Annotated in this window: 62 protein-coding genes and 3 pseudogenes (1 of these 65 cut by a window edge); 24 read left to right on the top strand and 41 right to left on the bottom strand. The window is 66.9% G+C overall.

Annotated elements, in window-relative coordinates; genetic code table 11:
- A protein-coding gene (locus tag ITJ50_RS03565) for a hypothetical protein (protein ID WP_194589930.1) crosses the window boundary here: on the top strand, positions 1–155 show its end. Its footprint begins 1,234 nt before the window's first position; only the last 155 of its 1,389 coding nucleotides appear in the window; its start codon lies beyond the left edge, outside the window; it ends in the stop codon at positions 153–155.
- Positions 156–184: 29 nt separating this feature from the next.
- Here ITJ50_RS03565 and ITJ50_RS03560 read toward each other — a convergent pair whose 3' ends face one another.
- The gene (locus ITJ50_RS03560) at positions 185–541 is read right to left on the bottom strand and encodes a hypothetical protein (RefSeq protein ID WP_194589929.1); all 357 of its coding nucleotides are present in this window, start codon (positions 539–541) and stop codon (positions 185–187) included.
- A gap of 86 nt (positions 542–627) precedes the next feature.
- On the opposite strand from ITJ50_RS03560, the gene ITJ50_RS03555 reads away from it, so the two are divergent.
- Positions 628–963 carry a DUF4190 domain-containing protein gene (locus ITJ50_RS03555; protein WP_017887855.1) on the top strand — a complete coding sequence of 112 codons (336 nt, stop codon included), beginning with the start codon at positions 628–630 and terminating at the stop codon, positions 961–963.
- Between the two features lie 83 nt (positions 964–1,046).
- Here ITJ50_RS03555 and ITJ50_RS03550 read toward each other — a convergent pair whose 3' ends face one another.
- From ITJ50_RS03550 to ITJ50_RS03535, 4 genes are all read right to left on the bottom strand, one after another.
- Positions 1,047–1,616 carry a manganese efflux pump MntP family protein gene (locus ITJ50_RS03550; protein WP_017887854.1) on the bottom strand — a complete coding sequence of 190 codons (570 nt, stop codon included), beginning with the start codon at positions 1,614–1,616 and terminating at the stop codon, positions 1,047–1,049.
- A gap of 230 nt (positions 1,617–1,846) precedes the next feature.
- Complete coding sequence (locus tag ITJ50_RS03545; protein ID WP_194589928.1) at positions 1,847–2,704, bottom strand: LamG domain-containing protein; 858 nt, start codon at positions 2,702–2,704, stop codon at positions 1,847–1,849.
- Entirely contained in the window at positions 2,701–3,585 is an 885-nt protein-coding gene (locus ITJ50_RS03540; RefSeq protein ID WP_194589927.1) for a S26 family signal peptidase, read from the bottom strand. The genes ITJ50_RS03545 and ITJ50_RS03540 overlap by 4 nt, the downstream gene beginning before the upstream one ends.
- 114 nt (positions 3,586–3,699) lie before the next feature.
- Entirely contained in the window at positions 3,700–4,353 is a 654-nt protein-coding gene (locus ITJ50_RS03535; RefSeq protein ID WP_017887851.1) for a hypothetical protein, read from the bottom strand.
- Positions 4,354–4,527: 174 nt separating this feature from the next.
- Here ITJ50_RS03535 and ITJ50_RS03530 point away from each other — a divergent pair, with 174 nt between their 5' ends.
- Complete coding sequence (locus tag ITJ50_RS03530; protein WP_269429906.1) at positions 4,528–4,974, top strand: MarR family winged helix-turn-helix transcriptional regulator; 447 nt, start codon at positions 4,528–4,530, stop codon at positions 4,972–4,974.
- A 21-nt stretch (positions 4,975–4,995) separates the two neighbouring features.
- Here the strand turns inward: ITJ50_RS03530 and ITJ50_RS17750 are convergent, their stop codons facing one another.
- The 5 genes and pseudogenes from ITJ50_RS17750 to ITJ50_RS03510 all read right to left on the bottom strand — a co-directional run bounded on the left by ITJ50_RS17750 (position 4,996) and on the right by ITJ50_RS03510 (position 7,512).
- Positions 4,996–5,316 carry a hypothetical protein gene (locus ITJ50_RS17750; RefSeq protein WP_323749889.1) on the bottom strand — a complete coding sequence of 107 codons (321 nt, stop codon included), beginning with the start codon at positions 5,314–5,316 and terminating at the stop codon, positions 4,996–4,998.
- Positions 5,317–5,413: 97 nt separating this feature from the next.
- Positions 5,414–5,965: pseudogene (locus tag ITJ50_RS17745) on the bottom strand (NAD-dependent epimerase/dehydratase family protein); the annotation flags it as partial.
- Positions 5,965–6,525 carry an MOSC domain-containing protein gene (locus tag ITJ50_RS03520; protein WP_140448613.1) on the bottom strand — a complete coding sequence of 187 codons (561 nt, stop codon included), beginning with the start codon at positions 6,523–6,525 and terminating at the stop codon, positions 5,965–5,967. The gene ITJ50_RS03520 and the pseudogene ITJ50_RS17745, both read right to left, overlap by 1 nt.
- Before the next feature lie 48 nt (positions 6,526–6,573).
- Positions 6,574–6,993: a MauE/DoxX family redox-associated membrane protein gene (locus tag ITJ50_RS03515; RefSeq protein ID WP_017887847.1), complete on the bottom strand. Its 420-nt coding sequence runs from the start codon at positions 6,991–6,993 to the stop codon at positions 6,574–6,576.
- 54 nt (positions 6,994–7,047) lie between these two features.
- Positions 7,048–7,512 carry a hypothetical protein gene (locus tag ITJ50_RS03510; RefSeq protein ID WP_194589926.1) on the bottom strand — a complete coding sequence of 155 codons (465 nt, stop codon included), beginning with the start codon at positions 7,510–7,512 and terminating at the stop codon, positions 7,048–7,050.
- A gap of 283 nt (positions 7,513–7,795) precedes the next feature.
- Here ITJ50_RS03510 and ITJ50_RS03505 point away from each other — a divergent pair, with 283 nt between their 5' ends.
- From ITJ50_RS03505 to ITJ50_RS17605, 3 genes are all read left to right on the top strand, one after another.
- A complete protein-coding gene (locus tag ITJ50_RS03505; RefSeq protein WP_194589925.1) occupies positions 7,796–8,230 on the top strand; it encodes a hypothetical protein in 435 nt (144 codons plus the stop codon).
- Positions 8,231–8,416: 186 nt separating this feature from the next.
- Positions 8,417–8,884, top strand: coding sequence for a hypothetical protein (locus tag ITJ50_RS03500; RefSeq protein WP_056072299.1), 468 nt, complete (start codon positions 8,417–8,419; stop codon positions 8,882–8,884).
- Between the two features lie 687 nt (positions 8,885–9,571).
- Entirely contained in the window at positions 9,572–9,694 is a 123-nt protein-coding gene (locus ITJ50_RS17605) for a hypothetical protein (RefSeq protein ID WP_262160891.1), read from the top strand.
- A gap of 315 nt (positions 9,695–10,009) precedes the next feature.
- On the opposite strand, the gene ITJ50_RS03495 is transcribed toward ITJ50_RS17605, so the two are convergent.
- Positions 10,010–10,342 (bottom strand): hypothetical protein, encoded by a 333-nt coding sequence (locus ITJ50_RS03495; RefSeq protein ID WP_056072307.1) that lies wholly within the window; start codon positions 10,340–10,342, stop codon positions 10,010–10,012.
- Positions 10,343–10,474: 132 nt separating this feature from the next.
- Here ITJ50_RS03495 and ITJ50_RS03490 point away from each other — a divergent pair, with 132 nt between their 5' ends.
- The gene (locus ITJ50_RS03490) at positions 10,475–10,855 is read left to right on the top strand and encodes a hypothetical protein (RefSeq protein ID WP_194589924.1); all 381 of its coding nucleotides are present in this window, start codon (positions 10,475–10,477) and stop codon (positions 10,853–10,855) included.
- A 303-nt stretch (positions 10,856–11,158) separates the two neighbouring features.
- Here ITJ50_RS03490 and ITJ50_RS03485 read toward each other — a convergent pair whose 3' ends face one another.
- Entirely contained in the window at positions 11,159–11,854 is a 696-nt protein-coding gene (locus tag ITJ50_RS03485; RefSeq protein WP_194589923.1) for an HAD family hydrolase, read from the bottom strand.
- Positions 11,855–12,284: 430 nt separating this feature from the next.
- On the opposite strand from ITJ50_RS03485, the gene ITJ50_RS03480 reads away from it, so the two are divergent.
- Both ITJ50_RS03480 and ITJ50_RS03475 read left to right on the top strand, forming a co-directional pair.
- A complete protein-coding gene (locus ITJ50_RS03480; protein WP_194589922.1) occupies positions 12,285–12,779 on the top strand; it encodes a hypothetical protein in 495 nt (164 codons plus the stop codon).
- A gap of 112 nt (positions 12,780–12,891) precedes the next feature.
- Positions 12,892–13,260, top strand: a complete 369-nt coding sequence (locus ITJ50_RS03475; protein WP_194589921.1) for a hypothetical protein — start codon at positions 12,892–12,894, stop codon at positions 13,258–13,260.
- A 130-nt stretch (positions 13,261–13,390) separates the two neighbouring features.
- Here ITJ50_RS03475 and ITJ50_RS03470 read toward each other — a convergent pair whose 3' ends face one another.
- Together ITJ50_RS03470 and ITJ50_RS03465 are read right to left on the bottom strand one after the other, a co-directional pair.
- Positions 13,391–13,657, bottom strand: a complete 267-nt coding sequence (locus ITJ50_RS03470) for a hypothetical protein (RefSeq protein WP_194589920.1) — start codon at positions 13,655–13,657, stop codon at positions 13,391–13,393.
- A gap of 35 nt (positions 13,658–13,692) precedes the next feature.
- Positions 13,693–14,682, bottom strand: coding sequence for a hypothetical protein (locus tag ITJ50_RS03465; protein ID WP_194589919.1), 990 nt, complete (start codon positions 14,680–14,682; stop codon positions 13,693–13,695).
- A gap of 393 nt (positions 14,683–15,075) precedes the next feature.
- Between ITJ50_RS03465 and ITJ50_RS03460 the strand changes: the two genes are divergently transcribed.
- Positions 15,076–15,498 carry a hypothetical protein gene (locus tag ITJ50_RS03460; RefSeq protein WP_146245880.1) on the top strand — a complete coding sequence of 141 codons (423 nt, stop codon included), beginning with the start codon at positions 15,076–15,078 and terminating at the stop codon, positions 15,496–15,498.
- Between the two features lie 83 nt (positions 15,499–15,581).
- On the opposite strand, the gene ITJ50_RS03455 is transcribed toward ITJ50_RS03460, so the two are convergent.
- On the bottom strand, positions 15,582–16,070 hold the full coding sequence (locus tag ITJ50_RS03455) for a hypothetical protein (RefSeq protein ID WP_194589918.1): 489 nt from the start codon (positions 16,068–16,070) through the stop codon (positions 15,582–15,584).
- 433 nt (positions 16,071–16,503) lie between these two features.
- Between ITJ50_RS03455 and ITJ50_RS03450 the strand changes: the two genes are divergently transcribed.
- Positions 16,504–16,740: an SRPBCC domain-containing protein gene (locus tag ITJ50_RS03450; RefSeq protein WP_194589917.1), complete on the top strand. Its 237-nt coding sequence runs from the start codon at positions 16,504–16,506 to the stop codon at positions 16,738–16,740.
- A gap of 179 nt (positions 16,741–16,919) precedes the next feature.
- Here ITJ50_RS03450 and ITJ50_RS03445 read toward each other — a convergent pair whose 3' ends face one another.
- Both ITJ50_RS03445 and ITJ50_RS03440 read right to left on the bottom strand, forming a co-directional pair.
- Complete coding sequence (locus tag ITJ50_RS03445) at positions 16,920–17,462, bottom strand: GNAT family N-acetyltransferase (protein WP_194589916.1); 543 nt, start codon at positions 17,460–17,462, stop codon at positions 16,920–16,922.
- Positions 17,463–17,936: 474 nt separating this feature from the next.
- On the bottom strand, positions 17,937–18,986 hold the full coding sequence (locus ITJ50_RS03440; RefSeq protein ID WP_194589915.1) for an IS110 family transposase: 1,050 nt from the start codon (positions 18,984–18,986) through the stop codon (positions 17,937–17,939).
- 389 nt (positions 18,987–19,375) lie between these two features.
- Here ITJ50_RS03440 and ITJ50_RS03435 point away from each other — a divergent pair, with 389 nt between their 5' ends.
- Positions 19,376–20,014 carry a Type 1 glutamine amidotransferase-like domain-containing protein gene (locus tag ITJ50_RS03435; protein ID WP_194589914.1) on the top strand — a complete coding sequence of 213 codons (639 nt, stop codon included), beginning with the start codon at positions 19,376–19,378 and terminating at the stop codon, positions 20,012–20,014.
- A 67-nt stretch (positions 20,015–20,081) separates the two neighbouring features.
- Here ITJ50_RS03435 and ITJ50_RS03430 read toward each other — a convergent pair whose 3' ends face one another.
- From ITJ50_RS03430 to ITJ50_RS03410, 5 genes are all read right to left on the bottom strand, one after another.
- On the bottom strand, positions 20,082–20,312 hold the full coding sequence (locus ITJ50_RS03430) for a hypothetical protein (RefSeq protein WP_194589913.1): 231 nt from the start codon (positions 20,310–20,312) through the stop codon (positions 20,082–20,084).
- Positions 20,313–20,611: 299 nt separating this feature from the next.
- On the bottom strand, positions 20,612–20,911 hold the full coding sequence (locus tag ITJ50_RS03425) for a hypothetical protein (protein WP_194589912.1): 300 nt from the start codon (positions 20,909–20,911) through the stop codon (positions 20,612–20,614).
- A gap of 108 nt (positions 20,912–21,019) precedes the next feature.
- On the bottom strand, positions 21,020–21,283 hold the full coding sequence (locus tag ITJ50_RS03420; RefSeq protein ID WP_416354612.1) for a GNAT family N-acetyltransferase: 264 nt from the start codon (positions 21,281–21,283) through the stop codon (positions 21,020–21,022).
- A 973-nt stretch (positions 21,284–22,256) separates the two neighbouring features.
- The gene (locus tag ITJ50_RS03415) at positions 22,257–22,535 is read right to left on the bottom strand and encodes a hypothetical protein (protein ID WP_194589911.1); all 279 of its coding nucleotides are present in this window, start codon (positions 22,533–22,535) and stop codon (positions 22,257–22,259) included.
- Positions 22,536–22,644: 109 nt separating this feature from the next.
- A complete protein-coding gene (locus tag ITJ50_RS03410; RefSeq protein ID WP_194589910.1) occupies positions 22,645–23,361 on the bottom strand; it encodes a hypothetical protein in 717 nt (238 codons plus the stop codon).
- 323 nt (positions 23,362–23,684) lie between these two features.
- Here ITJ50_RS03410 and ITJ50_RS03405 point away from each other — a divergent pair, with 323 nt between their 5' ends.
- A complete protein-coding gene (locus tag ITJ50_RS03405) occupies positions 23,685–24,227 on the top strand; it encodes a hypothetical protein (protein WP_194589909.1) in 543 nt (180 codons plus the stop codon).
- Positions 24,228–24,311: 84 nt separating this feature from the next.
- Here ITJ50_RS03405 and ITJ50_RS03400 read toward each other — a convergent pair.
- A pseudogene (locus ITJ50_RS03400) lies at positions 24,312–24,569 on the bottom strand (putative PEP-binding protein); the annotation flags it as partial.
- 56 nt (positions 24,570–24,625) lie between these two features.
- Between ITJ50_RS03400 and ITJ50_RS03395 the strand changes: the two are divergent.
- Positions 24,626–25,129 carry a hypothetical protein gene (locus ITJ50_RS03395; protein ID WP_194589908.1) on the top strand — a complete coding sequence of 168 codons (504 nt, stop codon included), beginning with the start codon at positions 24,626–24,628 and terminating at the stop codon, positions 25,127–25,129.
- 70 nt (positions 25,130–25,199) lie between these two features.
- Here the strand turns inward: ITJ50_RS03395 and ITJ50_RS03390 are convergent.
- Positions 25,200–26,590, bottom strand: a pseudogene (locus ITJ50_RS03390) (aldehyde dehydrogenase family protein).
- A gap of 336 nt (positions 26,591–26,926) precedes the next feature.
- Between ITJ50_RS03390 and ITJ50_RS03385 the strand changes: the two are divergent.
- On the top strand, positions 26,927–27,565 hold the full coding sequence (locus tag ITJ50_RS03385) for a hypothetical protein (protein WP_194589907.1): 639 nt from the start codon (positions 26,927–26,929) through the stop codon (positions 27,563–27,565).
- On the opposite strand, the gene ITJ50_RS03380 is transcribed toward ITJ50_RS03385, so the two are convergent.
- The 8 genes from ITJ50_RS03380 to ITJ50_RS03345 form a co-directional block, all read right to left on the bottom strand.
- Positions 27,558–28,619 (bottom strand): hypothetical protein, encoded by a 1,062-nt coding sequence (locus tag ITJ50_RS03380; protein WP_194589906.1) that lies wholly within the window; start codon positions 28,617–28,619, stop codon positions 27,558–27,560. The genes ITJ50_RS03385 and ITJ50_RS03380 overlap by 8 nt on opposite strands.
- Positions 28,620–28,711: 92 nt before the next feature.
- Positions 28,712–29,737 carry a helix-turn-helix domain-containing protein gene (locus ITJ50_RS03375; RefSeq protein WP_194589905.1) on the bottom strand — a complete coding sequence of 342 codons (1,026 nt, stop codon included), beginning with the start codon at positions 29,735–29,737 and terminating at the stop codon, positions 28,712–28,714.
- A gap of 395 nt (positions 29,738–30,132) precedes the next feature.
- Positions 30,133–31,497 (bottom strand): replicative DNA helicase, encoded by a 1,365-nt coding sequence (gene dnaB / locus ITJ50_RS03370; RefSeq protein ID WP_031260130.1) that lies wholly within the window; start codon positions 31,495–31,497, stop codon positions 30,133–30,135.
- A gap of 568 nt (positions 31,498–32,065) precedes the next feature.
- Positions 32,066–32,518 (bottom strand): 50S ribosomal protein L9, encoded by a 453-nt coding sequence (gene rplI / locus ITJ50_RS03365; protein WP_017887835.1) that lies wholly within the window; start codon positions 32,516–32,518, stop codon positions 32,066–32,068.
- A gap of 14 nt (positions 32,519–32,532) precedes the next feature.
- Positions 32,533–32,790, bottom strand: a complete 258-nt coding sequence (gene rpsR, locus ITJ50_RS03360; RefSeq protein ID WP_017887834.1) for a 30S ribosomal protein S18 — start codon at positions 32,788–32,790, stop codon at positions 32,533–32,535.
- Positions 32,791–32,890: 100 nt separating this feature from the next.
- Positions 32,891–33,460, bottom strand: coding sequence for a single-stranded DNA-binding protein (locus tag ITJ50_RS03355; RefSeq protein WP_194589904.1), 570 nt, complete (start codon positions 33,458–33,460; stop codon positions 32,891–32,893).
- 3 nt (positions 33,461–33,463) lie between these two features.
- Complete coding sequence (gene rpsF / locus ITJ50_RS03350; protein WP_017887832.1) at positions 33,464–33,853, bottom strand: 30S ribosomal protein S6; 390 nt, start codon at positions 33,851–33,853, stop codon at positions 33,464–33,466.
- 176 nt (positions 33,854–34,029) lie between these two features.
- Positions 34,030–35,487, bottom strand: coding sequence for a CCA tRNA nucleotidyltransferase (locus tag ITJ50_RS03345; RefSeq protein WP_194589903.1), 1,458 nt, complete (start codon positions 35,485–35,487; stop codon positions 34,030–34,032).
- Positions 35,488–35,614: 127 nt separating this feature from the next.
- Here ITJ50_RS03345 and ITJ50_RS17260 point away from each other — a divergent pair, with 127 nt between their 5' ends.
- From ITJ50_RS17260 to ITJ50_RS03320, 5 genes are all read left to right on the top strand, one after another.
- Positions 35,615–39,757, top strand: coding sequence for a DUF6049 family protein (locus tag ITJ50_RS17260; RefSeq protein ID WP_228500603.1), 4,143 nt, complete (start codon positions 35,615–35,617; stop codon positions 39,755–39,757).
- Between the two features lie 94 nt (positions 39,758–39,851).
- Positions 39,852–40,850, top strand: a complete 999-nt coding sequence (gene trxB / locus ITJ50_RS03335; protein ID WP_017887829.1) for a thioredoxin-disulfide reductase — start codon at positions 39,852–39,854, stop codon at positions 40,848–40,850.
- 66 nt (positions 40,851–40,916) lie between these two features.
- Positions 40,917–41,243: a thioredoxin gene (gene trxA / locus ITJ50_RS03330; RefSeq protein ID WP_017887828.1), complete on the top strand. Its 327-nt coding sequence runs from the start codon at positions 40,917–40,919 to the stop codon at positions 41,241–41,243.
- A gap of 150 nt (positions 41,244–41,393) precedes the next feature.
- Positions 41,394–42,698: a PLP-dependent aminotransferase family protein gene (locus tag ITJ50_RS03325; protein WP_071249971.1), complete on the top strand. Its 1,305-nt coding sequence runs from the start codon at positions 41,394–41,396 to the stop codon at positions 42,696–42,698.
- 60 nt (positions 42,699–42,758) lie between these two features.
- Positions 42,759–43,721 carry a D-alanine--D-alanine ligase family protein gene (locus ITJ50_RS03320; protein WP_140448633.1) on the top strand — a complete coding sequence of 321 codons (963 nt, stop codon included), beginning with the start codon at positions 42,759–42,761 and terminating at the stop codon, positions 43,719–43,721.
- A gap of 111 nt (positions 43,722–43,832) precedes the next feature.
- Here the strand turns inward: ITJ50_RS03320 and ITJ50_RS03315 are convergent, their stop codons facing one another.
- The 9 genes from ITJ50_RS03315 to rpmH all read right to left on the bottom strand — a co-directional run bounded on the left by ITJ50_RS03315 (position 43,833) and on the right by rpmH (position 49,476).
- Positions 43,833–44,321 (bottom strand): RES family NAD+ phosphorylase, encoded by a 489-nt coding sequence (locus ITJ50_RS03315; RefSeq protein WP_194589902.1) that lies wholly within the window; start codon positions 44,319–44,321, stop codon positions 43,833–43,835.
- Between the two features lie 164 nt (positions 44,322–44,485).
- Positions 44,486–45,454, bottom strand: a complete 969-nt coding sequence (locus tag ITJ50_RS03310; protein ID WP_194589901.1) for a ParB/RepB/Spo0J family partition protein — start codon at positions 45,452–45,454, stop codon at positions 44,486–44,488.
- A complete protein-coding gene (locus ITJ50_RS03305) occupies positions 45,454–46,347 on the bottom strand; it encodes a ParA family protein (protein ID WP_323749878.1) in 894 nt (297 codons plus the stop codon). Before ITJ50_RS03305 ends, ITJ50_RS03310 begins: the two co-directional genes overlap by 1 nt.
- An 81-nt stretch (positions 46,348–46,428) precedes the next feature.
- On the bottom strand, positions 46,429–47,088 hold the full coding sequence (gene rsmG / locus ITJ50_RS03300; RefSeq protein WP_194589900.1) for a 16S rRNA (guanine(527)-N(7))-methyltransferase RsmG: 660 nt from the start codon (positions 47,086–47,088) through the stop codon (positions 46,429–46,431).
- Entirely contained in the window at positions 47,085–47,585 is a 501-nt protein-coding gene (locus ITJ50_RS03295; RefSeq protein WP_017887821.1) for a protein jag, read from the bottom strand. The genes rsmG and ITJ50_RS03295 overlap by 4 nt, the downstream gene beginning before the upstream one ends.
- Positions 47,586–48,554, bottom strand: coding sequence for a membrane protein insertase YidC (gene yidC, locus ITJ50_RS03290; protein ID WP_017887820.1), 969 nt, complete (start codon positions 48,552–48,554; stop codon positions 47,586–47,588).
- A gap of 8 nt (positions 48,555–48,562) precedes the next feature.
- Positions 48,563–48,943 carry a membrane protein insertion efficiency factor YidD gene (gene yidD, locus ITJ50_RS03285; RefSeq protein ID WP_017887819.1) on the bottom strand — a complete coding sequence of 127 codons (381 nt, stop codon included), beginning with the start codon at positions 48,941–48,943 and terminating at the stop codon, positions 48,563–48,565.
- A complete protein-coding gene (gene rnpA, locus ITJ50_RS03280) occupies positions 48,940–49,290 on the bottom strand; it encodes a ribonuclease P protein component (protein ID WP_017887818.1) in 351 nt (116 codons plus the stop codon). The genes yidD and rnpA overlap by 4 nt, the downstream gene beginning before the upstream one ends.
- A 48-nt stretch (positions 49,291–49,338) precedes the next feature.
- A complete protein-coding gene (gene rpmH, locus ITJ50_RS03275; protein ID WP_022889115.1) occupies positions 49,339–49,476 on the bottom strand; it encodes a 50S ribosomal protein L34 in 138 nt (45 codons plus the stop codon).
- Positions 49,477–49,990: 514 nt separating this feature from the next.
- Here rpmH and dnaA point away from each other — a divergent pair.
- The 4 genes from dnaA to recF all read left to right on the top strand — a co-directional run.
- Positions 49,991–51,445, top strand: a complete 1,455-nt coding sequence (dnaA, locus tag ITJ50_RS03270; RefSeq protein ID WP_017887816.1) for a chromosomal replication initiator protein DnaA — start codon at positions 49,991–49,993, stop codon at positions 51,443–51,445.
- Positions 51,446–51,852: 407 nt separating this feature from the next.
- Complete coding sequence (gene dnaN / locus ITJ50_RS03265) at positions 51,853–52,998, top strand: DNA polymerase III subunit beta (protein ID WP_017887815.1); 1,146 nt, start codon at positions 51,853–51,855, stop codon at positions 52,996–52,998.
- A gap of 71 nt (positions 52,999–53,069) precedes the next feature.
- Positions 53,070–53,957 carry a phosphogluconate dehydrogenase (NAD(+)-dependent, decarboxylating) gene (gene gnd, locus ITJ50_RS03260; protein WP_017887814.1) on the top strand — a complete coding sequence of 296 codons (888 nt, stop codon included), beginning with the start codon at positions 53,070–53,072 and terminating at the stop codon, positions 53,955–53,957.
- 31 nt (positions 53,958–53,988) lie between these two features.
- On the top strand, positions 53,989–55,294 hold a 1,306-nt coding region (gene recF / locus ITJ50_RS03255), incomplete at its 3' end, for a DNA replication/repair protein RecF (protein WP_323749877.1).

Here is a 55,294-nt window from a genome sequence, read left to right as displayed (position 1 = left end):
TGCCGTACCTGCGGCTCCGCCGGCGCTACCGGGTGTTCGACGACGCCGGGCACGTGGAGGACTGGACGTACGTCACGGTGCACCTGGAGGAGGAGATCGCCACCGGGCACATCGCCGACCGGTCGGACGCGGTGGACGGGGTGCTCGACATCTGACGGGTGTCGTGCTGCCGGTCAGTGCACCGTCAGAGCTCGGCGACGGCCCGCAGCTCGAGTGCCACGGCGTTCAGGTCCGCGATCAACCCGTCCGCCCGGTCGGCGTACTCCGGAGCAGGCGCCCCCGCATCACGCCCCTCGCTGCTCGGCCACGGTGCCCACACCGGGGCGGCGACCGTCAGCAGGTCGTCACGGGACCATCCGTGCTCGAGCAGCTCCCGCGCGTGGTCCACGCGAGCCCGCACCCGCGCGGCGGACGGATCGCCGTGACCGGTGAGGAACGCGACGAGGCGGTCGCCCCGGGCGACGTACCGCCGGAGCTGGTCACGTCGATCACGCTCGTCGTACCGGCCGCCGTGCAGCACGTGTCGGCGGAGCCATCCCATGTTCCGATGATCCCACCCCCCGATCAGCCCGCTGGTCCTGTACGTTTCCTGTGTCGACAATCCCTGACCAGAGAGGACGCGGCGCCATGAGTGACGGCACGCCCCAGTTCAACCAGCAGAACCCGAACCCCTACGCAGGCGGCGGACCACAGCCGTACGGTGCGCCCATGCAGCCGTCGTCCGACCGCTTCAACGTCATGGCGATCGTCGGGTTCGTCCTGGCCTTCGTGGTGAACATCGCCGGCCTGGTCGTGTCGATCATCGCCCTCTCGCAGATCAAGAAGACCGGGGAGCGCGGCCGCGGCCTGGCCCTCGCTGGCGTCATCATCAGCGCCCTGTCGGTCGTGTTCGGCATCCTGTGGATCATCCTCGTGATCACAGCCGTCGCGAACGCCCCGGCGGGCAGCACCACCGGCTACTGACGCGCACCAGCACCAGACCGGAGGCCCGTGGCAGCTCGCCACGGGCCTCCGGTGTGTCCGGGGTCGGTTCCGGAGACGCGGCCTCAGCCGATGACGCCGGTGTGCTCCAGCACGATGTTCAGGCCGATCAGGATCAGCACGACACCACCCGCGATCTCCGCCGGCTTGCCGAAGCGGGCGCCGACACGGCGACCGACCAGGACCCCGACGAACGACAGCACCGCGGTGGTGATCCCGATGAGCAGCACCGCGCCGCCGATCGACACGGGCAGGAACGCCAGGGTGACCCCGACCGCCAGGGCGTCGATGCTGGTCGCGACCGCGAGCACGAGGAGCTCCCGGACCGGCAGCCGATCGGTGTCCTGCTCGGTGTCCTCGTGCTTCGAGAACGCCTCCCACAGCATCTTCCCGCCGATCAGCGCGAGCAGCCCGAACGCGACCCAGTGGTCGAAGGCCGCGATGTACTGCGCGAACGCGGACCCGAGCAGCCAGCCGATCAGGGGCATCACCGCCTGGAACACCCCGAACGTCAGCGCGATCACGATCGCGTGCCGCACGTCGAAGCGCTTCATGTGCAGGCCCTTGCCGAGGGCGACGGCGAAGGCGTCTGCGGAGACGCCGAGCGCGATGAGGAAGAGGGCCCAGAACGACATGGGAACGGCGCCTTTCGAGAGGGTCGGACGGAGACGCCGACGTCTCAGGACCTGACGATCCTGGCACGGTCCGGGGCACGAAAAGGCCTGATCAGCGGGATTCGTCGCGCCGAATCTGGGGGTTGGTGGGCCCGGTCCGCCAACCCGGCCCACGTCGTCGACGTGACCAGTGGACGGACTGGAGGCCCGTGGCGGCGCCGCGATGCGCCTCCAGGCCGGCAGTCAGTGCGTCAGGAACCTGCGGCCGCGTGCGCGGCGATCTGGCTGGCCGTCAGTTCGGTGCTGTAGACGGCGGCGTACCGCATGGACCCGGTGAAGTACGGGTTGCTCGTCGAACCCGGCCACCCGCTGACGACGTCGTAGCCGATGCGGAAGTACCCGGTGAAGTTCTCGGCGGTCGTGAAGGCCGCGTTCGACGCGACGAGTTTGCCGTCGACGGACAGGCGCATGCCGTTGGTCGGCGACATCGTCGTCACCACGTGGTGCCAGCTGCCGTCGGTGTACGACCTCGGCGACGTGAGCACCTGCGTGGCGCTGCCGGTGTAGGTACCGAAGGCGAGCTGCCCCGTGGTGGTCAGGTAGAGCTTCCGGTCGTGCTGGCTCGACGCGCCGGTCTGGCTGCTCCCGAAGCCGATGAGCATGCCGCCCGCGACGGTGGTGCGGAACCAGACCTCCTCGCTGAAGGTCGTCGGGTTCGCGACCGAGCGGGGGGTCGAGACGTAGCTGGTGGAACCGTTCAGCGCGTAGGCGCTGCCGCTGTCACGTGGGCAGGCGTTCGGACTCGGCGTGGTCGCGGTCATGGTGCCCTGGTAGGTGCCGTTGGAGCCGCGACCCGACCAGTCGGTCGCGGTCCTCGACCCCGAGGCCTCGGTCAGGCGGTAGGCGAACAGCGCGTTCGCGGTGTCGGCGCCGACCGCACCCGTGCACGTGAAGTACGGCGCGGTCGCCGCGGTGTTCGTGCTGTTCGTCACACGTGCGCTGAAGGCCGAGCGGGTCGGCGCGAACTGGTTGAGCAGGACGACGACGGCCAGGGCGACCACGAGCAGGACGGCGACGACGCGGCCGTCGCGCAGGCGACCGAGGATCACGAGGGACGCACCGCCTCGACACGGCCGACCGCCAGGCAGGCCACGAGCGGCACCAGGCACACGGCGATCAGGGCGACCCAACCCAGGGGGTCGAGGTCGATGTTCGACATGAGCTGGTAGTTCCCGTGCTCCGTGAGCTCGTGGATGACGACGCGACCGACCTCGCCGTCGACCAGGTGGACGCTGTTGCCGCCGTGGGCGTCGATGCGGACCGGGAAGATCCCGGACGAGACCACGGTCGCCTCGACCCCGTTCGGGCTCGACGTGTTCGTGATCGTCGTCACGTTGACGAACGGCTTGAACAGGAAGGCCGCGTACGCGGCCGTGAGGGCGCCACCGGTGATCCGCAGGCAGGAACGGGTCACCCGGTCGGTGAATGCGCTGGTCAGGGTCAGGATGATCAGCGTGCCGATGAGCAGGACCGAGGCGGCCCGGAACAGCCACCCGAGGTGCGGGACCAGGAGCGCCGGGGTGCCGATGACGTCAGCCTGGGTGAGCGTCCACGGGTCGATCGCGCCGTTGACGTCACCACGGGTGTGGAGCCCACCGTCCGCGTCGATCGACACGATGCGGTGCGTGTAGACGACGTCCGGGTTGGCGGAGGTCTCGAACGAGACGATCTCGCCGACCCGCAGGGTGGAGGCGTCCACCGGCAGGTCGAGCACGAGGGTGCCGACCGGGGCAGCCTCGCCCATCGAGGGGGTCTCGACGACGAACCAGCGGCCGCCGGCGGAGAGGAACAGGACGGCGGCGGTGAGCAGGAGTGCAGCGATCGCGGCGACCGACCACGCCAGGACGGTCTCGGAGCGGGTGACCGGACGGCCGCGCAGGACCGAGCGGTCGAGCATGCCGCTGAGCGGCATCGCTGCGGTCTGGCTCATGGGTGCTGCTCCGAGGGTTCAGGGAATGGCGACGCTCGACCGGAGGGGGGTCGGCCGAGCGTCGCCGGTCTGGGGGAGTGGTGATGCGGACCGGACAGGCCGGATCAGGCCGGATCAGGCCGTGAACGTCCAGGTCATCGGGACCGAGGCGGCGAGGCCCTGGTAGGTGTTGCCGGCCGAGGAGTCCAGGGTCACCGCGAAGTTGAACGGGACACTCGCACCGGCGGCCGGGGCCTGCGGCATCGTGATGGCCGACGCGGCCGCACCCTTGAAGCTGGCGAGGGTGCCGCTGAACACGGTGGTCGAGCCAGAGGTGACGACGAGGTTCATCTTGGCGCACAGGTCGGTCGCGGTGCCGTTGGCCGAACCGTTCGCCGACTGGGTGCACGTGGCGCCCGGGTTCAGCGTGAAGGTGCTGGCGTTCGCGGTGCCGGTGTTCTTGATCGAGATCGCGGTGTTGACCGTGTTGCCCGGGGTCATCGTCGTGCTGCCGCCGAACTTGTTGATCGTCGAGCAGGTCGCCGAGTTCGTCGAGACCGAGCCGCCGTCGGTGCTGAGGCAGGTGACGGTCGCGCCGGCGTTCTGCTCCTGCATGATCAGCGTGCCGCTGGCGGCGGTGTTGCTGCTGTTCGTGATGCTCGCGGCGAACCCTGACAGGGTGCCGGTGAGCGAGAGGGAGAGCAGGACGGCGGCGAAGATGCCTGCGAGGAGGGCCACGGGGGCGAAGCGGATCCGCTTCAGTGCGGAGGTGCGGAGCTTGGTGGACACGGGGTACCTCTTCGTTCGGTGATGCTCAGTGGTCGGGGGGAGCAAGACATTCGGGCTGTTTTGCTTCAATGGTTAAGATAGTCAGTGATTGAGCATGTGTGCGACTCGTATACTCACCCCAGTGCGGGGGACGGCCCTTGTCCCCCCCATCACCCGACCCGGAGGAAGACCGTCGTGACAGCAGCACGAAGCGGTGACAGCGCAGCCGAGCTCATGACCGCGTTCACCGCTGTGGTGCGCGCGAACGCGAGCCTGGTGAGTCAGCTGAGCGCTCGCGCGGGCGTGCACGAGAACGCGCTCCGGGCCATGGTGCTCATCAGCGACACCGGGTACTCCACGCCGACCGAGGTCGCCGGGTACCTGGGGCTGACCTCCGGTGCGGTGACGAACATGATCGACCGGATGAGCGCCGCCGGGCTCCTCGAGCGCGCACCGAACCCGGCCGATCGCCGAGGCTCACTGCTGCGGCTGCTGCCCCCGGGCCATGTCGTCGTGTCGGACTACCAGGAGCGGTACGCGGCGATGCTCCGGGCCGTCGACGGGGCGCACAACGGGGACCTGCACGAGGTGCTCAACGACTTGGCGACGAGTCTGTACGAGCAGGCTGCCGCTGCGTCCTGAGCGCTCGTGGTGACCGCGCGTCTACCTGGTGAGGACCGCCCGTTCGTCGGTCGAGGTGAGGCCGGCACGGCGTTCCCGATCCGTCCCGCGGGCACGCTCGTCGTCGAACACCCGCACGACGGTGTCCCGGAGGGGTCTGGTCACCCCGCCGGCGTCGGTGAACGCCACTGCGGAGCGCTGCGCGAACCCCGCGTCCGACACCGGGATCCACAGGGGGAGTGATCGGGGGCCCGCCCAGTAGGCCACGTCGTGTGCAAGCAGGACGTCGTCGTCGACCGCGACGAGTTCGTCGTCGAACCCGGTGACCTCCGCCACGCACCGCAGGAAGTCGTGCAGCGGCACCGGGTGCCCCGACAGCGTTGACCGTGCCGACGAACCCGTCGCGCCCGGCCCGGACGAGCCAGGAGGCGAGGTCCGCGACGTCGATCACCTGCACGAAGCGCTCCGCCGACGTCGGCACCAGCACGGGCCCGCCGCGATCGAGGCGTGCCGGCCAGTAGCCGAACCGGTCGCTGGGGTCACCCGGGCCGACGATCAACCCCGGGCGTGCGATGAGCAGCCGCGACCCGAGCCGGAGCCGCGTGGTGCGCTCGGCGAGGACCTTCGCGTCGGCGTAGGCGGACGGGTCCTTCGGCTCCACCAGCCGGGCGGACTCATCGGCGCCCGGTTCGTCGTTCTCCGCGTAGACGGAGACCGTGGACACCAGCGTCCAGTGGGCGGCCCGGTCGGCGAGGGCGTCGAGCGCCGGGGCGACGAGCTCGGGGGCGTGAGCGAGTTCGATGACCTCGTCCCAGGTGCCGGTGGCCGGTTCGTAGGCGCCGGGCAGGGACCGATCCGCCTGGACGAAGCGTGCACCCTCAGGAATGCTGCCGGTGGTGCCCCGGGCGAGGCACGTGACGTCGGCACCCTCGATCAACAGCTCGTCGACGATCGTCCGTCCGAGCCAGCCGGTTCCACCGAGCACCAGGACGCGTCGCGTGGGCTGCGGCATCAGACCGGCTCGAGTGCTCGTCGCTCGCCGGTGGGCAGCTCCACCCGGATGCGATCGCCCGGTCGGACCGTGCCACCGGTGAGCACGACGCTCATCACACCACCCTTGCGCTCGACGGTGCCGTCCTCGGCTCGTCCGAGCACCGCGCGGAGCAGCCCCGGTTCGAAGCCGTTGATCTGCTGGCAGGGGTTCCGCAGGCCGGTGACCCGGACGGAGGCGTCGTCGCCGAGGTGCAGCACCGTGCCCTCCGGCAGCCCGAGCAGGTCGATGCCGCTCGTCGTGACGTTCTCGCCCATCTGGCCCGGCTTGACGCTGAACCCGGCCTCGGCGACCTCGTCGAACAGCTCGGCGTGGAGCAGGTGGACCTGTCGCAGGTTCGGCTGCGACGGGTCACGCGCGACCCGGGAGCGGTGCTGCACGGTCGTGCCGGCGTGAGCATCCCCCTCGATGCCCCACCCGGCGACCAGGGCCACCGCGTCGACCAACGGTTTGCTGAACCGGTGCTCGCCGTCCTTGCTGACCGCGACCACGCGCGGCTGGTCCTCGTCGTCCCCGCTCATGGGGCCGATTCTGCACCCATCGTCCGCGCGGCGCGAGTGCGGCGTTGTTCAGCGGCGCTTGCGCAGGGCGTTCGTGGACCAGAGCGAGATCGCGATGAGCACGGGCTGGAACAGCAGGCGGACGAAGCGCTTGGTGTCGGTGTCCAGACCGAAGCCGTCGCGGTGGTGCATCCACTGCGCGATGTTGCCCGGGAAGACCGCCAGGAAGAACACCGCGACGACCCACCCCACGGTCACCTGTCGCCGCGCCAGGAGCATCAGCGCAGCGCCGAGCGAGATCTCCACCACGCCGGACGCGATCACCGTGACGTCCGTCGGCAGCGGCACGAACTTCGGCACCTGCGCCTGGAACTCCTCGCGCGCCACGGTCAGGTGACTGATGCCAGCCCACGTGAGCATCGCCCCGAAGAGGATGCGGACGATGGTCCGGGGGAGCGTTGAGCGGACTGCGGGGGTGCGGGTTGCCATCGGAGTGGTGCCTTTCACGATCGGGGTGGGGTTCGGTGGAGTGGGAGGACGAGGTCAGCGGCTGCGGAGGACTCGGCGTCGGCGTGCGGCCTCGAACGTGATCGCGGCAGCGGCGGCACCGAGCGTGAGGATCCGGGCGATCGGACGGCCGCGGGTCGAGGTGAGGAGTCGAAGCCCACCGGCGAACGTGAGTGCCGCGGCAGCACCGGTCGTGGTCGTCACCGACTGGTCTTCGAGGTCGATTGCGAGCCGGGTCCCGCCCAGGGCGGTCGCCGCGATGGCGGAGCCGGTGCCGACCAGGTCGCGCCCGGGCGCACGGCGGACCGCTGCGGCAGCGACTCCGAGCCCGGACAGGACCTGCAGCGCCGGGATGCCGAGTGCGTGCGGGACGCCCGGCTCGAAGCCCCGGCGCTGCATCTGCTGGGCTCGGGCGCGCAGCGGGGTGCGGCGAACCGTGGCGATGCCGTGCCCGGCGAGCAGGACGCCGGTGACGAGATCGAGCGAGCTGGTCAGTTTCACGATGTGCTCCATTAGGTTGTGCACAACCTAACACGTCGAGGTGTCCAGCGGGCCAGAGGCGAGAGCCCTACCGTCGGCGACGACGCCGCAGGACGATCACGACGAAGACCACGAGCACCGCGACGACCACAGCCGATGCGAGCCACGCCGCCGACAGCAGGTCGGTGGATGCGCTCATCGTGTCGTTGCATTCCGGAACTGACTCGACACACGACGCTGTTGCTTCGACGAGACCCATGAGCGCAGTGAACCCGAGAAGCCGGGCGAGGACAAGACTGAGGTGGTGATCCCTCAGTTCCTGACCGCACCCGCGATCCTCGCAGCGGCTGCAGTCGCGCTCATCGGTTGCGCCCAGCACGATCGGGACGACGACTTCCTGACGCTCTCTGCGGGGGAAGCCACCTTGTCGCCCTGCACCACCGCAGCGCCGGTCTCGGTCGAGCAGCTGGACACGACGCGCCTGCCGACTTGTGACCCGCTGGGTCAGGTGCTGGTCTTCCCCGACGGTGAGCAGCTGCAGCTTCCGGAGCAGCAAGGTGGCGGCGGCGCATCCTCGGGCTCGAGTTCCGACACCCGGTACTCGTGGCAGAGCGTCGGCAACTGGGGTCTCGTCGCAGCGCGCTCCTCCGCCGACTGCTCGGAGATCGACGAGTGGGGCAACCCCGAAGCACTCCGGCGCGTGCACGAAGCCTTCGGGACCGATTGGGCGTGCCGCTGATCCGGAGCGGCATCCGATGCGGCCAGTCACCCGCGCTGACATCGGCTGGTCGGTGACCTCGACCGAACAGGGCCGCGGTCTCATGGGGGAGCCGTCCCCATCGCCACGCGCTCAACGTCGATCGGCAGCAGCTCCTCCGGCCTCGTCCACCCGGAACACGTCGCGACAGTCGCCTACCCTCGGTACATGGTGAGCGACGTCGCCGGCGGGCCCGGTTGGATCATCCGAGGTGCCGACCTCCGCCCCGCGATCACGGACCTGGACACCTTCAGGGCCGGGATCGCTGAAGACCCCCTTACGAAGCCGATCGAGCTCCTCTGGACCGGGGACACCGACGCTGCTCTCCGAGCCCTCGGCCTGCTCGAGCAGACTCCGAGAGTCCGGGCACTCGCGGCTGATTGCCGCCGCGACCGCGGCGAAACCGCTGTCGCTGTGCAGGAGTACGACCTCCTCGTCGCGGAATGTCTGGGAACGGCTCGGGAAGCGGTGATGCGGCAACACCGAGGAAAAGCGCTCCTCGCCAATGGAGAAGCAGAACGTGCAGTCGAGGACTTCGAGCGCGCCGTCGAACTCCGACGAACTGCAGACCCGGTGCTCCGGGCTTCAGCCGAGCAGGGACTGGCGGTGGCGCGCGCTCGCATGAACACCGGGTGAGCCTGCAGCACGCGTGAACAGCGAAGCCTTCGGCACTGGGGCACCGGTCCACACATGCAGGGACCCGTGTTGACCCGCTTCGCCTGACTTCAGTGCGAGAGCGCTCAGCATTCTTGTAGGCGCTGCTGGGTCTCATCATCGATCTGAATCGCTACTGCCCAGTTCGCCTGATCTACTCCGGACTCGACCGCGACGGTTCACACCCCAGATCAGCGCGCTGACGCCCGCACGACAGCTTCCGACACAACGATCCACTTGCGGTCGATGCACCGGAGTCCGCACGAGATCTGCCCCCTCCGTCAACCACACAGACAGCGTGCGATGCCCGCCTTCCCCGCCTTCGACATGCGGCGACCATCGCCGACGTGGCGGCGGTGTGGTGAGCGTTGACCACAGCGATGGGACATGCAGGGTTTCGGCGTTCTGATGGGGAAGACATGCCACCTGTTCGGCGGCCGAGGATGATTCGGACCGGCGTCGCTCGTCATGGGCGGCTCCGCCGCCGAGGAGTGGAGGGGTTCATCCTGCGTACGACCGCGGCAGTGGCGGCAGTGGCGTTGATGGGCACGGGGTCTGTGACTGCGATCGCCACGTGGCAGACGCTTCAGGGTGCGCGTCTCTCAGTGTCACTCGCGGCCCGGCACGACGGGCAAGAAGGAGCCGACGCTGACCGCTCAATTCGGCGAAGTGAACATGTTGTTGGTCCAGCCGAACCAAGCGTCCGGGCCGAACTACGCCGCCGCCCGGGCGGCGTACCTGCAGTCGATCCCCGACGGGTGGATCAGTCTCGGCATCACCGTCGACGCTTGACGCCGGCGAGAGACAAGACGGCATGACAATTCAGCCCGCGATCCTCAGCGACGGTGTCATGCGCGGACAGCCCACCACGAAATAAGCACCCCCGGGCAATGAAGCCCGGGGGTGCTTTTCACGCGGCGTCAATCTCTACGTACGGGCCCCTTGCGCGACAGCCTGTAGGCCAACGCCACCCCGAGGATGAGCACGGCATAAACGGCAATCGACCACCCAGAATGGACGAACGAAAAACAGAGGACCGCGAGCAGGAACGCGACCCCGACTGCAACCCAGAACGGAATTGCTCTACGTGTCATGATGCAGATTGTATCAGAGGAACGAACCCAGGCACCCCGCGGCTCCGGCCGCGACGTACTTCCGGGCGATGCTGAGAGCAAGTCCCTCTCCGACGCCCTCTCCCACGAAAAGCCCCCCTACGGCGATGCCCGCCGCGGCGAGGCACTTCAGCTCGCTCTTCGTGATGTGCTTCCCCTGCATGGCGAGGAACTTGCAGGATTGGACGTCCTTGCTGTAATGACATTTGGCGTATGCCAGGTCAGACGCGCTATTCTGCGCGTTTGCCGCCGAAGGCACGGCGACGGCCCCTCCCAGCGCGATAAACACGGACGCGATCGCCACCGCTGCTTTCGCTTTGAGCTTCATGATTATTCCCCAATCAATCACTGAAATCACACCGTCGGCTTAGCCGAGTGTGGTCTGTGCAGTTTTGCGCCGCCACATGGCAATCCACGTCATCCCGGAGTATGACTCCCGCTGCGAATACGTTCAGCACCCTTGTTGCTGCGCACGGGTGCGCCGGTCAGTCGTCGACCCTCGCGCATACCCGAGAAGCGCCAAAATCGTGAACTTGACCCGCACCCACACCGCCGTGCAGAGCTCGACACCCGCTCCGTCACGGTCACGGTCACGGTCACGGTCACGGTCACGGTCACGGTCACGGTCACGGTCAGAGCATCGATGATGACCGCGGCCGCCGACACCGCAGGTGTCGGAGCGCGCTGCGAGGATGGATCGATGGCCACCGTCCGCGGCACAATCCGCTCCACAAACACCATCACCGCCGACGGCCACGCAGACGAACAGAGCACCGCGCGGGCCCGCGCCGTCGACGGCTGGAGCTCACCGGGTATGACGTCGTGTAGACGAACACGCTGAGCTCGGTCACGGGCAAGCTCGTGAAGAGCAGCTACGCGAAGTCGCACCCGAACACGACGCAGACCTCGTACAAGAAGAGCAGGTACCAAGTGCCGCACAGCGGTGGCTCGCTAGCGGGGGACCTAGTGCTGTGTCGGGCCGCTGGATGGCCGGCAACTACTGCTCTCGCGACTTGTCGGACACGAGTCCCGCTTGGAGGCCGCTGGCCCGCGAACACTACCTCACCCTGACCTGCCCGATGGCGGGATCCACCTCGATCGAACCGAAAGTCTGCGTCGAACACCAGTCTCAATAGCGGATCGACTACCGGGCACTCTTGAGTGCAGTCGCACTCGACTGCCCCTGATCACGACGTAGCCTGCACCCCGGTCGGCCGGCAACCAGCGCGTCGGTGAGGTCCGCCAAGGTGTCGACTCGGAGGTCCGCGAGACGTGCTTCCGGCCATTCCGCGTGAAGGTGACCCCACGGCCCTCGCCGGATGAACGCGGTCCGCATGCCGGCAGCGCGTGCTGGTAGGACGTCGTTATCGAGGCGGTCACCGACGTAGAGGATCGACCCGGGCTCGAGGCCTGCCTCCGCGACGACGCGAGCGAAGAACTCGGGTGAGGGCTTCTCCACACCCCACGCCGCGGAGGACGCCAAGAAGTGCGGTGAGAAGCCGGCCGCGCGCAGCTGTGCCTCCACTTCCGCCGGCTGGTTCCCTGCAATGCCGACGACGAGGCCGCGTTCGGTGGCCGCACGAAGGCACGGCAGCGCGTCGGGATAGAGATCTGCTTCCTCGATCAGCGCGCGACCGGCGGGCCTCTCGACGCCCAGTAGCGCCCATACTCGACGGTGGTCTTCACCGCGCGCGATCAACGCACCGAGCACTCCCATCAACGTGAACGGTGTGACTCCCGCCGCTTCCGCTTGTGCGGACCAAGCACGCGACTCGTCGACGAGCGTCTCGCCGACGTCGAAAACGACGGCGAGGACTCCTGCGGGTAGTTCTATCGACACGACGCGATCCTCCCACCCGAACAACCTCGCTCAGCGATCCACCAGGTGAGCAACGGCGCCCGATAGCCGATCGTTCACCGCTAGGAGCGCCGGAAACGAATGTCTAGCTGATGAACCCAGTCGCCGACGCGACGATCACACCAACGCTGGCGAACACCGCCACCAGGCCCCCGACGATCGCGGCGAGCTGCTGGTCCTTGTTCATCCCCATGCTCCCCAGACTAACGGCCGAGGCCGCTGCCGGCGCGGGGCGCCCGGCACCCACGAGCAATAGGACGCAGAACCGACGACGTTGGCTCGTTCTCTGGCGCAGTACCAAATCAAGTGGCCAGAGCGGACCCGTGGAGTCCGTTAACCTTTAGAGCACGGTGCGCTTGTCAACAAATGCGGAGATTTGGACTTATCAACCCGAATATGCGAGAATTGCTTGATGTCATCGACTGATCCAATCACGTGGCTCACTTTTTTCACAGCAATGGCTTCCGCCATCTCAGCGTTCTTTAGCGCCTACGTGAGCTTTGGGAATCGTTACACCGGCAACGTGATGGCAAGTTTCAATACGCTGACCACCGAGGCCGCCAGGAGAGATCGGGCTGTGCTCGTCGAAGCCGCAGCGCGTAAACGTCTATGGGCACCACAGCGCCGGGCAGCTGAAAGCGCAGTTCGCCGTCAGGTCGAACGCGTCGCTCAATTATCCGTCGTGGTTGAAGACATCAAGGGCAACGGGTGGGCTACTGCCCACGCTCAGGTCTTGTATGTAGAGACAACAAAGGTGCTTCGTGAGCTTGCCGAAGTGCGGTCCAAGCACGGCATCAAGGCACCGGCTGCAGACGTGCGCCGGGCAAACGACGCGCTCAAGAAGCTGCCCGCTGCGAAAACCGGATGGGGCAAGACTCGAGCGAAGGCCCCTACCGGCCGGCTGTGACACACCGGTTTGTGATTGAAACTCCGCAGAACGCCATAGCCAACCTGCACCCAGTGCAGGCGGCCCGGGACACCAATGGCGCCCGGGGCGATGTGAACGACGCGATCGCAACGTGTTTGCCCCCGTCCGCACCGGCGGTCCGACCACCGCTAGCTCGTGCCGGGAAGCTCGATCCGCACTTTTGTACTTTATTGATCACCTCTGCTCGGTTTACCAATCATCTCTGAGCTCATATAAATCTCACGTCATCGAGCGCAAGCGGCGACTGATCGGGCTGAACCTGATCATCGACATCGCGAGCACTGACCCCAACGACGACGCTTTGCGGAAGCTCGGCAACCTCGATTGGGAGACGAGGGGCAGTGACCGCCGCCCTTACTGGACTTTCATCACCGAACTCGGCCGCGAGTTCCTCGCGTTTATTCACGACCCGCTGGACGCCACGCAGCCTGCAGCGTCCGATGCTGTAGCGCGCCGGTAGAGGCGTGCTCGCCCCCCTGAGCTGAACTCGGTGTCCGGTGGGCGATCCCTGGCCGAGACAGGCAGGCCGCTGGACACGGCAGCGCCCCGGCCGTTTCCGACCGGGGCACTGCGCGGCTTGCAACGCTGAGTCAGTGCGAGGGTGCAGATGAGGCAGCACGCTCGTTACGGCGCTGCAGGATCGCGACGATGCTACTGACGATGAGCGCAGCGATGCCAACGCCGAGCAACCACAGTCCGGCTTCGAAGCCGCCAACGATGACGTCGGGCGTGTAGCCCGGCTCGATACCGCGGTCTTCTTGCATGCGGTAGTCGACGCCGATTGCTATGAGGAACCCGATGGTGGTTAGCGCGCCGAGACTGGCAGCGATGGCGGACCCGATGATGAACTTTTTCATGTGCTCAGTCTCCTGTCGAAGAGGATGTTCGGTGGTCACCAGTTGCAGCGATGCGATGCGACACCGGAGACCCAGTTCGCGCGGTTCGCGCGGTACCGTTCGAGGTTGTAGTCCTGGGTGAACGGCAGCCCGTAAAGGCCCGCAGCGACGTGGCAGTTGTACTGCTGCTGGAGGGTGGCCTTGTTCGTGATCGCGGGCCACTTCTTCTTCCATTCGTCCCACCCAGAACCTCGGAACACAGCCTGTCCAGCCGCGTACCCTCCGACGCCACCGCCACCGCTAAGAACGACCGCGCCAGGCCCGGTGACCCAGGCGCTGTAGCGGTAGTCCCCGTGATATTTGTCGCGTTTGAAGCTCTTGAACAAGGTGATCCCCAGCCACGGGTCGGCCACTACCGGGTACTGCGTCGCCGCGCCGTGCTCAACGACCTGCGTCAACGTGTTCCCGTGCACCTCGTACCGGGTCGCCACCGGCACTCCGGTTGCATCCTTCGCCCACGCGGGCGCAACGGTGCCAGCAAAATCGCCACTCTCGTCGGTGATGATGACCACGCCATCATCACGGACCGTAATGGCGCCGCCTGACGGCACGGACAAGTCGTAGTCGTACCGGGTCGGCGCTGCAGCGCTTTCGACGACAGTGAGGATCTGCAGACTGCCATCCTCCCGCACGACTGAAGCTGTGGTCGACGAGTTGTTATTGTCAAAAGTCGCCACCCCCGCGCTCTCAACGACCGCATCCGCTGCCTGATCCGCAAATGGCAGCGATACCGTCAACTCGCGATCGCTGGTGCGCAGCACAGCTCCGTCAGCAGCATCTGTCGGAACGCTGACCTCAACATCGCCCCCGGTGAAGTTTGCAGCTTCAGCACCAGACTCGGATTCGGCCATGTTCGCGGCCGCGTCGAGCACACCCGGCGCGACAGCGGCGACAGCTGCGAGTGCATCTGCAGGCTGTTCCTCAGCGTGCGCCACCGCCGACGTCCCCAGCATCGCAACCGCACACAGCAGTCCCGCTCCCGCCATGCCTACGGTTCTTCCCGATCGAGACACTGTCTCCCCCTTGATCATCTATAGAGAGCCCTCCGCCCCCGAACGGCATCCTATGGGAACACTCAGGGTGCGCAGTCCCCCGCAAGGATGACCTTTGCAGCAGCCGGCGGATCGGTGCTCGGACGAGTAAGTGGATTGAGCCTCAACCGCGCCGCCGACCTGCCCGAAAGACGATCGGCTTACGGGCACCATGTCGAACCGCCCGCACGGCGTTACTCGATAGGTTGATTGCAGTTCGGTACTGCCGACGTGGCGAGCGGGAGGTATGACGATGGGTGCTGGAGTGCTCCCCCGGGTGCCGTGGGTGGCGTCCCCGCTGATCTTCACTGCCATCGTGTATGCCGTCGTAGCGCAGCGGCGGAAAAGGTGAACGAGGTAGTGCAGTTCTCCCGGGCTACGAAGTATCTGCTGTCTGGACTGCTGTCATTGCTTATCATCGGCACCGCCCTCCTCGCCTTGTTTGTTGACCCTCGGATGTTGGTGCTGGTGGCGTTCCTGGTCTTGCTCTGGTGGAGGCTCTTCGCCCTGAAGGTCGTGTTCGCTTCGGACGAGCTCGTCCTCATTGGCCTGGTGTCTGTCCGACGGGTACCGCGGATGAACGTGCTCCGGGTCGAGGAGGGGGCTGTCGTCGTGATGAGGAAGCAGGGTCGTGATCGCCGCATCACGATCCCGATCGCTATGAGTGCCTCCAAGATCACTGACAACTCGCCTGATGCACGGGTGAAACAACGCGTCGACGCCGCATACCGAAGATGGGTCGCGGCGCCAGCGACGCCCGCATCGGCCTGAACGCGACCCGACCTCTCGACCGCCGGAAGCGTGCAGCTGGCGAATGCGCCCGGTGAAGGATCGGCTACCGAGACGGGTCGAGCTCAAAAGTTGGGGTGCCGGACGACGAGCACACCGCCGGTGACAAGTACCGCGACACCCAACCAACCCAGAGTGGTCGCCGCCAGCCAAGTGCCGTCGTGGAGCGGCTCCATGTGCGCAGGGCAGACGGTGGTTGTCGCGTCGCTGTACAGGTGCGGCCGCTGGTAGCAGGGTCCGCCGCTGACTTGCTGCTGGTGGTGTGCGGCAGTGTTCACTCCGACGAGTACGAGGACAACGCCGGCGACGATGAGCAGCACACCAGTCATCGCTCCGTTGCGCCGACGAGTGTCCATCAACTGCCTCTGGGCTCGCTCAACCCTTCGTTTCCGCCGGTGCTGCCACTCGAGGTACTCACCCTGAAGCTCCGCGTCGTCACCGAGCAGCCTGTCTACCCGGCCCTGCCACGGGTCGCCCTCCCGGTACCCAAGACGTCGCCGGCCCGCGGCTGTGGCGAATTCGGAACGGAACGTCTCGTGTGTCATCTCCCCCACCGCTGCAGCGTAGCGGGACACCGCCAGTTGAAGAATCGGCAACCGACAAGGCGCGGCACACGGATTCACGCAGATGCAGAGCGTTCAGCGAAAGTCGTAGTCCTCGTCCATGCCGCTCGAGAGCCAGATGTCCTCCGCATCCGAGGGACTGAGCGCCTCGGACAAAGGCGTGTCATCGTCAACGAGATGATCGTTGCCGATCATGCATCGACACTGTTCAGACGTGTCGTCGTCCTCGTTGACCTTCTGATGTGCCGGTCCCGTGGGCATCGACCTACATCCCCTCGGTTATGTTGACCACAAATTGAAGACTAGTCAGTTCGAGAGGGTCGCGCGACGAAACTTCTAAGCGGATACCGGCCCCGTGCTCGATCGCTGGGGTCATGTGAGAGTCCGTTGGCCGACCGGACGACGAGGCCGCTAGCGTCTCTGCATGCTCGATGACTCTCTTTCTGTGGCCGTGACGTCCGCGGCGTCCGTCGATGAGCTCTGGGCTGCGCTCACCACCGAGCGCTCGACGTGGTGGCCAGAGCTCACGCTGACTCCTGCGGTCGGTGCGCCCGTGCACGAGACCTGGGAGGAGGACGGCCAGGAGCGATCCGCTGATGGCCATGTGACCGGCGTCGCAGCACCTCACCTGCTCGTGTTCGAGTGGCGGCAGCCGACATAGCCGTCATCACTGGAGGTGCGGTTCCGGTTTGAGCGAATGGGCCAACAGAGCATCGTCACGCTGACCGAGCATGGCTTCGCGCTCCTGCCAGACGCGGTCAACCTCCGGGCAGAACACGAGGACGGCTGGACATACCACCTGACGAATTTGCTGACGGCAGCGTCTCACTAGAGGATAGGTCAGTGGGACGGGTCAGTGCGAAGCGAGCCCGATTCGAACAACTCGTATTCCGCGTCGTAGTAACGAGTCGTCCGTCCCCGGCTGGTCAGCCCGAGACGCAGACAGACTCGGCGCGACGCAGCGTTCTCGACATGGGCAACCGCAATGATCCGGTCGAGCCCGGACGCTGAAGCGTGCCGCAGCAGCAGCTGCGCCGCCTCGGTTGCGTATCCGTGGCCCCACGCATCTGGATGGAAGTGCCAGCCAATCTCGACCTCGGCAGAAGGTTCACTCGTTCCCGAAAGCCTGATGTGTTGCAACATGACCGTGCCAACGGGTGCACCCGTTGCAGTGGCTTCGACCGCCCAGTACCCCAGCACCGGGCCGCTCCGTGCGCGGAGACGACCGATCAATGCGTGAGCCGCGTCGATGTTCTCCATGACTCGAGGGTCGTGCCCGAGGTAGCGCTGAACATCCCACTGTGAGTACAGGTCAAACACGAACGCAGCGTCATCGGCCGTCCAAGGACGCAAGAGAACACGGCTCCCGATCAAGTTCGTCACCCGCGAAGCGTACCCACTCGCTCATTGCTGGCCGTCTCGACCCTTCTATAGGTGAAGTCAAGGAGTCATCGCTGCTCCGAGGTCCCAGGACTAAGGTCGCCGAGGTGAGCAACAGCCTCGTGATCGCGCGCTTTTCTCCAGGACCCTGGTGGGGCTTCAATGGAGTAGACGTCCTGGAGCTCGACGACGTGTCACTGGTCCGGCGGCGCTTCAAGCTGCTGCGCGGCCGCGTGCCAACTGCGGTCCCGCTGACCTCCGTCTCTCTTGTGTCGGTGGAAGTCCGGCCGAAGAAGCGCGGCAGGGATCCTCAGTGGGTTCGCATGGTCCTGCTTTTCGGGGGCGCTCGGAAGGTGTTCACCGGACGAGTAAGAGATGGGCAGCCTTTCGCTCAAGCGCTTGCTCGTCGACTGACGCGGCCTACGGCCTGAGCCCGACTGGCGGTCGGATGCTGGAACGCAAGCCTTATCGGTGCCGTCAGGCGGTCATGGTGGCGGTGAGGTGTCGATAGATCTGTCGGGCGATATAGCGCTTGAGCATGCGCTTGACCTCTCTCGTGGTCTTCCCTTCCGCAAGGCGGCGTTGTTTGTAGGCGCGGGTGTCGGGGTCGTAGGAGAGTCGGACGCGGGCGACGGTCTCGAGCGCGGAGTTCAGCCGTCGGTCGCCGTGCCGGTTCAGTCGGTGTCGGCTGGTGTTGCCGCTGGAGGCGGGGATCGGTGCGGCGCCGGCGAGGGACGCGAACGCGGCTTCGCTGCGGACTCGGCCCACGTGCGAGTACGCGGTCAGGAACACGGCCGCTGACACCGGCCCGACTCCGCCGATGTCCAGCACCGACGGCGCGAGAGCAGACACGTGCAGTCGGAGCGCGTCGTGGTTGGCTTCGAGCTTGCCGGTCAGGTCGATGACGTCGCGGGCGAGGCGGACCGCTTCGCCGCGAGCGATGAGCCTGTCGATGTCGTCGCTGGGGTGGTGCCGCCACACTGCAATCGAGGCGATCTGCTTGTCCGTCAGCGGGCGCCGAGCGTCGACGCCGAGGTCGATGGTGCGCAGCAGCGCGATGAGTGCGTTGCGGCTCGCGGTCCGTTGACCGTCCATCGATCTCCGGGCAGACAACAGGAGGCGAAGCGCCGAACGGATCTTGCCGGTCCTGGACCAAGAGAGCAGTGCGGTGTCGGTGCGCAGCACGGCTCGAGCTGCGGCTTCGGCATCGATGGGGTCGGACTTCCCGCGAGCTCCGCGGTCTGCTCGTCGTGGTGGTCGCGCTTCGACCACGGGGATACCGGCCTGCTGCAGGGCTTCGGTCAGGGATGCTCCGTAGGAGCTGGTCCCCTCGATGGCTGCGAGCCGTCCAGCGGATGTTCGACGATCGATCCAGGCCAGAGCGCGAGCGAGACCTGCCGGGTTCGTCGGGAACATCGCAGTATCGATGATGCCGCCGGTACGGGTATCGAGGACGACGTAGGTGTGGGTTCTAGCGTGCGTGTCGACGCCAATGACTTGCGTGTACTCGTCTGCGACGATGGGCATCGCGGGACTCCTTCCAAGACGGGGACCGTGTTGGTACTCGGCCCGGGAGAGTCGTTGCGGGGCGGATCTCTAACGAGTCACAACCAGCTGGCTGGTAGGACGACCTTCTATCAAGCCATCGCAGCGGACGGGCCGGCACCAGCCCCGCCACCCGCGGCGGACGAGTCGAGACAATGCCACGCCATGATGACGGGCAGATAGCCGAAGAGTCACACCACGAGCCGGGACCAGTGCCAGCCTGCCAGCCAGCCCCAGGCCAGCCAAGAACAATTAGAGATAGCCGATCGACTATTGCAACGGGGCCGCCAGCACCTGGCGCGCTTCGCCGACGGGCGCTGCCCTTCCGCAGCAGGCAACGGTGTCGGCGGGCCCCTCTAGGGTCACGTTCCGTGAAGATCCTCCTGCTATCCCGTAACACCGGGGCGATCCAGCCCTTCCTGACCGGATCAAACCGCGCGAAGGCGCCGCTCGACGGGTACCGAATCGCCTACATCGACGACGCGCAGCAATCGTTCGCGGGCGCTGCCTTCGTCGAGGCGGAACGTGCAGCCCTCGAGGAGCTTGCAGGCCACATCGTCCCCGTCACCGCGCGAGGAACCATGGCCCACCGGTTCGACCAAATCCTCGCTGACGTCGACGCCGTGTACGTCGCCAGCGGAAGCACCTTTGCCCTCCTGGAAGCGCTGCGCGAGAGTGGGAACGCCGCCGCGCTGGTCGAGCGCGTTCGGGCTGGTCTGCCGTACATCGGTGCGAGCGCCGGCTCGATCATCGCCGGACCAGACGTGACCCCAGCATCGTTGATGGATGATCCCGCTGACGGGCCCGCGCTCACCGACTACTCCGGACTCGCACTGATCGACCAAACGGTCATCCCACACGCGGACGGCCTCCTGCCCCCGTACCCACCGGAACTCATCCAGAAGACTCTCGACACATACCGCGGCGCCTACGCCCTGACCCCACTCAACGACGACCAGGCTCTGCTCATGGACAACGGTCGACTGAGCGTCATCCGATCTGAACCTTGACCGATAGTGACTTACCGCCCTTGTCCCGGTTGAGGATCGTCATCGGGGCGTCCGGGAAGTCTGCATGTCAAGCGCTCGGGGGATCCGCCTGATCGCTGTCCTCTGACCGGCTGCGGGAATGCACGACCAATGGAACGCCTGACGCGATGAACGCCCACCCGAACAGGAAGATGCCGCGGTGCTCGTCCATGAACGGGACGTTGAGCTGCAGCCACGGACGCGCTACGTAAACAGCCGACCCGGCAACGATCAAGGCAATGCCGGCCACCAAGCACAGACGTCGGCGTCCGATGGTCATGCGTCCACCCGCCCACCGGCGATCACCACGGGTGCCAGCGACTCGTGCGTCGAGATGAGCTCTGCGGACATGAGCGGTACCGGGGCTGTTCTCATCATCTGAGCGTAGGGATCCCGCGGGCGTCCTGTGATCAACCGCTGGCCGGAGATCGGCATCGTTTGGACACTCCTGTCCGTCTTCGTTCGCCCTGAGTGATCGAAGGGTCGAGGGTGGACCCCCACAACGTCCGATAGTCGGCTGCAGCATGATTGCTGAGGGCACGGCGATGTGCCCTCAGCAATCAGCGCACGGCTGTTGTCTCAGCTGGAGACGTAGTAGTCGTTCACGCCTCCGAGGTTGCAACCCACGATGCGCTTCGTGCTGGCCGTCGACCCGTAGACCATCTTCTTCTTGTTCCATGTGTTGAATGCATCGGAACTACACGTCCAGTTGAAGTAGACGGTGCCGGTGCACGTTCCCACCAGCTCGCCGGCCTGCTTGGCGAAGTAGCTACAGCTGCCCGCAGCGGAGGCTGAAGTAGCCCCTCCGAGTGTCAGGCCCGCCACCATGAAGGCGGTCGCAGCCCCGGCTGCGAGGAACCGCTTGAGAGTTCGCATCATTGCTTTCCCCTTTGGTGCACCCGGACGGGTGCTCACCGGCAGCCCACCACAAAATCTATAGCCCGTCCATAGGTTGCTCATTGGAACCGTGTCTCGATAGCCGATCGACTATCGGACGCGCGCCATCATCTTCGACGGGTCAGCCAGGGGTGCGAAGCCGTACTGTGCGTAGAGCCCGTGCGCATCTCCTGTCGACAGGAGTGTGCGCTTCAGGCCGAGAGGTTCAAGGTCGTCGATGACCGCGGCGACGAGCATCTTGCCCACTCCTCGCCCACGTACTTCCGGCGCCACGAAGACGTCACAGAGCCAGGCAAAGGTCACGCCGTCAGTCACCACTCGCGCGTATGCAACCTGCTCACCGCGCTCGATCAACGCGCGCCGTCTGGGCAGAGGTACCGTACCGCTCGGTCATGTCCTCACCGTAGTGACACGTCCCCTTGTGGCTCGCCGATCGAGACGGTCAGCATGTCCCTCGCCGTCATCGCTGTTGGCCTCTCCGGCGTCCGTGAGGCGACCGGCCATCGAGACGGGTCAAGAGGGTAGAGACAACGAAGGCGCTGCACGCGGGATGCGTGCAGCGCGTTCGTGCTGGCGGGAGTCAGCTCTGGTCCGAGGTCGACGGCCAACGGCCAACGGCCAACGGCCAACGGCCAACGGCCAACGGCCAATCATGAGTGGTCGGCCGTTCGCCGTCTCAGTGAGCCATAGGCGGTTCGACGGCTGCGGAGAGGCACGGTCGGCTGCAGTTCTCGGTCTCCTGCCTTCGAGCGACAGAGTGGAGTACGGCTAGCTGAGGCTGCAAAGGCGGTTGCGTCGCAGCAGGGGTTTCCCACAACATCTTCGGCGCGCGTTAGCCTGGTGCTTACTACAAGGGGGCTCATGTTCGCGGCGGATCAGACATCAACCGTGACGTTGGCGCCGTCCACGTGGCTCGGAGCCGTACTACTTCTCGCCGGCTACATCGCAGGCTCTCGTGTGCTGGCCGCTTGGATTGAGCGTCGAAGCGTCCGGAGCCTCTCCAGGTCGGAGTTTGACCAGACCCGGGCAATAGCAGCGCTGGATGCACTACAGGCGTACGGAGCAGCCGTCCAGCAGTGGGCCACTCGCGCCGTGCCGCGGAACACCAGCGATCGTGACCAACAACTCGCTGAGTTGTCGCACGCAGTCCAAGCACACGTTTCCTCGACCGGCGACGAAGACGCCGCGCGCCTAGCCGATGCATACATCGGGGTAGCGCAGCGGTACGCAACTCACGACGAGGACACTAACCGGAACGTGGAAAGAGATGCGTTCTCAGCGTGCCTCGCCCGCCTGCGCGGCATGATGCGCGATGCGCGATGACAGGCTAAGACGCGACCGGCACCTCGACCGCGGCACCTCTACGAAAGCGCTTGAACTCGTAGCGCTCCGCTGAGGCAGCGACCTCTCGATCAAACTCGTCCGGAGTTCCAATGAGAACCAGTTCCGACGCGTGGCGAGACGAAACCTCGCGGACAAGCTCGTCGACAAACGACGGGGTTGCTGCCTCAAGCGCTCGCCCCAGGACGAACACGGTCTGCCCGTCCAGGTCTTGCTCTGCGTGTTCGAGAAGCTCCGTGGCCCCCTGCCGAGTGCTGATCAGCATCGGCAGGGTAAGTGTTACAGCCATACTCACCCTGCTCCTACCATCCATCTACCGCAACCGTCAACCCAACTTGCTCTAGTCTGGCACGGTTCGGCTGCAGAAGCGACGCTCACGACAATGGAATCCAGGCTTCGATGAGTGAGCCGTACATCGGCCGCGGGTACGAGCGCGGATACCGGCGTCGGGCATCCATCATGAGGGTGCCGTCGCCCGACAGCATGTTGAAACCGCCGCCCATCTGCACAACTTGCTGCGCGAGCCTACTGAGCGCCCACCCGCGGCCACTCTCGGGCAAGGAGCTGTGACCGCCTTGCACCGCCATCTCGAGAGCATGCAACGAGGTCGTAGCACCGAGATGGCGCAGCGACTGAGCGAACCCCCGGCCTGAGTCGCTCACCGCAAACCAGACACGCTTCGTGTTTGACGGAGCGTGGCGAAGATCTTGAGCGAGAGCAAATCCCGTACTGCGCCGAGAATGATCGATGACGTTCTGGCTGAACTCGGTGATCGACTCGAACAGCACCACCGCTGCCGCACGGTTGCGGTCTTTGAACTTCTCGAAGACGTGCGTCGCGATGCTCTCGACAGAGTCGCGATTGAATTGCGACAGTTCGAGGAGCCGATCCTGAGTGTCATGTGAGCGCACGTCTGCCAGGCCATGCTCGACGCCAATCTCGGTCAATCGATCACCTAGACGCATGCGAGAGAGGTAGGAGCTGACAGACGCCGAGTCCGGCTTGCTGAACTCGACATCAAAGCCGCCGCGGACGCCTCGCTCAGCATGTGCGGCTACAGCGGCGAGGATCGCAGGCGAACCGAACTCCATGCGCGTCAAGTCGATGGCGAACCGGCCCTCCGGTCCAGGTCGCAGTGATGCGTGCAAGCGAGAGCTGTTGCACTTCCCCGAAACGCGAAGGTCCACTGCTCCCCTTAGATGATGCTTCCGATCCTACGACGCCAAGGAGGGCTCGCTGTTCCGAGGGAAGCATTGGGGGTGCGGGCGACTTCAAGCGGTTGGACTCGTGCGCGCACGGAAGCGTTGTGAACTACAGCATCGTGTCCGATCTCGCCGCCGGAGGTCAGGCGCGCCCGATGTGACCTTCGATCGGTATGCACGCACGCTTCTTAGTGAGCTGACACGATGCCGTCATGGACCTCGATGCTCTCTACGCGCTTGATGCCGCCGACCAGCGCGTGTTCCTACTTGGCCGGCTTGCGGATGAGACGACCAGTGTGGATGCGGCATTGCGGTGGCTACACGCTGCGTTGAACGGTGAGCGAAGCGTCACCGCGTTCCGTGATGCTCCCGCCGGCTTCCAACGGTGTGCGGAAGCGTGCTCGGCAAAGGTGAACACGTCCTCCAGACTTACCCAGGAGCAGCGGGCGCACGTCTCGCGCACGATCTCTGATGCGCGTGCAGCGTACAAGCGGCGCAATCGTTACACCCATGACCTCCTAGTAGAGGACCTGCTTTCGGTAAACGGGTGGGAGCTGATGCGCCTCGACCGCTTCGGCCCGGACTTCACCTCAACCAGCGCAGCAGAGATGGTGGCACTGGTCGTTGAACTCGTGGCGCTGAAGTATCGACTTCGCGGCGCGGCGCTGTATCTCCTCCAGGGGCGCTGGGAGGCATGGGCTTTCGGTGCCGTTGAAGGTTCATGGGATGGATCCGCCGGTGTCAGCGGGCCCTAACGCCTTCAGCATCAACGTCGGTTCGGTCGTTCGGTGCGCTTCGTCGGAACCATAGGCCTGCGCCTTCGGGGCTCCGGCATCACTTCACTGACCGTCTTCCGCCATCCGTTGCCAAGTCGCGACGACGGTGTCCGGGTTGAGCGAGATCGAGGAGATACCGCGTTGCCGGAGGCGATGCGCGAGTTCCGGATGATCGCTTGGACCCTGGCCGCAGATACCGACGTACACGCCGCGTGCCTTGCAAGCGTCGATCGCCATGTCGATTAGGCGCAGCACGGCCGGATTCCGTTCATCGAATCCGTCCGCGATGAGACCGGAGTCCCGGTCGATGCCGAGTGTCAGGCAACTCACCCCGTCCCATAGCAGCGAGTTGCGGGAGGATCCGCGATGATGAGCGTATGTCGCAACATTTCACTTCCCACAATCCGCATGACGACTGGATGGAACCGTCCTCCGTGTTCTCACCACTGTCGTTTGTCCCGGCCTTGGCGAGTACCGGAGGCACGGTCGTACTTGGATGGCTCGTTGCCTCAGGGATCGTCGGAGCGGCCCCTACCGTCCAGCTTGGTCAGGGCCTGCCGCTGCTTCTTGCTGCCATCGGGGCGCTCGCTATCGCGATTGCGGTGAGTAAGAAGATCGCCGACGCCGCCCATGAGGTCGTCGTTGCCTCGGCGGAGACGCAGCTACGTCATCTCATGTCCCAGCGACCGGAAGATCGAGACGGCGCACTTGCGGATGAGTTCAAAAAGCAGCGAGCGTCACGATTTACGGCAGTGAAGGACGCGAGGCAGGTTGCGGTCCGTGCCCACTCCGTCTCCCTTGGCATCGAGCTCGGCGGTGCTGTGCTGCTGCTCTGTGGTGCTGTGCTGGCAGCGTTCGTGTGGGCCATTCCGCTGCGCTGAGTCGAGACAGACAGCGCCCTCGACAGCCACACGCGTGTGGTTGTGGAGGGCGTTGTGCTCGCAGTTCGCGTTAGAACGAGATGATCTTCGGAGCGGACACTGCCTCAAGGCCGGCGATGCCGAACTCTTGGCCGTATCCGGAGGCCTTCGTTCCGCCGAACGGGGGTCGAGGACTCCGTGCTTGTTGATCCGGACCGATCCGGCCTGCAGCCGCTTCGCGACCTCGACCGCGGCGGCACGGTCGTCGGACCAGACAGACGCTCCGAGGCCCTGCTCGAGGGCGTTGGCGCGGGCGACGACGTCGTCGATGTCTGAGTAGCGGATGACCGGGATAGCGGGGCCGAACTGCTCCTCGTCAACCAGCGACGTGCCGTCTTCGATGTCGGCGACGACAGTTGCCTGGTAGAACAGCGGGCCCAGCTCGGGGGCGGGAGCACCCCCGGCGACGATACGGGCGCCGGCGGCTCGAGCGTCGTCGACGAGTTCGGCGACGATGTCGAACTGCTGCTGGTTTTGGAGCGGGCCAAGGACGTTCCCGGCGACGAGACCGTTTCCCATCGGGGTGTTCTTCGCTCGGTCGGCGAGAGCGTTGACCACGTCGTCGTAGACGTACAGGCGCTTGAGCGCCGCGCAGGTCTGGCCGGTGTTGATGAAGATGCCCCAGAAGAGGTCGTCGGCGATCTTGTCGACGTCGGTGCCGGGCAGCACGATACCGGCGTCGTTACCGCCGAGCTCGAGGGTGAGACGCGCGAGGTTGTTCGCGGATGCCTCGACGATGCGTCGCCCGGTCGCGGTCGAGCCGGTGAACATGATCTTGGCAATGTTGGGGTGGGTGGTGAGAGCACCGCCGATGCCGCGATTGGCGACGATGACCGACAGGACGTCCTTGGGGAGGTGGCGGTTGTAGATCTCCGCGAGGGCGAGCACGGACAGGGACGTGTACTCGGACGGCTTCAACACGACGGTGTTACCCATGCGCAGCGCCGGGGCGATTTGCCACACCGCGATCATGACGGGCCAATTTCATGGTCCGATCGCGGCGACAACGCCCAGCGGGTCGTAGTGCACCTCGACGCGGCCGCTGTTGTCGTCCACGATCACTTCCGGCTCGACGGGCGTGTTCGCCGCGTCACGGGTCCAGGTCGCGGCTGCGCCGATCTCGAAGCGGGCGTTGGGTCCGTCGAGGGGCTTGCCCTGCTCACGGGAGAGCAGCACAGCGAGTTCCTCGAGGTTCGCTTCGAGGTCGTCGGCGATGGCGTTCAGGATCCGCGATCGTTCCGCGTGGCCAAGGGCCGCCCAACCGGGCTGCGCCTGTCGAGCGTCTTCCATCAGCGTGTTCAACAGCTCGGGCTCATGCTTCGGCGCGTAGCCGATGATCTTCCGGGTGGCGGCGTCCGGGACGGCTCGGCCCTCCTCGGGCGACACGGTGATGGAATCCAGGATGGACGGCTTCGTCGTCATTCGCAGGACGTGGCGAGCAGCCCTCAGGAGGGGTCAGCGCTCGCACTGCTCGTCGGCGTGCGGCCTGCTCGCGTCTCGTAGGGGCGACCACCGCCGCACACAGATTTGGGGGAGGCCCCACAGCGGTCGTATCCAGGCGACTCAGCGGTCACGGGGCGGGTCATCGTGCGGATTACGATTGTGCAGCCATCGCGTTCGGCACCGAAGTCGGACCGGCCGCATAGGGTCATGGAGAGCGGGAGGAACTGGGATGCTGCGAGACCAACGACATCGGGAACATGACGCATGCCGGATCGCCGCCGCCCTGGATCTTGGGACAGTCCTCGGTGATGCCAGGTGACTGCGGAGCTGCACCCGATTCCTCTGTCCTTCCGCGACTCGGTGCCTGATCACCAGCGGGTGTTCTGTCACTCGGGCGTCTTCGACGGCGCTGCGCTGACCGTCGTGTACGGAGTTGACTTAGACGAACATCGACGCCGCGTCGGCAGCGGTGTGTCTGCGATACCGAATGAGTACCTGCTCGCTGCTGCGATGACGCTTCCGGATGATGATCTGGCCCCGGTTCCGCCGCGTTTCACCGCACCCCTGACCGGTCCTGAAGGACACACTGTCTCTGCTGTGCTCGCGGATCCCGCGGGCGAGGTGTGGGGGCGCCGTATTCTCCAGCCGGTGGTCGAAGTGCTCGAGATCACAGCGGAGGCGGACAGCTGGACGCGAGGGTGTGCTGTCGCCCACGAGTGGGTCGGATACGGCCCGCGCGTCGTTCGGGTTGAAGAGCAAGATGCTGCCGACTGGTCACTGCTAATGACCGAAGCATCGCATTACGGCATCGGCATCGTCCGCGGCCTGCAGGACGATCGAATCCTCGAACCGGCGCCCTTCAGGCCTCGCCGATGGACTGCGGCGAGGTGGCGGTTCTCGGAGCTCGTATACGAGCAGTTCCTGCACCTCCTCCCGGGTGATCAGCTCAGCTGACCGGCTCTGCCCACACTTCCAGGTCGGTCGGAATCGGCAATGGCCTGCCGGTGTGCGTTTCGAGCTGCGGGTAGGTGTCCAGCGCGCCCTTCACCTGATCGTCCCAGGCGGCGAGCCGAGCGCTCGGTGCGAGACCTGTGGTCGAGTCGTGCAGTCGCCCGATCTCCACCAGGTTATGGAGGTGTCCGGTGTTCCGGTCGTGGTCCGTCCCGAAGAGTCGATCGATGGGCTGGCCGTCACAGACGGTGCAGAAGCACACGAACGGTTCTGCTTCGGCAAACCACACTCGCCGCATTTGCTTGGTGCGGACGAACCGGAGCATGTCGCCCACGAGCATGTGTGGGGCCATGTCTTCGGGGTCGATGGCGCTTCCGCGGGTTCCCACCGGGTTCAGCCGGCGCACCGAGGGGTACGCGCCGATGGCTGACGCGATGGCGCCGTGGGCGACGGCATCAAAGCCGAACATGTCGACCCGGTACGCCAGGACGGTGCCGGTCGTCTCGGTGATGAGTCGTCGGTACGCGCGCATGCGCTTGCGGCTCTCGAGCGGGTTCTTCTTGTCGGTGAAGGTCAACGCGACCGGGTGGCGGCTGCGGTCGATGACCTTCACGACCTGTCGGGCGTAGTCGGGGTTGCTGAGCCATCCTGCGCTCAGCGGCAGGGTGAACAGGACGTCGTCGCGGTCGATGGCGTTCGCTTCGCGGAGGGCGTTCTTGAGGGTGCGGGAGTCGCCCGCCTTGATCTGTCCGGTCGGCGTCATCGCCAACGCGCTCCCGGCCATGCGTTGCATGCTGAGGTGCCAGTCGAGGTTGGGTGGGATGAGGTCGTTCTCATCCCGGTCGAGCAGGAACGGGGCGTCTTCGGTCGCCCAGTAGTTCCGGACTGCGGTGGGTTCCGCGATCATCGGCACGGTCGGGTACTGCGGTTGCAGACGCTGCACACGTGACATGGCGTGAGTGCCGGCTGCGAAGATACCGCCGGTGTAGAGGGAGACAGAGTCCATCGCGTGGAGGACGTTGTCACCGCAGACGTGGAACTGCCGGCCGGCGAGCAACTCGCGGGCGTCCTGTTCGATGGGACGCGGGGTAGGGCTCGCGGGCGCGAGCGCCGACAGTGCAGTGTTGTTGATGACTGAGAACTGAGTCGTCATGCGTGTTCCTCCATGAACGTTGATGAGAACTCCTGTGGAAGCATGTGTGCCTTGCGTGCAAGCTGATCGATCGTAGTTCCGCCGTCGAGGGCGGCGGCGATGGATCTCGTGAGTGCCTGAGGTTGTTCGGTGGGGATCGGGTCTGGTTCGCGACGATGCATCCCAGAGGTGCTGAGCCGGATGCTCCATTCGCGGTAGGTCCGGTCATCGATGAGGGCTTCGTCGTGGGCGCGGCGGATCAGGGCAGCGAGTGAGATCTTCCAGCGTCGTTTGAGGGGCAACAGCGTCTCCACGCTCGGGTCTGCTGGCCACTCGGCCCGCAGTTTCCGGCCGGGGAGGAGGAACTCGCCTGCGAAGGCGTCCGCTTGTCGTTCCTGCTCGTCGCCGCCGGCGTCGTTGTGCATCACGGCGTGCCCGAGCTCATGCGCGATCGTGAATCGCTGGCGCTCGGCGGGAACGTGTTCGCCGACGAGGACGACTGGCCGAGCTTCGGCCGGCCACGTTGCGATTGCGTCGACCTGCAGGGAATCGAGGGGCCACCGCAAGACAGTGACTCCCGCAGCTTCGACTGTGGCGATCAGGTCAGAGATCGGGTCCTGGCCGAGCTGGAGCTCGGAGCGCACGTCCTGAGCGACTTCCTGCGGCGTGACAAACCCGTCCACGAGGTCGTGCCGACGCAGCTCGGAGCGAGTGTGGCCGAGGATCGCTTCCGCGCGTTGCTGCATCAGGGCCGCGTCGGCGCCGATCTTGGTGAGTGCACCCTTCGGGGTCGACTTCCTCTTTCGGTGGAAGACGCGAGCCGGCGCAATCGCTGCCCGTGCTTCGAGGAAAGCCTCCACGGGCACACCGAGTGCGTCTGCAACGGCGGCCCAGCGCTCAGGGTCGAGGTCGAGCAGACCGGATTCGACTTTCGACAAGGTGCCCTGGGACACCCCGGATACCTCCGCGAGAGCAGTCTGCGTCAGACCTCGAGACAGCCTGACCGTCTCGAGGAGTGATGCGCGCGGGGAGAGGTTGGCCATGGGACCAGCATACACCCAGTCACGGATTATTCCGAGCACCTGCCGATTTTCGACGGCCACGGGGAGGGAGCGCCGAGAGGAGCGGCCCTGAGGGCCCCCTGGGAGCAGGCAGTCACTGAGGCGCCAGGAGAGAATCCCGTCCTGACGGAAGACAGCATTGTTGCCGGGAGGAGACCATGACTCGGCGATGCCCTTGGCAGCTGAAGTGTGGCCGTACCGAATAGAGCTTCGACACAGCCTGTCGAACCTGGGCGGCACCTGCGCGTATGCAGCGGAACTTGTGCTCCAGCCCCACAGCGACGCTGAGCAAGCAGCAGTACTTGTCAAAAGCGAGGCCTTGGACAATCTATGCTGCGCGTTTGACACGTAATACCCGCAGCCACAACAACAGGCTCCTACTGCGGCATGTCGACGAACCGCGAGAACATCCCGTGGAACGCCACGGTGATGGTGTCCGTCGGCCCGTTGCGGTGCTTCGCCACGATCAGGTCCGCCTCACCCTGACGTGGGTTGTCCTTCTCGTACGCCGACTCACGGTGCAGCAGGATGACCATGTCAGCGTCCTGCTCGATGGAGCCGGACTCACGCAGGTCGGAGATAGCGGGCTTCTTGTCGGCACGCTGCTCGGGCCCACGGTTCAGCTGTGACAGTGCGATGACGGGCACCTGGAGCTCCTTGGCCATCAGCTTGAGGGCACGCGAGAACTCGGAGACCTCTTGCTGGCGGCTCTCGACCTTCTTGCCGGACGTCATCAGCTGCAGGTAGTCGATGACCACGAGCTTCAGGTTGTGCTGCTGCTTGAGTCGACGGCACTTGGCGCGGATCTCGACGAGCGTCATGTTGGGGGAGTCGTCGATGAAGAACGGGGCGTCGTTGATGCGACCGCGGGTCTGCGCGATGGTGGTCCAGTCGCGGGAGTCCACGGTGCCCTTGCGCATGTTCTGCAGCGGCACGCTGGTCTCGGCGGAGAGCAGACGCATGGCGATCTCGGCGCGGCCCATCTCGAGCGAGAAGAACGCGGCGGTCTGGTCGTGCTTGATCGCGGCGGCGCGGCACAGGTCGAGCGCGAGCGTCGACTTGCCCAGCGCAGGGCGGGCGGCGACGATGATGAGCTGTCCGGGGTGGAAGCCGTTGGTCAGGCCGTCGAGCTGCGCGAACCCGGTCGGCACGCCGGTCATCTGGCCGTCGCGGCCCTTGGCGGCCTCGATCTCGTCGAGGGCGGCGGAGATGGCGTCGGTCAGCGGGACGTAGTCCTCGGTCTGCACACCACCGGCGACGTTGTAGACCTCGGCCTGGGCGCTGTTGACGAGGTCGGTGACCTCACCTTCCGACGCGTAGCCCATCTGGACGATGCGGGTGCCGGCGTCGACCAGCCGACGGAGCACGGCCTTCTCGGCGACGATGCCGGCGTAGTAGCCGGCGTTCGCGGCGGTCGGCACCATGCTCGTGACGCTGTGCAGGTACTCGGCGCCGCCGGCGCGGGACAGCAGGCCGGTCTTGGTCAGCTCGTCGGTGACGGCGATGACGTCGGTGGGTTCACCGTGCGAGTAGAGCGACAGGATCGCGTCGAAGATGACCTCGTGCTTGGGGACGTAGAAGTCCACGCCGCGTGCGGTCTCGATGACGTCGGCGACGGCGTCCTTCGACAGGAGCATGCCGCCGATGGTCGACTGCTCCGCGAGCATGTCGTGCGGCGGGGTGCGTTCCATGCCGCGCTCCGCGTAGTCCTGCGGTGCGGGCTCAAGATGTGCGATCGACACACGCTCTCCTCTGTTGACGACACGGACCGGAACCGGCGGGACAGCACCCACCGGCCGGAACCCGCACCCCTGTTTCTACCCCCGGCGACCGACATCCCCGAGTCGCTGGCCCAACGTACGGCCCGAGAGTTATCCCCAACAAACGGCCCTGTGGATAACTCTGTGGAGAGGCTGCGGAACACGCCGGACTGCTGTGTGGACAACTGTGGAGGACCCTGTGGAAAAATGCCCGTGCGAACACACTTTCGACCGCTTGACCTGGGCTTTTGTGTTGCACACGGTGTGTGGAAAAGTGGGGTTCAACTACCCCTTGAAGGTTCCGATTTGACACGTTTCCACTGTGTAAAACGACTTGACAAGCACCCCTCCTGTGGGAAGAGTTCTCGGCCCGCTCCCAGCCAGCCTGACCCCGCATGCAACGTAACCTGCCAGCCGAGTCGACCCGCGCCTCCAGGCCGGTGACCGTCTCGGCGACAGCCGTACGACAAGCCGCGCGACCGCCCCTGGAACGCAACGACGGGCGGGCCTCCCGGAGGAGACCCGCCCGTCGTGGAGCGGAACGTCAGTGCTACTTGGCAGCGACGACCTGGAGCGAGATCACGGCAGTGATGTCCTCGCGCAGGCGCACGGTGGCCTCGTGGTCACCGACGGTCTTGATGGTCGCGGGGACCTCGACCTTGCGCTTGTCGAGCGAGCCGACGCCCTGCGCCTGGACGGCGTCAGCGACGTCGCCCGGACGGACGGAGCCGAACAGACGACCGTCCTTGCCGGCCTTCACCGACAGGGTGATGGTCGCGTTCTCGAGCTTCATCTTGAGGTCCTGTGCCTCTTCGATGGTGGCGAGCTCGCGCGCGGTACGCGCGGCACGGATCGACTCGACCTGCTTCTCGCCGCCCTTGGACCACGCGACAGCGAAGCCCTGGGGGATGAGGTAGTTGCGGGCGTAGCCGTTCTTGACGTCGACGACGTCACCAGCGGAACCGAGGCCGGAGACCTCGTGGGTGAGGATGAGCTTCGACATGTGTCGACCTCCGATCAGCGGCCGGAGCCGGCGTAGGGGAGGAGCGCCATCTCACGGGCGTTCTTCACGGCACGGGCGATGAGGCGCTGCTCCTGGACGGAGACGCCGGTGATGCGACGGGCGCGGATCTTTCCACGCTCCGAGATGAACTTGCGAAGGGTCGCAACGTCCTTGTAGTCGATGACGCCGACCTTGATCGACTTCGCGGGAGCAGCATTCTTGCCGCCCTTGCCGCGAGGCTTCCGGCGGTCGCCGGTGCTCTTTCCAGCCATAGTGATTTGTCCTTAGAAGAAAAGTTGTGTGTCCGTCGGAACCGGGAGGGTCAGTCCGGAACTCGCAGTTGCCGCTGTCAGGCGGCGCTGCGTGCTCCGATCAGAACGGGGTCTCGTCGTCGAAGTTGCCGCCGGGGGTGCTCCACACGTCGTTCGACTGTGCGTTGCCGCCACCCTGCTGGCCGCCCTGGGGAGACCAGGGCGCGTCCGACTGAGCGCCACCGTTGTTGTTCCAGTTGCCGCCGCCGCTGCCCGCGGGGGCGTTGCCGCCGCCGCCGACCTGGCCACGACCGCCGCCACTGCCACCCGCTGCGCGGGTGATCTGTGCGGTCGCGTAGCGGAGCGACGGGCCGATCTCGTCGACCTCGAGCTCGATGCTCGTGCGCTGCTGGCCCTCACGGTCCTGGTAGGAACGCTGACGCAGACGACCCTGCGCGATGACGCGCGAGCCCTTGGTCAGCGACCCCGCCACGTGCTCGGCGAACTCGCGCCACACACTCGCACGGAGGAACAGCGCGTCGCCGTCCTTCCACTCGTTCGCCTGACGGTCGAACGTGCGAGGGGTCGACGCGATGGTGAAGTTCGCCACGGCGAGCCCGTTCTGCGTGTAGCGCAGCTCGGGGTCCGCGGTGAGGTTGCCCACCACCGTGATGACGGTTTCGCCGGCCACGGGTTACTCGGCGCTCGCGGTCGCGGTTGCGGTCTGGGAGGCGTTGGCAGCCTTGCGGGCCGCCCGTGCCTCGTCACGCTGCTTCTGGGCGGCGACCTGCGCGATGCCCTCTTCAGCGCGGAGGACCTTCGTGCGGAGCACGGCCTCGGAGAGACCGAGCTGACGGTCGAGCTCCTTGGCGGCCTCGGGCGACGACGTGAAGTCGACGACGGCGTAGATGCCCTCGGACTTCTTCGCGATCTCGTACGCGAGCCGGCGACGGCCCCAGACGTCCACGTTGTCGACGGTGCCACCCGCGTTGCGGATCACGGCCAGGAACTTGTCCAGGCTGGGAGCGACGGTGCGCTCATCGATCTCGGGGTCGAGGATCGCCATCAGTTCGTACTGGTGCATGCGGAACCCACCTCCTCTGGTCTCAGCGGCCCCGGGCGGTTCCCGGGGCAGGAGGGTTGATGCATGTGCCCCAGACCACGCAGGTGCGCGAGGGGCAACCTGGGTAGCCTACCGGACTGCCTGGAGGCGCGCCACCGGCCTGTGGAGAACGGTTCCGCCCGTCAGGCGGTCGCGTCTCAGGTGCCGGTGGCGCCGGTGCCGCCGGTCTCGCCACGGGCGGCCCACCACGCGCGCAGGCGCTCCTCGGCGGTCTCCTCGCCGAGGGGTCCTTCGTCCATCCGGGCCTCGAGCAGGAACCGGTAGGCCTCGCCCACGGCACGCCCCGGCGGGATGTCGAGGATGCGCATGATGTCGTCGCCGGTCAGGTCCGGACGGATCGACTCGAGTTCCTCTTGTTCCGACAGCACCCGGATGCGTTCCTCCAGGTCGTCGTACGCGAACGCCAGCCGGTCGGCCTTGCGGCGGTTGCGGGTGGTCACGTCCGAGCGGGTGAGCTCGTGCAGTCGCTCGAGCTGGTCCCCGGCGTCGCGGACGTAGCGGCGGACGGCCGAGTCGGTCCAGGCGCCCTCGGTGTACCCGAAGAAGCGCAGGTGCAGCTCGATCAGCCGGGACACCGCGGCGATGGTGTCGTTGTCGAAGCGGAGCGCACGGAGCCGCTTCTTCGCCATCTTCGAGCCGACCAGGTCGTGGTGGTGGAAGCTCACGGCGCCGCCGGGCTCGAGCTTGCGCGTCGCGGGCTTGCCGATGTCGTGCAGCAGCGCCGCGAGCCGGAGCACGGTGTCCGGGGGATCGCCGGCGTGCCGCTCGGCCTCGTACCCGATGGCCTGCTCGAGCACGGTGAGCGAGTGCTCGTAGACGTCCTTGTGGTGGTGGTGCTCGTCGACCTCGAGCCGCATCTCGGGCAGCTCCGGCAGGAACCGCTCGGCGAGGCCGGTGTCGACGAGCAGCCGGATGCCGGGGACGGGGTCGCTGGTGTTGAGGAGCTTGACGAGCTCGTCGCGCACGCGCTCGGCGGACACGATGTCGATCGACGCGACGAGCTCCTGCATCGCGGCGCGCACGTCGTCGTCGACGGTGAACCCGAGCTGGGACGTGAACCGGGCCGCGCGCATCATCCGCAGGGGGTCGTCGCGGAACGAGACGACCGCGGTCTGTGGCGTCCGGAGCCGTGCGGCGAGCAGGTCCTCGACGCCGCCGTGCACGTCGACGAGTTCGCGGGCCGGCAGCCGCAGCGCCATGGCGTTCACCGTGAAGTCGCGACGGAGCAGGTCGTCCTCGATGGTGTCGCCGAACGCGACCTCGGGCTTGCGGGTCTCGCCGTCGTAGACGTCGCTGCGGTACGTGGTGATCTCGACCTGCTCGCCGGCGACCCGTGCGGCGATGGTGCCGAACTGGCGGCCGACGTCCCACGTGGCGCTCGCGATGGGTTCGACGATCCGCAGGATGTCGTCGGGCCGGGCGTCGGTCGTGAAGTCGAGGTCGGTCACCGGACGGCCGAGGAACGCGTCACGGACGGGCCCGCCGACCAGGGCGAGTTCGTGTCCGGCGTCGGCGAAGGCCCGAGCGAGGAGGTCGACGGGCTCGGTGGTGGCGAGTGCGTCGAGTCGTTCGACGGCCTGGGCAACGGACTGCATGACGGTGCTCATCCTCCCAGATCGAGGCCCCGAGTTCTCCACAAGCCGCGCGCGCACGGGTCCTGTTCATGGTCGCGCCTCATACACTCGTGCTCGGCCCGAACCGACCCCGTGGCCCGCTCCCCGTATGCAGATGCTCCGCACCACGCTCGCCGCAGCCGCGTCGACCCTCGTCGCGCTCGGCCTGGTCGTCGCGCCCGTCACCACCGACCACGCCTCGGCCGCCACGGTCTCCGCACCGAAGAGCCACGTCGCCGACCCGGCCGCCGCCGACGCGGGGAAGGCGACCATCTCGATCGCCCCCGCGAACCGGGGGATCGTCCAGCGCGACCAGGACCTCACCCTGTCGGTCACCGTCACGAACGACACCGACGCAGCTCTGCCGGCGGGCACCGCGGAGTTCGACATCTTCCGCTCGGTGAGCACCCGGGACGTCCTGGCGAGCTGGCTCAACGACACCACCACAACCGGTTACCTCGGCGCCCCGATGGACTCCGTGGACATCCCGGCGGTCCCAGCGCACCGTTCGGTCACGATCGACTCGGTCGACATCGTCTCCGGCAACGTGGCACTCGGCGGGTACTCGTCGTTCGGTGCCCGGCGCATCGCGGCGGAGTACACGGCGGGTGACGCCTTCGCCGTCGACCGGTCCGCGATCACCTGGTACCCGGACTTCGAGCAGGCTCCGGTCAGCGTGTCCGTGGCGATGCCCGTCACGGTGCCGAAGTCCACCGACGGCATCCTCAGCGCTGCCGTGCTGGCCGCCGCGACCTCGGTGGACGGCACCCTCACGCAGCAGCTCGACGCGGCCGAAGACCACAACGTCGCCGTGGCCGTCGACCCGCGGATCATCGCCTCGATCCGGATCCTCGGCGAGAACGCCCCCTCGAGCGCGGTCAGCTGGCTCCAACGCCTGCAGGCCATGCGCAACGAGACCTTCGCGTTGCCATACGCCGACGCGGACGTGACCGGGCTCCGGCAGGCCGGGTCCGACGGCATCCTGTCGCCGATCTCCCTCGACGAGTCCGTCAAGGCCGAGAACTTCCCCGGCGCCGAGACCCCGGCGCCGACGCCGAGCGCCACCCCGGGGCAGACCTCGTCACCGGCGCCCGCCCAGGCCCCGGACGACGCCACGACCGACCCGGGGACCGACCAGGCGCAGGAGACCCTGCCCACCACGGAGTCCCTGCTCGACTTCCCCTACTCGATGGACCCGATCGCCTGGCCGACCGACGGCACGGTGTCCTCCGACGACCTCCCCGCACTCCGGCGAGCCGGCACGAAGACCACCATCGTCTCGAGCGGCAACACCTCGGCCGGCGCGGACACCACGATCGCCGCGTCCGAGAAGATCGGCGGCGACCACGTGCTCGTCTCCGACCAGTCGATGTCGTCGATGCTCCGCCGCGCAGCGACCGCCCCCGACCGCCAGAGCTGGTCGTCGACGATGTCCGAGCTCACCGCGACCCTGGCCACCTCGGCCCGTGAAGGCTCGGCGACGGGCCCGATCCTGCTCACCCTGGGTCGCGAGTGGCCGTCCGACTCCACGCGGCTCAGCCAGGCGCTGGACGCGCTCGAGGGCACCCCGTGGGTCGCTCCCGCCGACCTCTCCACCGCCTCGGACGCCACACCCGGGTCGCTGACGCTCGCCAGCGCGTCCACCGGCGATTCCCGCATCGACCAGCTCCAGAAGCTCGTGCGGGGGGAGCAGGGCCTCACCGCGTTCGCGACGATCCTCGGCGACCCGAACCAGCTGACGGCCCCGGCACGGCTCCGCCTGCTCGCCCTCGCCTCGAACGCCTGGCGCGATGACGACCAGGGTCTCGCAGCCGCGGTGGAGGCCCGAGCGGCCGCGTGGGCGAAGAGCACGACCGAGGTCGGCATCGTCGACTCGAGCAGTCTCACCCTGCTCGGCGACCGGTCGTCGCTGCCGGTGTCCATCCGGAACAGCTCCGACTACCCGGTCACGGTGCACCTGTCCGTGCAGCCGTCCAACTCGGCGCTCCGGGTCGTCCGGAACGACATCGTCGTCGAGATCCAGCCGGACTCCTCCACCCGTGCCACCGTCCCGGTGCAGTCGGTCGCGAACGGCACGGTCGAGCTGACGATGTCGCTCTCGAGTCCGACCGGTGTCGCCGTCGCCCAGCCCGCCACGGTCGAGCTCAACGTGCAGGCGCAGTGGGAGACCGTCATCACCGCGGTCGCTGCGATCGCCCTGATCGGCATCTTCGGCTTCGGCATCTTCCGCAGCATCCGCAAGCGCATCCGGCGCCGCAACGGCGAACTCGACGACGAGGACGACGACGACCCGAACCGCCCCCTGGCGGTCCAGCCGACGGTCGGGGGCGCGCAGGCGACGACGACCCGGCCCGGAGGCACGGATCACCCCTCCGGAGCAGCAACCGCACCCAGCGTGGCCGCGTCCACGGCCGCTGCGGCCGCTGCGGCCGCAGGAACGCCGGCCGCCACGTCGACCACGGCGCCGGCCACGGCGGTGGACCACGGCCCCCTGCAGGACGCCATCGCGCGCGCCGGGGCCGAGCCGCGCCTCCCGTCCGACGGCGCACGCACCACCGTCGCGGACGACCGCGACGCCGAGGAGCCGACCATCAGCGCCAGCCAGCCCCAGCCCGACGTCGACGCCGAGCCGGTCGCCGAGCGCAGTCTCGGCCGGGCGAGCGCGATGCTCGCGGCGGGCACGATGGTGAGCCGGATCCTCGGCTTCGCGAAGACGTTCGTGCTCGCGTACGCGATCGGGCAGAACGCGAGCCCCTCGGCCAACGCCTTCGCGGTCGCGAACCAGCTGCCGAACAACATCTACGCGCTCATCGCCGGCGGTCTGCTGTCCGCCGTGCTCATCCCGCAGATCGTCCGCGCGATGAAGACCGGCACGGACGGCGGCCAGGCGTACGTCAACAAGATCGTGACGCTCGGTGGATCCGTGTTCGTCGTCATCGCGATCGTGGCGACGGTGTTCGCACCGTTGCTGGTCCGGTTCTACACGAGCTCATCGGTCGGCTCCGGGCCCGAGGCGACCGACCTCGCCGTCGCCTTCGCGTTCTGGTGCCTGCCGCAGATCCTCTTCTACGCGATGTACTCGCTGCTCGGCGAGGTCCTCAACGCGAAGCAGGTCTTCGGGCCGTTCACGTGGGCGCCGCTGCTCAACAACGTCATCGCCATCGGCGGCCTCGTCCTGTTCATCGCCCTGTACGGCACCAGCGGCAGCCAGCTCGACCAGTGGACGCCGGCGAAGATCGCACTCCTGGCCGGCAGCGCATCGCTCGGTGTCTTCGCCCAGGCAGCGTTCCTGCCGTTCTTCTGGAAGCGCGCCGGCCTGTCGTTCCGCCCCGACTTCCGGTGGCGCGGTGTGGGCCTCAAGTCCACGGGGACCGCTGCCGGCTGGCTCTTCGCGATGATCCTCGTCACCCAGATCGCCGGCATCGTGCAGTCGCAGGTCGCGTGGCTCGGACGGGACGACGGTCCGGGCAACGCCGTGCTCGGCAACGCCTGGCTGATCTTCATGCTCCCGCACTCGATCATCACGGTGTCCATCGCGACGGCGTACTTCACCCGGATGAGCCACGACGCCGAGCGCGGTGACCTCGACGCGGTCCGCCGCAACCTGTCGCTGTCCCTGCGCATCGTCGGGCTGTTCACCGTCTTCGCCTCGGTGGCACTGATCGTCGTCGCGGTCCCGTTCGGCCGCCTGTACGAGGGCACGTTCGAGAGTGCCCTGCAGGTCGGTGCCGTGCTCGTCGCCTACATGCCGGGTCTCGTCCTGTTCAGCATGCTGTTCGTCATCCAGCGCGTCTTCTGGGCGATGCACGACCACCGCACCCCGTTCCTCATGCAGTGCATCCAGTCGGTGCTCTTCGTCATCGGGGCCCTGGCGGTCTCGACGTTCCCGACCTCGGTCATCGGCATCGGTGTCGCCGCCTGCACCACGATCGCCGGATCGGCGCAGACGATCGTCGCGCTCGTGGTCGTCCGCAAGCGGCTGGGGCACATCGAGGGGCCGGTGATCACCCGGTCGCACGTCCAGTTCGTCATCGCGGCGCTGATCTCCGGCGTCGTCGGGCTCCTCGTCGTGAACTTCTTCGGTGCCTTCTCGGTGTCCGGGTTCGCGATGTCCGACCGCACCGGGGCCCTCATCACGATCGTCCTCACCGGCGCCGCGATGGTCGCCGTGTACTTCGGAGCCCTGGTCGTCGCGAAGAACGGCGAGATCGGCAACGCCGTCCGGATGCTCCGCAGCAAGCTCGGCCGCTGATCCCAGCCGGTCACCGCACGCTCACGGGTCGTGCGGAATGCCACGCCGGTACGATGGGTTGACCCGGTCAGACGCAACGGAAGGGCAATCAGGCATGCGCCAGCTCATCATCATCGGTTCCGGTCCGGCCGGGTTCACCGCCGGCATCTACGCAGCGCGCGCAGAACTCAAGCCGCTCATCGTCGCCTCCAGTGTCGAGACGGGCGGTGAACTCACCAAGACGACCGAGGTCGAGAACTTCCCCGGCTTCCCCGAGGGGATCCAGGGCCCCGACCTCATGATCAAGATGCAGGAGCAGGCCGAGAAGTTCGGTGCCGAGGTCCTGTACGACGACGCCGTCTCCGTCGACCTGACCGGCAAGGTCAAGAAGGTCACCGTCGGCTCGGGCGAGACGTACGAGGCGCTCGCGGTCATCTACGCCACCGGCTCGGCGTACCGCCACCTCGGTCTCCCCGACGAAGAGCGCCTGTCCGGCCACGGTGTCTCGTGGTGCGCGACCTGCGACGGCTTCTTCTTCCGCCAGAAGAACATCGCCGTCGTCGGCGGTGGCGACTCCGCGATGGAAGAGGCGACGTTCCTCACCCGCTTCGCCGACAAGGTGACGGTCATCCACCGCAAGGACTCGCTGCGTGCGTCGAAGATCATGCAGGACCGCGCGATGAACGACCCGAAGATCGAGTTCGCGTGGAACAAGGCGGTCACCGGCATCACGGGTGACTCCGCGGTCGAGGGCGTCACCCTCACGGACACCGTGACGGGTGAGGAGTCCGAGCTCGCACTGGACGGCCTGTTCATCGCGATCGGCAACGACCCGCGCACGCACCTGATCCACGGCCAGATCGACATCGCGCCCGAGGGCACGATCGCTGTCCAGGGCCGCTCGTCGAAGACCAACCTGCCGGGTGTCTTCGCCGCCGGTGACGTCATCGACCCGACCTACCGCCAGGCCATCACGGCCGCCGGTTCGGGTACGGTCGCCGCGCTCGACGCCGAGAAGTACCTCGCCGAGCTCGACGACGAACTGACGAACGAGGCCGAGGGTGTCGGTCCGACCGAACCTGCCATGGTCGACGTCATCGCCTCCCGGGCCTGAGCAGTCTCGGAATACCACGACGGCATCGCCGTTGTACCCCCTGAACGACTTCTCGAAGGAGCACACATGTCCAACGCCAAGGCTGTCACCGACGCCACCTTCTCGGACGAGGTCCTCAAGTCCGACAAGACGATCCTCGTCGACTTCTGGGCCGAGTGGTGTGGCCCGTGTCGCGCCGTCTCGCCGATCCTCGACCAGATCGCCGAAGAGCACGCCGGCAAGATCGAGATCGTGAAGCTCAACGTGGACGACAACCCCCAGTCGGCCATGAACTACCAGATCACGTCGATCCCGGCGATGAAGGTCTTCAAGGGTGGCGAGGTCGTCAAGACCGTCATCGGCGCCAAGCCGAAGCCCGCGCTCGAGGCCGACCTCGCCGAGTTCCTCGCGTAGGTCTCCCCGCACGAACGGCCCCGCTCTCCCCGGAGAGCGGGGCCGTTCTCGTCCGGAGCCACCGGATGCCGATCGGCCCCGTCGCGGAACCCGGGTTCCCCGGGCCGATGTCGTAGTGTGGCGGGAATGTCCCACTGAACGGAGCACTCGATGACGAACGGCAACAGCCTCGACCCCTGGTACGATTCCTACGCCCAGCGCACCGCCGGGCTGAGCGCCTCCGAGGTCCGAGCCCTGTTCGCCGTCGCCTCGCGCCCCGAAGTCGTCTCGCTGGCCGGCGGCATGCCGTTCGTCTCCGCGCTCCCCAGGGAGCTCGTCACGGGCTCTCTGGACCGTGTCATGAACGAGCACGCCGCCATGGCGCTCCAGTACGGCGGGGGACAGGGCCTGCGTTCCCTCCGCGAGCACATCGTGGACGTCATGAGCCTCGAGGGCATCCGCGCCAGCGCCGAGGACGTCGTGGTCACCACGGGCTCACAGCACGCGCTCGACCTCGTCACGCGGCTGTTCATCGATCCGGGCGACGTCGTGCTCGCCGAGTCGCCGTCCTACGTCGGTGCGATCGGTGTCTTCCGGTCGTACCAGGCCGAGACGGTGCACGTGACGACCGACGAGCTCGGGTTGGTCCCCGAGGCGCTGCGTGAGGCGATCGCGAACCTCCGCACCCAGGGCAAGCGGATCAAGTTCCTCTACACGATCCCGAACTTCCACAACCCGGCCGGCGTCACGATGAGCCGAGAGCGACGCATCGAGGTGCTCGACATCTGCCGGTCGAACAACATCCTCGTGCTCGAGGACAACCCCTACGGACTCCTCTGGTTCGACGAGCCGGCACCCCAGGCCATCCGCTCGATCGACGAAGAGGGCGTCGTGTACCTCGGCTCCTTCTCCAAGACGCTCGCGCCCGGGTTCCGCGTCGGCTGGGCACTCGCGCCGCACGCGATCCGCGAGAAGCTCGTGCTCGCCAACGAGTCGGCCGTCCTCGCGCCGAACTCCTTCGGCCAGTACGTCGTGAACGCCTACCTCGACGCCGCGGACTGGAAGGGTCAGGTCGACACCTTCCGGGGCATCTACGCCGAGCGACGTGACGCCATGCTGTCCGCGCTGGGGGAGTTCCTGCCCGACCTGTCCTGGACCAAGCCGAACGGTGGTTTCTTCGTCTGGCTGACGCTGCCGGAGTCGCTCGACTCCAAGGGCATGCTGCCGCGTGCTGTCAAGGAGCTCGTCGCTTACACGCCGGGGACGGCGTTCTACGCCGACGGACGTGGCGGTGGACACATCCGCCTGTCGTTCTGCTACCCGACGCCGGAGCAGATCCGCGTCGGCGTCAAGCGGTTGGCGAACGTCGTCAACGACGAGCTCGAACTCATCGAGACCTTCGGGCCGACCACGCGCCCCAACACGGTGGTGCGAGCGACATCGTCCGTCAGTGCGCCGCCGCCGAACATCTCCTGATCAGCACTTTTGCGCGACGCTGATCGCACAGCACCGCAGTTCCACACCGGAGGACCCCGCATGGCCGAGCTCACCCGTCGTCACGTCGTCGTCGTCGCCGGAGGCATCTCGCACGAGCGGGACGTCTCCCTGCGATCCGGTCGGCGGGTCGCCGACTCACTGACCGGCTACGGCTGGCAGGTCGATCTCCGCGACGCCGACGCACTCCTGTTGCCCGCCCTCGCGGAGTCCCGCCCGGACGTCGTGTGGCCGGCGCTGCACGGCGCCTCCGGTGAAGACGGGGCCCTGCGGGGCATCCTGGAGGCCGTGGACATCCCGTTCGTCGGCTCGCGTTCGACCTCGGCTCGGCTGGCATGGGACAAGCCCACGGCGTCCGCACTGGTCGCCCGCGCCGGCGTGCGGACCCCTCGTTCGGTGACACTGTCCCACGACGTCTTCCGTGAGCTCGGCGCCGTCGGCGTCCTCGAGTCGATCGCCACCGAACACCCGGTGCCACTCGCCGTGAAGCCCGCACGTGGCGGGAGCGCCCAGGGCGTGACCCTCGTCGACGACGTCAACGACCTGCCACGCGCCATGGTCACTGCCTACACGTACTGCGACGACGTCGTGGTCGAGCAGCTCATCCGCGGCACCGAGGTGGCCGTGGGGATCATCGACACCGGCGACGGCCCGGTCGCCCTCTCCGCCGTCGAGATCGTGCCCCGCAACGGTATCTACGGCTTCGAGGCTCGCTACAACGCGGGGGAGACGACCTTCTACACGCCGGCGCGGCTGTCAGACGAGTTCGCGGCGGCAGCGGCAGAAGCAGCAGTCGCCGCGCACACGGCCTTGGGACTCCGTCACCTGTCGCGCGTTGACCTGATCATCGACGGCGCCGGAACACCGTGGTTCCTCGAGGCCAACGTGCTCCCCGGGCTCACGGAGACGTCTTTGCTGCCGCAAGCGCTCTCGGCGTCGGGCTTCGACCTCGGTTGGACCTACGCCGAGCTCGCCGAGCAGGCCATCCGGGACCACCGCGCCTGATCAGTGTCGGGCGATGTTCCACGTGGAACACCGCGCGCTCGGGACCACGCTGGCGTGATTGACGGGCTTCGATGTTCCACGTGGAACGTCGCACTGCTCGTCCGGCCGATCTCATCGACGGATCACAACGGTTGGCGCGTCGTCCTCGTTCCACCGGAACAGCACCAAGTGCCACAGGCCGGGGCTCTTCCGAGACGGATCGATGAGTCCGTCGGCGCCGATCTCGAGCAAGCGGTCGCGCACCTGCCACGAACCGGGCGTACCACCGGCGGCGGCGATGTCCTGCCATGGAGCAACAGCGTCCTGCAGGTCGATGCCGATCGAATCGAGCGTGCCTGGATCACGCAGGTCGACGATTCGTGCAGCGTCGACATCGATCGCGACGATCTCCAACGTCTCCGCACGGACGTCCCTGTGCGCGACCATCGCAGCTTCGGCTCCTTCGACCGACGCACTGAGGTACAACGTCGGCTCATCGGCCCTGGAATACCGGCCCACGGAGCGCGATCCCGCGATCGCGAACTCTCGGAACCTCGGATCCACGGCGCGGAAGAACGTTCCCCGGATCGCTGGCGTGAAGGGCGAGCCGCTGGTGGTCACCACACCACCATCTCAGCTGAGGCAGATCGCGTCCGCCAACGGCGCAGCATCGTGCGGAGCGCTGCGTTGCCGCCAGAGCGTGCCGCAGGAGTCGCGCGTCCGTGGACCCCGGCTCGGGCGTCCCAGAGGCTCACAGCGTCTCACAGCGCCGCGTACGGCCTGCTTCAGCCCTCGAGGTCCCGCACGCCGAGCTCGGCGAGGATCCGGTTGAGATCGTCGCCGTTCGCGAAGTCGATGGTGACCGAGCTCTTCCGGGCGCCGACCGCGATCTTCACCCGGGTGTTCAACCGGTCACCGAGCCGCTCTGCGAGGTCGTCGAAGTGCGCCTGACGCTTCGACGGCTCGGGCTTCGGCTTCGCCGGCGGGGTCTTCGCGGCAAGTTGCTGCGCGATCGCCTCAGCCGCCCGGACCGAGAGGTCTTCGTTGACGATCTTCTCTGCCAGGTATTCCATCGCCTCTGCGTCCGGGGCAGCGAGGATCGCACGGGCGTGCCCGGCAGAGAGGACACCTGCGGCCACTCGGCGCTGGACGGGGGAGGGGAGGCGCAGGAGCCGGATGGTGTTGGTGATCTGCGGTCGAGACCGACCGATGCGCTGACCCAGCTGCTCCTGCGTGATGCCGAAGTCCGCGAGGAGCTGCTGGTAGGCAGACGCTTCTTCGAGGGGGTTGAGCTGTGCCCGGTGGAGGTTCTCGAGCAGTGCATCCCGGAGCATCGCGTCGTCAGGGGTGTCCTTCACGATCGCAGGGATCGTGCTCAGCCCGAGTTCTTTGGTGGCCCGCAGACGACGCTCACCCATGATGAGCTCGTACTGCGGGTCCGTCCCCGTCGCGCCGGCGATGGGACGCACGACGATGGGCTGTAGCACGCCGATCTCGCGGATGGAGTGGACGAGCTCCTGGAGCTCCTCTTCGCGGAACTCCTTCCGCGGCTGCTGCGCGTTGGGGATCACGTCGAGCGGGTTGAGGTTCGCCAGACGGGCGCCCGGCACTGCCACGAGATCGTCCGCCGTCGGCGCGGAGGCGGGGGAGCCGCCGGTCGGGAAGAACACATCCACGGGACGGTCCTGCTGGTCCGTCGCTGTGGGGATCAGGGCGCCGATGCCTCGGCCGAGCCCGGTTCGCTTCGGTGCCATCAGTGCATTGCTCCTCGTGCTGCGATCTCGGCGGCCGCTTCCAGGTAGGACAGCGACCCGGTGGAGTTCACGTCGTACGCGACGACGCTCTGCCCGTAGCTGGGTGCCTCGCTCACTCGGACGGAGCGGGGGATCATCGCCTTGAGTACCTGGTCACCGAAGTGCTCCCGGACGTCGTTCGCCACCTGGTTCGCCAAGTTCGTGCGGCTGTCGTACATCGTGAGGAGGATCGTGGACACCCGGAGGTTTGGATTGAGGTGGCGCTCGATCAGCTCGATGTTCCGCAGGAGCTGGCTCAGCCCTTCGAGCGCGTAGTACTCGCACTGGATCGGGATCAGGACCTCTTGTGCCGCGACGAACGCGTTGATCGTCAGCAGACCGAGCGACGGCGGGCAGTCGATGAAGACGTAGTGGTACGGCTCGTCGAGCGATTGCAGGTACATGTCGAGCGCGGTCCGCAGGCGTTGCTCACGTGCAACGAGGGAGACGAGCTCGATCTCTGCACCGGCGAGGTGGATCGTTGCCGGCACACACCAGAGCGTGTCCGACTCGGGGGAGGCCTGGACAGTGTCGGCCATCGGTGCCTCATCGACGATGACGTCGTAGATACTCGCGACCTCGGCCTGGTGATCGACGCCGAGTGCGGTCGACGCATTGCCCTGCGGGTCGAGGTCGATCACGAGCACTCGAGCGCCACCGTGGGCGAGTCCCGCTGCGAGGTTGACCGTCGATGTCGTCTTGCCGACGCCACCCTTCTGGTTCGAGACGGTGATGATCCGCGTCTCAGCAGGCAGCGGGAACTGCTGCGTCGCAATCGCGCGGCGGCGACGGTTGAGGTCGGCGATCTCGCGAGCGAGCGGTGTCGACGCGTCGTAGTCGGTCGATGAACTCAACGAGTGCCTCTTCCCCGGTTCGATGTTTCACGTGGAACGCGGAGCCACTGGCGGCCGGATGACCCGGCCCGAGCCGCAGCGTCAGTCAACTGTAGCCCGGAAGACGCGAGTGGTCTCGTCGACCACACCGTCTCCGAGCTCGAGCACCTCGACGTCGGAGAGGCGCTTCCGGAGGATCACCTTGCGGGCTTTCTCGATCTCTTCGTCGACACGCGCACCCTTCATCAGGATGAGCTGGCCACCGGACCGAACCAAGGGCACGGTCAGGGGGATCAGCTTCGAGAGCGCGCTGACGGCCCGAGCGGTGACCTGGTCGACCACCACTTCGTCAGCGACGTCCTCTGCACGGCCACGGAGCACCGTCACGTTCTGCAGGCCGAGCCGGTCTGCCTCAGCGCGGAGCCAATCCGTCCGACGCTCCATCGGCTCGATGAGCACGAACTCGACGTCGGGGCGGGCGATGGCGAGCACGAGGCCCGGCAGTCCTGCCCCGGAACCGACGTCCGCAACCCGGCCACGCGCCTCCAGGAGGGGTGCCAGCAACGCAGAATTGAGGATATGTCGAGTCCACAGCCGGGGGAGCTCGAGCGGGCCGATCAGGCCCAGCTCCTCACCTCGTCGCGCCAGCTCGTCCGTGAACGACCGCGCCACCTCGATCTGTTCGCCGAACAGCGTCACCGCGGCAGCAGGCTCGGTTTCGAGCACCGGTGCGGCCGTGGGGGCCACTGGCTCGTCCGTCATCGGGTGACGACCGTGTGGCGGTCCCGACCCTCACCCTCGGACTCCGAGTGGAAGCCCTTCTCAGCGACCAGGTCGTGGACGAGCTTGCGCTCGTACGACGACATCGGGGGGAGTGCTGCCGTCGACGAACCGGCTTCGATCCGCTCGACCGCGGTGTCGACGAGACGCTGGAGTTCCTCGGCACGGGCGTCGCGCGAGCCGCCGACGTCGAGGATGAGTCGGCTGAACTCGCCGGTCTCCGCCTGCACCGCGATGCGAGTGAGTTCCTGCAGTGCGGTCACCGTGTCGGGCTTCGAGAGGACACGAAGTGCCTCTCCGTCGTCGGTGACCGACAGGTACACGCGACCGCCGCGTTCCTCGATCTCGATGTCGCCATCGAGATCACAGATGTCGAGGAGTTCCTCGATGTAGTCCGCTGCGATGTCCGCTTCGTCGCGGACGTCTTCGGTCTCGGTGTCCGTCGTCTCGACGGCGGCCGCGGTGTCCTGCTCGGTCACTTACTTCTTCCCGTTCTTCTTCTGGCGCTGCTTGCCGACCGGCTGCTGACGCTGGGTGGTGACGCGCACGGGCTCGATCTCCGTCGCGCCGACGCCGGCGCCGGCCTCGGCGAGGACCGGAGTGGCGGTCCCGCGACGCTGGGCCTTCTTGGCCAGGCGGGCTTCACGAGCCAGAGCAGCTTCGGAACCCGGGGTCGGCATGCTGCGGATGACGAAGTACTGCTGCGCCATCGTCCAGAGGTTCGAGGCGAGCCAGTAGAACATGACGCCCAGGGGGAAGCTGAGGCCCGAGATCACGAAGACCAGCGGGAGGATGTACAGCATCATCTTCTGCTGGCGGTACATCGGAGACTCCTTGGTCTCCGGCGACATGTTCTTGGCGACGAGCTGCAGCTGCGTGATGAACTGCGACGCGGTCATGACGACGATCATGAAGCCGGCGATCGCGCGGACCTCCCAGCCGGAGGCGTTCGTGAACGTCTCGTGCAGGGGAGCGCCGAACAGCGCCGCGTTGCCGAACGAGGCCGCGAGGTCGTTCGTCAGCAGGCCGATGCCGGTCTTGTTGATCTGCGCTTCGTGCAGCACCGAGTACAGCGAGAAGAAGATCGGCATCTGCAGCAGCAGCGGCAAGCAGGAGCTGAGCGGGTTGGTCCCGGTCTCCTTGTAGAGCGCCATCGTCTCGCGGCTCATGGCCTCGCGCGAGAACTGGTCCTTCTTGCCCTTGTACTTGTCCTGGATCTTCTTCAGCTGCGGCGCGACCTCGAGCATGCGACGCTGCGACTTGATCTGCCGGACGAAGATCGGGATCAACGCGGCGCGGACGACGAACGTCAGGAAGATGATCGAGAGCACCCACGTGATGCCCGCGCTCGGGTCCATCCCGATGCTCTCGAAGATCCAGTGGAAGCCGACGAGGATGGCCGAGACCACCCATTTGAGCGGCCAGAGGATCGTTCCGATGATGTCCATGGGGACGGCTACGCCTTTCGAGTGCGCTGGGGGAGCAGGACCGGCCGGGCCGTTCCGACCGCGGGGTGCGGCTGCTGCGGGATCGGCGCGAGGACGAACCCGAACCGGTTGACGACGAACGGGTGACGACGTTCCTTGACGTCGTCGATGCCGCCGGCAGCCCAGGGGTTGCAGCGGGCGATGCGCCAGGCGCCCATGGCGGATCCGCGCACGACGCCGTACTGCTGGATCGCGTCGAGGGCGTACCGGGAGCACGACGGGTGGTAGCGGCAGACGTTGCCGTACAGCGGGGAGATCACCGCACGGTAGGCCCGGAGCACGACGACGCACGCGTTGCGTGGGAGCAACGCGATGACCCAGGCCAGCCGGGTCCACAGAGTGCGGTTCATGCTGCCTTCTCCACCCCGCGCGCGAAGGAGCGCGTGACGTCTTCGAGCAGGGTAGGCCATCCGGCCTGCGATGCGGCTGGCAGTACACGGACCACCACGTCGAACCCTTCTGGGCACTCGACGAGCAGGTCGTGCGCGATCGCCTTGAGCCGCCGCCTGATCAGGTTCCGGGTCACGGCGTTGCCCACCGTCTTCGCGACGATGAAGCCGAAGCGTGTCGGTCCGTCGCGGTCGGCCGGTTGGCGGACCACGGACACGACGACGTGCGCCGTGGCGCTCTTGCGACCACGACGCACGACGTTCCGGTAGTCGTCCCCGCGCACGATGCGGTTGGCGCTGGCCAACACTGCGACGCCGGGGTCAGACCGAGGACCGGATCAGGCGGATGAGCCTGATCAGGCCGAGAGCTCGGTGCGGCCCTTGGCGCGACGCGCCGACAGGATGGCGCGGCCGGCACGCGTCCGCATGCGGAGGCGGAAGCCGTGCTTCTTGGCGCGGCGACGGTTGTTCGGCTGGAAGGTGCGCTTGCTCATGATGTTCTCCACACGGCTGCTCGCGGCGAGCCGTCACGTATGTGTAGTCGTCCGGGTGCGGACGACGCAGATGGGCGCGACCAAAGGGCCGCAGTCAACTGGTTAACGGTACGTGACAGCGGCGGGCAGGTCAAACCCCGCGCGGACCGGTCGTGCCGTCACACCCGTGGCTGGTGTCGCTCGACCCCATTCTCCACATTGGGGACAACTTCCGTTCGGTGGGACTCGGTCCGGTCCTTTACAGTGGTGTGATCGATCGCCTCGAAGGCCCGGTACGACAGGGAAGTACTCCTGTCGGACGACTCGGAGCGGTCGTGGACAACACTGTGGACAACCCTGTGGGAACCTCCGTGACAACGAGGCTTCGGAGAACTCTCCGGAGCCACCGACGATCCGCCGGAGACGACCCTGTCCCGAGTGCGGTCGCCGAGGACGCCACGGCATGTCCGACCCCGCGGGACGCACTCTCGTCCGGCAGCGAACGCACGACACGACCCCTGGAGACGAGCGCGACATGACGATGCCGGCCGACCCCGTCGAGGACCTCTGGTCATCCGTACTCCGAATCCTCGCCGAGGACCCCCGCATCACGCCGCAGCTCCACGGGTTCCTGAACCTGGTCGAGCCGAAGGGCGTGCTCGCCGGCACCCTGTACCTCGAGGTCCCGAACGACCTGACCCGCGGCATGCTCGAGCAGCGCATCCGCATCCCGATCACCGAGGCCGTCGCACGCATCGGCGACGACTCGGTCGCGAACTTCGCGATCACGGTCAACCCGGACATGGCGTCGGAGCCGCGGGTGGACCCGAACGTGCCGGAGTACGCCGAACCCGTGCAGGAAGCCGTCGAGCAGAGTGCCGCACCGCGTCAGTACATCGAGGCGCCGTTCGTCCCGAGCCAGATCGACTCTCCCGGCACCAGCGGGCGCCCGGAGTCGCGGCTCAACCCGAAGTACAACTTCGACAACTTCGTCATCGGCTCGTCGAACCGGTTCGCCCACGCCGCAGCCGTCGCCGTCGCCGAGGCACCGGCCAAGGCCTACAACCCGCTCTTCATCTACGGGGACTCCGGACTGGGCAAGACCCACCTGCTCCACGCCATCGGGCACTACGCCGAGAGCCTCTACCCGGGGATCCGCGTCCGCTACGTGTCGAGCGAGGAGTTCACCAACGACTTCATCAACTCGATCGCGAACAACCGGTCGAACCAGTTCCAGCAGCGCTACCGCGACATCGACATCCTGCTGATCGACGACATCCAGTTCCTGCAGGGGAAGGACTCCACCCAGGAGGCCTTCTTCCACACCTTCAACACGCTGCACGACCACAACAAGCAGGTCGTCATCACGTCGGACGTGGCGCCGAAGCACCTGACCGGGTTCGAGGACCGGATGCGGTCGCGCTTCGAGTGGGGTCTGATCACCGACGTCCAGGCGCCCGAGCTCGAGACGCGCATCGCGATCCTCCGCAAGAAGGCGCAGTCCGACCATCTGCAGGTGCCCGACGACATCCTCGAGTTCATGGCGTCGAAGGTGTCGAGCAACATCCGCGAGCTCGAGGGCACCCTGATCCGGGTCACCGCGTTCGCGAGCCTGAACCGGACGGCCGTCGACATGGCGCTGGTGCAGACGGTGCTCAAGGACCTGATCACCCTCGACGAGGACAACGTCGTCGCGCCGACGGACATCATCAACCACACCGCGGAGTACTTCAAGCTCTCCGTCGACGACCTCTACGGCTCGTCCCGCTCCCAGGCGATCGCCACGGCACGACAGATCGCGATGTACCTGTGCCGTGAGCTGACGAGCCTGTCCCTGCCCAAGATCGGGCAGCTGTTCGGCAACCGCGACCACACCACGGTCATGTACGCGAACAAGAAGATCACCGAGCTGATGAAGGAGCGTCGGTCGATCTACAACCAGGTCACCGAGCTCACCAGCCGCATCAAACAGGACCGCCGCTACCGCTGAGATCGGCGGGTTCCCGGACCCATCCACCATCTGAGACGGTTCCATGGGCCGGAGTTCTCACAGTGTGGATAGCCTGTGGATAACTGTGGAGGACACGCCGCCCGGTTGTACACAGGTGGGGGGTCGCCTGTGGAGACTGGGGATGGAAGTGGATAGATGAGATTCATTCATCCCGTTAACGCTCACACACCGCTCACAAGTCACAAGCGTGTAGTTCCCTACTCCGGACCGGGATGCACAGGGTTATCCACAGTGTGCACAGGCGTTAACACCATTACTCCTGGTTAACGATCAATCTCCGCGGGACAACCTTGTGGACGGCGGGATGACAAGAAATCCGGCGCTCCTCCGCCTGTGCCAGAATGGGGCGGCCGGACAGTCCAAGCCGATCGACAGGGGTTCCAGCTGTGAAGTTCGAGGTCAACCGGGACGTCTTCTCCGAAGCCGTCTCCTTCGCAGTGAAGCTCCTCCCGCAGCGCACGACCCTGCCGATCCTGTCGGGCGTCCTGATCCACGCCGATGGCGATCGCCTGACGCTCTCGTCGTTCGACTACGAGGTCTCGGCGCAGACGTCGATCTCGGCGCAGATCGACGAACCGGGCACCGTCCTGGTCTCCGGCCGGCTGCTGAACGACATCGCGAGCCGGCTGCCGAACGCCCCTGTGTCGTTCACCACCGAGGACGCGAAGATCTCGGTCACCTGCGGTTCGGCACACTTCACGCTGCTGTCCATGCCGGTCGAGGAGTACCCGACGCTGCCGGAGATCGGTCCGCAGACGGGTGTCATCCCGGGCGACGCGTTCTCCGAAGCCGTGTCCCAGGTCGCCGTCGCCGCCAGCCGTGACGACGTCACCCCGGTGATCACGGGCGTGCAGCTCGAGGTCGGCGACAACGACCTGTCCCTCATCGCGACCGACCGCTACCGTGTCGCCGTCCGCACCATCGCGTGGGACTCCGGCCGAGTCGGCTCGGACCCCCTGCACGCACTGGTCCCGGCCCGCACCCTGCAGGAGGTCGGCCGCACGTTCGGTTCGGCGTCGACGGTGTCGGTGTCGATCAGCGGCAACTCGGACCGCGAGCTCATCGCCTTCCACGCGGACGACAAGACCGTGACGTCGCTGCTCATCAAGGGCAACTACCCGCCGGTCCGCCGGCTCTTCCCCGAGACCGTCAACGACCACGCGGTGATCAACACCGCGGAGCTGGTCGAAGCGGTCCGACGGGTCTCCCTCGTCCTGGAGCGCGAAGCCGCGCTCCGGTTCTCCTTCACGGTCGACGGGCTCACGCTCGAGGCGATCGGATCCGAACAAGCGCAGGCGTCAGAGTCGATCAGTGCGTTGTTGACCGGCGAGGAAACGGTGGTCTCGTTGAAGCCCGCCTTCCTCCTGGACGGGCTGAACGCGGTGCACTCCGAGTTCGTCCGCATCTCCTTCACCAAGACGGAGAACCCCAACAAGCCGGGCCCGGTGCTGATCACCGGCCAGACTTCGCAAGAGGCCGCAGCGACCGATGGATACCGGTACCTGCTGCAGCCCAACCTGCTGCTGCGATAGGCGCAACAGGCAACCTGCGCTGGCGCACACCACCGGCAGCATCAGCGCGACGACGAACAGAAGAGGAAATCATGCACATCGGTCTTGTCGGCCTCGGTCGCATGGGCAACAACATGCGTGCCCGTCTCCGCAACGCAGGGATCGAGGTCACCGGGTACGACGCCAACCCCGCCGTCTCCGACGTCGCTGACCTCGGCGCCCTCGCCGCTGCCCTCCCGGAGGGCAAGCGCCTCGTGTGGGTCATGGTCCCGCACGGCAAGATCACCGACGACGTGATCACTGACCTGGCCGGTGTCCTCGGCGAGGGCGACCTGGTCATCGACGGTGGCAACTCGAAGTGGCTGGACGACACCAAGCACGCCGAGCAGCTCGGTGCGCGCGGCATCCGCTACATGGACGCCGGCGTCTCCGGTGGTGTCTGGGGCAAGGACAACGGCTACGGCCTGATGGTCGGCGGTGACGCTGCGGACGTCGAGTTCGCGATGCCGGTCTTCGACGCCCTGCGCCCCGAGGGCCCCCGCGAAGAAGGCTTCTCGCACGCCGGCCCGATCGGCGCCGGCCACTACGCGAAGATGGTCCATAACGGCATCGAGTACGCGATCATGCAGGCGTACGGCGAGGGCTACGAGCTCCTCGAAGCCAAGGACCTGATCACCGACGTCCCCGCCGTGTTCGCCGGGTGGCAGCGCGGAACGGTCGTCCGTTCCTGGCTGCTCGACCTCATGGTCCTCGCCCTGAACGAAGACCCGAAGCTCGACGAGCTCGAGGGCTACGTCGAGGACTCGGGCGAGGGTCGCTGGACGCTGGAAGAGGGCATCGAGCTCGCCGTGCCGATGCCGGCGCTCTCGGCGTCGATCTTCGCGCGCTTCGTCTCGCGCCAGGGCAGTGCCTCGCCGACGATGAAGGCCGTCGCGGCGCTCCGCAACCAGTTCGGCGGTCACGCCGTCAAGAAGTCCTAGGACTTCCCGGGGGAACCCGGCCTCGGCCCGCGTGCACGTCGACCATCTCCAACTGACCGACTTCCGGAACTACCGGGAGGCGGACGTCGCCCTCGCACGCGGGCCGAACCTGTTCGTCGGACGCAACGGACAGGGCAAGACCAACCTGGTCGAGGCGATCGGGTACCTCTCCACCCTCGGCTCGCACCGCGTCCCCACCGACGCAGCGCTCGTCCGCCAGGGTTGTGACGCCGCGATCGTCCGGGCTCGACTCGCGCACGAAGACCGCAGCATCCTCGCCGAGGTGCAGATCAACCGCACCGGTGCGAACCGTGCGCAGGTGAACCGTTCGGCGATCAAGCCGCGGGAGCTGCCGCGCTACTGCACGTCGGTGCTCTTCGCACCGGAGGACCTCGCCCTGGTGCGGGGCGAGCCGGCCGGGCGACGCCGGATGCTCGACGAGCTGCTCGGTCAGATCGCGCCGCGGATGCAGGGTGTGCTCGCCGACTACGACCGCACGCTCCGGCAGCGGAACACGCTGCTGAAGTCGGCCCGCGCCACGGGTGCGAAGGCCAACGCCCTGTCGACGCTCGACGTCTGGGACGACCGCCTCGTGGGGCTCGGTGCCGAGATCGTCGCGGCCCGCGACCACCTGACCCGACGCCTCGCCCCCTTCGTGGCCGAGGCCTACGCCACCGTCGCCGGCGAGCACCACGACGCCTCGATCACGGGGGTCCTGTCGATCCGCGGTGGCGACCCGGAGTCCGCGGCGGCCACCGACCCCGTGCTCGGGACACCTGACGAACCGGTCACCGTGGCGTCGGCGGCCGAGGCGTTCGCGGCAGCGCTCGAACGACGTCGGCGGGACGAACTCGACCGCGGACTCACCCTCGTCGGACCGCACCGGGACGACGTGCTGTTCCAACTGAACGGGTTACCGGCCCGCGGCTACGCGAGTCACGGCGAATCCTGGTCCTTCGCGCTGGCGATACAGCTCGCGAGCGCGTCCATCCTGCGCGCGGAGTCGAACCTGGGCGACCCGATCATCATCCTCGACGACGTGTTCGCCGAGCTCGACGAATCGCGACGGGAACGGCTGGCGAACGCGGTCGCCGACTACGAGCAGGTGCTCATCACGGCAGCGGTGTTCGGTGACGTGCCCCCGAAGCTGGCGGCGCACACGGTGCGGATCGAAGCGGGCACGATCGTGACCGACGAGGCGGACGCGACCCGCGCCTCCAGTCCGTCGACGGACCGGACGGACGCGACGGACCGGACGGGCGCGACGGACCGGACGGGCGCGACGGACCGGACGGGCGCGACGGACCGGACGGGCGCGACGGACCGGACGGGCGCGA

Origin of the sequence: Curtobacterium sp. VKM Ac-2889, from assembly GCF_015350855.1 — a bacterium.
Classification (GTDB): domain Bacteria; phylum Actinomycetota; class Actinomycetes; order Actinomycetales; family Microbacteriaceae; genus Curtobacterium; species Curtobacterium poinsettiae.
The sequence above is the reverse complement of the archived record's forward strand: the minus strand, read 5'-3'. Positions and strand labels throughout refer to the sequence as shown.

Excerpts from the sequence above, each read along its gene's own strand:
- ITJ50_RS03560 (WP_194589929.1), bottom strand. The coding sequence starts at position 541 with ATGGGATGGCTCCGCCGACACGTGCTGCACGGCGGCCGGTACGACGAG.
- ITJ50_RS03555 (WP_017887855.1), top strand. The coding sequence starts at position 628 with ATGAGTGACGGCACGCCCCAGTTCAACCAGCAGAACCCGAACCCCTAC.
- ITJ50_RS03550 (WP_017887854.1), bottom strand. The coding sequence starts at position 1,616 with ATGTCGTTCTGGGCCCTCTTCCTCATCGCGCTCGGCGTCTCCGCAGAC.
- ITJ50_RS03540 (WP_194589927.1), bottom strand. The coding sequence starts at position 3,585 with ATGAGCCAGACCGCAGCGATGCCGCTCAGCGGCATGCTCGACCGCTCG.
- ITJ50_RS03520 (WP_140448613.1), bottom strand. The coding sequence starts at position 6,525 with ATGAGCGGGGACGACGAGGACCAGCCGCGCGTGGTCGCGGTCAGCAAG.
- ITJ50_RS03515 (WP_017887847.1), bottom strand. The coding sequence starts at position 6,993 with ATGGCAACCCGCACCCCCGCAGTCCGCTCAACGCTCCCCCGGACCATC.
- ITJ50_RS03500 (WP_056072299.1), top strand. The coding sequence starts at position 8,417 with ATGGTGAGCGACGTCGCCGGCGGGCCCGGTTGGATCATCCGAGGTGCC.
- ITJ50_RS03495 (WP_056072307.1), bottom strand. The coding sequence starts at position 10,342 with ATGAAGCTCAAAGCGAAAGCAGCGGTGGCGATCGCGTCCGTGTTTATC.
- ITJ50_RS03480 (WP_194589922.1), top strand. The coding sequence starts at position 12,285 with ATGTCATCGACTGATCCAATCACGTGGCTCACTTTTTTCACAGCAATG.
- ITJ50_RS03470 (WP_194589920.1), bottom strand. The coding sequence starts at position 13,657 with ATGAAAAAGTTCATCATCGGGTCCGCCATCGCTGCCAGTCTCGGCGCG.
- ITJ50_RS03465 (WP_194589919.1), bottom strand. The coding sequence starts at position 14,682 with ATGGCGGGAGCGGGACTGCTGTGTGCGGTTGCGATGCTGGGGACGTCG.
- ITJ50_RS03450 (WP_194589917.1), top strand. The coding sequence starts at position 16,504 with ATGCTCGATGACTCTCTTTCTGTGGCCGTGACGTCCGCGGCGTCCGTC.
- ITJ50_RS03440 (WP_194589915.1), bottom strand. The coding sequence starts at position 18,986 with ATGCCCATCGTCGCAGACGAGTACACGCAAGTCATTGGCGTCGACACG.
- ITJ50_RS03430 (WP_194589913.1), bottom strand. The coding sequence starts at position 20,312 with ATGACCATCGGACGCCGACGTCTGTGCTTGGTGGCCGGCATTGCCTTG.
- ITJ50_RS03425 (WP_194589912.1), bottom strand. The coding sequence starts at position 20,911 with ATGATGCGAACTCTCAAGCGGTTCCTCGCAGCCGGGGCTGCGACCGCC.
- ITJ50_RS03415 (WP_194589911.1), bottom strand. The coding sequence starts at position 22,535 with ATGCTGATCAGCACTCGGCAGGGGGCCACGGAGCTTCTCGAACACGCA.
- ITJ50_RS03410 (WP_194589910.1), bottom strand. The coding sequence starts at position 23,361 with ATGGAGTTCGGTTCGCCTGCGATCCTCGCCGCTGTAGCCGCACATGCT.
- ITJ50_RS03405 (WP_194589909.1), top strand. The coding sequence starts at position 23,685 with ATGGACCTCGATGCTCTCTACGCGCTTGATGCCGCCGACCAGCGCGTG.
- ITJ50_RS03395 (WP_194589908.1), top strand. The coding sequence starts at position 24,626 with ATGTCGCAACATTTCACTTCCCACAATCCGCATGACGACTGGATGGAA.
- ITJ50_RS03375 (WP_194589905.1), bottom strand. The coding sequence starts at position 29,737 with ATGGCCAACCTCTCCCCGCGCGCATCACTCCTCGAGACGGTCAGGCTG.
- rplI (WP_017887835.1), bottom strand. The coding sequence starts at position 32,518 with ATGTCGAAGCTCATCCTCACCCACGAGGTCTCCGGCCTCGGTTCCGCT.
- rpsR (WP_017887834.1), bottom strand. The coding sequence starts at position 32,790 with ATGGCTGGAAAGAGCACCGGCGACCGCCGGAAGCCTCGCGGCAAGGGC.
- rpsF (WP_017887832.1), bottom strand. The coding sequence starts at position 33,853 with ATGCACCAGTACGAACTGATGGCGATCCTCGACCCCGAGATCGATGAG.
- ITJ50_RS03345 (WP_194589903.1), bottom strand. The coding sequence starts at position 35,487 with ATGCAGTCCGTTGCCCAGGCCGTCGAACGACTCGACGCACTCGCCACC.
- ITJ50_RS17260 (WP_228500603.1), top strand. The coding sequence starts at position 35,615 with ATGCAGATGCTCCGCACCACGCTCGCCGCAGCCGCGTCGACCCTCGTC.
- trxB (WP_017887829.1), top strand. The coding sequence starts at position 39,852 with ATGCGCCAGCTCATCATCATCGGTTCCGGTCCGGCCGGGTTCACCGCC.
- trxA (WP_017887828.1), top strand. The coding sequence starts at position 40,917 with ATGTCCAACGCCAAGGCTGTCACCGACGCCACCTTCTCGGACGAGGTC.
- ITJ50_RS03325 (WP_071249971.1), top strand. The coding sequence starts at position 41,394 with ATGACGAACGGCAACAGCCTCGACCCCTGGTACGATTCCTACGCCCAG.
- ITJ50_RS03320 (WP_140448633.1), top strand. The coding sequence starts at position 42,759 with ATGGCCGAGCTCACCCGTCGTCACGTCGTCGTCGTCGCCGGAGGCATC.
- ITJ50_RS03310 (WP_194589901.1), bottom strand. The coding sequence starts at position 45,454 with ATGGCACCGAAGCGAACCGGGCTCGGCCGAGGCATCGGCGCCCTGATC.
- rsmG (WP_194589900.1), bottom strand. The coding sequence starts at position 47,088 with ATGACGGACGAGCCAGTGGCCCCCACGGCCGCACCGGTGCTCGAAACC.
- yidC (WP_017887820.1), bottom strand. The coding sequence starts at position 48,554 with ATGGACATCATCGGAACGATCCTCTGGCCGCTCAAATGGGTGGTCTCG.
- yidD (WP_017887819.1), bottom strand. The coding sequence starts at position 48,943 with ATGAACCGCACTCTGTGGACCCGGCTGGCCTGGGTCATCGCGTTGCTC.
- rpmH (WP_022889115.1), bottom strand. The coding sequence starts at position 49,476 with ATGAGCAAGCGCACCTTCCAGCCGAACAACCGTCGCCGCGCCAAGAAG.
- dnaA (WP_017887816.1), top strand. The coding sequence starts at position 49,991 with ATGACGATGCCGGCCGACCCCGTCGAGGACCTCTGGTCATCCGTACTC.
- gnd (WP_017887814.1), top strand. The coding sequence starts at position 53,070 with ATGCACATCGGTCTTGTCGGCCTCGGTCGCATGGGCAACAACATGCGT.